This is a genomic window from Burkholderia sp. 9775_39 (assembly GCF_015712225.1).
Classification (GTDB): Bacteria; Pseudomonadota; Gammaproteobacteria; order Burkholderiales; family Burkholderiaceae; genus Burkholderia; species Burkholderia cenocepacia.
In genome coordinates, this window is sequence record NZ_JACCQC010000035.1 from 1 (window position 1) to 57,149 (window position 57,149).

47 protein-coding genes (1 of these 47 running past the window's edge) are annotated in these 57,149 nt (G+C 68.1%); 26 read left to right on the forward strand and 21 right to left on the reverse strand.

The genetic code is table 11. The features are described from left to right. Positions 1-672: 672 nt before the first annotated feature. A complete protein-coding gene (locus tag H0X90_RS31260; RefSeq protein WP_012493562.1) occupies positions 673-2,184 on the forward strand; it encodes an aldehyde dehydrogenase family protein in 1,512 nt (503 codons plus the stop codon). Between the two features lie 138 nt (positions 2,185-2,322). On the opposite strand, the gene H0X90_RS31265 is transcribed toward H0X90_RS31260, so the two are convergent. After that, on the reverse strand, positions 2,323-4,785 hold the full coding sequence (locus H0X90_RS31265) for a DUF3772 domain-containing protein (protein WP_006491122.1): 2,463 nt from the start codon (positions 4,783-4,785) through the stop codon (positions 2,323-2,325). 448 nt (positions 4,786-5,233) lie between these two features. On the opposite strand from H0X90_RS31265, the gene H0X90_RS31270 reads away from it, so the two are divergent. From H0X90_RS31270 to H0X90_RS31285, 4 genes are all read left to right on the forward strand, one after another. Beyond that, positions 5,234-6,652, forward strand: coding sequence for an MFS transporter (locus H0X90_RS31270; protein WP_006495132.1), 1,419 nt, complete (start codon positions 5,234-5,236; stop codon positions 6,650-6,652). A gap of 395 nt (positions 6,653-7,047) precedes the next feature. Beyond that, positions 7,048-8,355, forward strand: a complete 1,308-nt coding sequence (locus H0X90_RS31275) for a hypothetical protein (RefSeq protein WP_077190179.1) — start codon at positions 7,048-7,050, stop codon at positions 8,353-8,355. A gap of 161 nt (positions 8,356-8,516) precedes the next feature. Beyond that, a complete protein-coding gene (locus H0X90_RS31280; RefSeq protein WP_006491111.1) occupies positions 8,517-9,629 on the forward strand; it encodes a porin in 1,113 nt (370 codons plus the stop codon). Between the two features lie 9 nt (positions 9,630-9,638). Beyond that, on the forward strand, positions 9,639-10,691 hold the full coding sequence (locus tag H0X90_RS31285; protein ID WP_077190178.1) for a nucleoside hydrolase: 1,053 nt from the start codon (positions 9,639-9,641) through the stop codon (positions 10,689-10,691). Positions 10,692-10,730: 39 nt separating this feature from the next. Here H0X90_RS31285 and H0X90_RS31290 read toward each other — a convergent pair whose 3' ends face one another. Beyond that, on the reverse strand, positions 10,731-11,639 hold the full coding sequence (locus H0X90_RS31290; protein WP_077190177.1) for a LysR family transcriptional regulator: 909 nt from the start codon (positions 11,637-11,639) through the stop codon (positions 10,731-10,733). 94 nt (positions 11,640-11,733) lie between these two features. Here H0X90_RS31290 and H0X90_RS31295 point away from each other — a divergent pair, with 94 nt between their 5' ends. From H0X90_RS31295 to H0X90_RS31305, 3 genes are read left to right on the forward strand one after another with little or no spacing between them, the layout of a single operon-like run. Beyond that, on the forward strand, positions 11,734-13,083 hold the full coding sequence (locus tag H0X90_RS31295; RefSeq protein WP_006495137.1) for an NCS2 family permease: 1,350 nt from the start codon (positions 11,734-11,736) through the stop codon (positions 13,081-13,083). A gap of 44 nt (positions 13,084-13,127) precedes the next feature. Next, positions 13,128-14,228: an adenosine deaminase gene (gene add / locus H0X90_RS31300; RefSeq protein ID WP_034203282.1), complete on the forward strand. Its 1,101-nt coding sequence runs from the start codon at positions 13,128-13,130 to the stop codon at positions 14,226-14,228. Beyond that, positions 14,197-14,799: a hypothetical protein gene (locus tag H0X90_RS31305; protein ID WP_226245377.1), complete on the forward strand. Its 603-nt coding sequence runs from the start codon at positions 14,197-14,199 to the stop codon at positions 14,797-14,799. The genes add and H0X90_RS31305 overlap by 32 nt, the downstream gene beginning before the upstream one ends. 165 nt (positions 14,800-14,964) lie before the next feature. Here H0X90_RS31305 and H0X90_RS31310 read toward each other — a convergent pair whose 3' ends face one another. Together H0X90_RS31310 and H0X90_RS31315 are read right to left on the reverse strand one after the other, a co-directional pair. Continuing rightward, positions 14,965-17,196: a penicillin-binding protein 1A gene (locus tag H0X90_RS31310; protein ID WP_062910309.1), complete on the reverse strand. Its 2,232-nt coding sequence runs from the start codon at positions 17,194-17,196 to the stop codon at positions 14,965-14,967. Positions 17,197-17,320: 124 nt separating this feature from the next. Continuing rightward, positions 17,321-18,829 carry a PLP-dependent aminotransferase family protein gene (locus H0X90_RS31315; RefSeq protein WP_077190176.1) on the reverse strand — a complete coding sequence of 503 codons (1,509 nt, stop codon included), beginning with the start codon at positions 18,827-18,829 and terminating at the stop codon, positions 17,321-17,323. A 124-nt stretch (positions 18,830-18,953) separates the two neighbouring features. Here H0X90_RS31315 and H0X90_RS31320 point away from each other — a divergent pair, with 124 nt between their 5' ends. Next, on the forward strand, positions 18,954-19,592 hold the full coding sequence (locus H0X90_RS31320; RefSeq protein WP_006495144.1) for an FMN-binding negative transcriptional regulator: 639 nt from the start codon (positions 18,954-18,956) through the stop codon (positions 19,590-19,592). A gap of 50 nt (positions 19,593-19,642) precedes the next feature. Here the strand turns inward: H0X90_RS31320 and H0X90_RS31325 are convergent, their stop codons facing one another. Next, entirely contained in the window at positions 19,643-20,224 is a 582-nt protein-coding gene (locus H0X90_RS31325) for a thioredoxin family protein (RefSeq protein ID WP_006490070.1), read from the reverse strand. 233 nt (positions 20,225-20,457) lie between these two features. On the opposite strand from H0X90_RS31325, the gene H0X90_RS31330 reads away from it, so the two are divergent. Continuing rightward, a complete protein-coding gene (locus tag H0X90_RS31330) occupies positions 20,458-21,198 on the forward strand; it encodes a response regulator (RefSeq protein ID WP_006490080.1) in 741 nt (246 codons plus the stop codon). Then, on the forward strand, positions 21,195-22,517 hold the full coding sequence (locus H0X90_RS31335) for an ATP-binding protein (RefSeq protein WP_034203285.1): 1,323 nt from the start codon (positions 21,195-21,197) through the stop codon (positions 22,515-22,517). Before H0X90_RS31330 ends, H0X90_RS31335 begins: the two co-directional genes overlap by 4 nt. A 63-nt stretch (positions 22,518-22,580) precedes the next feature. Here H0X90_RS31335 and H0X90_RS31340 read toward each other — a convergent pair whose 3' ends face one another. The 4 genes from H0X90_RS31340 to H0X90_RS31355 form a co-directional block, all read right to left on the reverse strand. Further along, the gene (locus tag H0X90_RS31340) at positions 22,581-23,192 is read right to left on the reverse strand and encodes an alpha/beta fold hydrolase (protein ID WP_006490057.1); all 612 of its coding nucleotides are present in this window, start codon (positions 23,190-23,192) and stop codon (positions 22,581-22,583) included. Positions 23,193-23,249: 57 nt separating this feature from the next. Further along, positions 23,250-23,984 (reverse strand): metallophosphoesterase, encoded by a 735-nt coding sequence (locus H0X90_RS31345; protein WP_077190174.1) that lies wholly within the window; start codon positions 23,982-23,984, stop codon positions 23,250-23,252. Between the two features lie 110 nt (positions 23,985-24,094). Next, positions 24,095-24,631 carry a GNAT family N-acetyltransferase gene (locus H0X90_RS31350; RefSeq protein WP_077190173.1) on the reverse strand — a complete coding sequence of 179 codons (537 nt, stop codon included), beginning with the start codon at positions 24,629-24,631 and terminating at the stop codon, positions 24,095-24,097. Between the two features lie 12 nt (positions 24,632-24,643). Beyond that, positions 24,644-25,276 carry a LysE family translocator gene (locus H0X90_RS31355; protein WP_006490064.1) on the reverse strand — a complete coding sequence of 211 codons (633 nt, stop codon included), beginning with the start codon at positions 25,274-25,276 and terminating at the stop codon, positions 24,644-24,646. A 305-nt stretch (positions 25,277-25,581) separates the two neighbouring features. On the opposite strand from H0X90_RS31355, the gene H0X90_RS31360 reads away from it, so the two are divergent. The 4 genes from H0X90_RS31360 to H0X90_RS31375 all read left to right on the forward strand — a co-directional run bounded on the left by H0X90_RS31360 (position 25,582) and on the right by H0X90_RS31375 (position 29,678). Continuing rightward, on the forward strand, positions 25,582-26,775 hold the full coding sequence (locus H0X90_RS31360; protein ID WP_006490059.1) for a porin: 1,194 nt from the start codon (positions 25,582-25,584) through the stop codon (positions 26,773-26,775). A gap of 97 nt (positions 26,776-26,872) precedes the next feature. Then, positions 26,873-27,304 (forward strand): GFA family protein, encoded by a 432-nt coding sequence (locus H0X90_RS31365; protein WP_006490053.1) that lies wholly within the window; start codon positions 26,873-26,875, stop codon positions 27,302-27,304. 171 nt (positions 27,305-27,475) lie between these two features. Further along, the gene (locus H0X90_RS31370; protein ID WP_171984164.1) at positions 27,476-27,649 is read left to right on the forward strand and encodes a hypothetical protein; all 174 of its coding nucleotides are present in this window, start codon (positions 27,476-27,478) and stop codon (positions 27,647-27,649) included. A gap of 100 nt (positions 27,650-27,749) precedes the next feature. Then, a complete protein-coding gene (locus H0X90_RS31375) occupies positions 27,750-29,678 on the forward strand; it encodes an SMP-30/gluconolaconase/LRE-like region family protein (protein ID WP_077021336.1) in 1,929 nt (642 codons plus the stop codon). 44 nt (positions 29,679-29,722) lie between these two features. On the opposite strand, the gene H0X90_RS31380 is transcribed toward H0X90_RS31375, so the two are convergent. From H0X90_RS31380 to H0X90_RS31400, 5 genes are all read right to left on the reverse strand, one after another. Beyond that, positions 29,723-30,664 carry a c-type cytochrome gene (locus tag H0X90_RS31380; RefSeq protein ID WP_034203290.1) on the reverse strand — a complete coding sequence of 314 codons (942 nt, stop codon included), beginning with the start codon at positions 30,662-30,664 and terminating at the stop codon, positions 29,723-29,725. Continuing rightward, positions 30,661-31,359 carry a c-type cytochrome gene (locus H0X90_RS31385; protein ID WP_006493751.1) on the reverse strand — a complete coding sequence of 233 codons (699 nt, stop codon included), beginning with the start codon at positions 31,357-31,359 and terminating at the stop codon, positions 30,661-30,663. Before H0X90_RS31385 ends, H0X90_RS31380 begins: the two co-directional genes overlap by 4 nt. A 53-nt stretch (positions 31,360-31,412) precedes the next feature. After that, complete coding sequence (locus H0X90_RS31390) at positions 31,413-32,480, reverse strand: substrate-binding domain-containing protein (protein ID WP_048987892.1); 1,068 nt, start codon at positions 32,478-32,480, stop codon at positions 31,413-31,415. Positions 32,481-32,488: 8 nt separating this feature from the next. Then, on the reverse strand, positions 32,489-33,280 hold the full coding sequence (locus tag H0X90_RS31395) for a transcriptional initiation protein Tat (RefSeq protein ID WP_077190182.1): 792 nt from the start codon (positions 33,278-33,280) through the stop codon (positions 32,489-32,491). 243 nt (positions 33,281-33,523) lie between these two features. Then, a complete protein-coding gene (locus tag H0X90_RS31400) occupies positions 33,524-35,692 on the reverse strand; it encodes a TonB-dependent siderophore receptor (protein WP_077190170.1) in 2,169 nt (722 codons plus the stop codon). A 400-nt stretch (positions 35,693-36,092) separates the two neighbouring features. Here H0X90_RS31400 and H0X90_RS31405 point away from each other — a divergent pair, with 400 nt between their 5' ends. Continuing rightward, positions 36,093-36,539, forward strand: a complete 447-nt coding sequence (locus H0X90_RS31405) for a hypothetical protein (RefSeq protein ID WP_006483235.1) — start codon at positions 36,093-36,095, stop codon at positions 36,537-36,539. Positions 36,540-36,700: 161 nt separating this feature from the next. On the opposite strand, the gene H0X90_RS31410 is transcribed toward H0X90_RS31405, so the two are convergent. Continuing rightward, entirely contained in the window at positions 36,701-37,666 is a 966-nt protein-coding gene (locus H0X90_RS31410; RefSeq protein WP_077190169.1) for a PDR/VanB family oxidoreductase, read from the reverse strand. Next, positions 37,663-38,742 (reverse strand): aromatic ring-hydroxylating dioxygenase subunit alpha, encoded by a 1,080-nt coding sequence (locus tag H0X90_RS31415; RefSeq protein WP_062884967.1) that lies wholly within the window; start codon positions 38,740-38,742, stop codon positions 37,663-37,665. Before H0X90_RS31415 ends, H0X90_RS31410 begins: the two co-directional genes overlap by 4 nt. 201 nt (positions 38,743-38,943) lie before the next feature. Between H0X90_RS31415 and H0X90_RS31420 the strand changes: the two genes are divergently transcribed. Beyond that, complete coding sequence (locus tag H0X90_RS31420) at positions 38,944-39,432, forward strand: MarR family winged helix-turn-helix transcriptional regulator (protein WP_006483226.1); 489 nt, start codon at positions 38,944-38,946, stop codon at positions 39,430-39,432. Between the two features lie 72 nt (positions 39,433-39,504). On the opposite strand, the gene H0X90_RS31425 is transcribed toward H0X90_RS31420, so the two are convergent. Beyond that, on the reverse strand, positions 39,505-40,251 hold the full coding sequence (locus tag H0X90_RS31425; protein ID WP_006493419.1) for a TetR/AcrR family transcriptional regulator: 747 nt from the start codon (positions 40,249-40,251) through the stop codon (positions 39,505-39,507). 170 nt (positions 40,252-40,421) lie between these two features. On the opposite strand from H0X90_RS31425, the gene H0X90_RS31430 reads away from it, so the two are divergent. The 6 genes from H0X90_RS31430 to H0X90_RS31455 all read left to right on the forward strand — a co-directional run bounded on the left by H0X90_RS31430 (position 40,422) and on the right by H0X90_RS31455 (position 48,770). After that, entirely contained in the window at positions 40,422-41,603 is a 1,182-nt protein-coding gene (locus H0X90_RS31430; protein WP_006480547.1) for an isovaleryl-CoA dehydrogenase, read from the forward strand. Between the two features lie 31 nt (positions 41,604-41,634). Then, a complete protein-coding gene (locus H0X90_RS31435) occupies positions 41,635-43,242 on the forward strand; it encodes a carboxyl transferase domain-containing protein (protein ID WP_048987838.1) in 1,608 nt (535 codons plus the stop codon). 19 nt (positions 43,243-43,261) lie between these two features. Then, on the forward strand, positions 43,262-44,047 hold the full coding sequence (locus H0X90_RS31440; RefSeq protein WP_006483238.1) for an enoyl-CoA hydratase/isomerase family protein: 786 nt from the start codon (positions 43,262-43,264) through the stop codon (positions 44,045-44,047). 36 nt (positions 44,048-44,083) lie between these two features. Then, positions 44,084-46,078: an acetyl/propionyl/methylcrotonyl-CoA carboxylase subunit alpha gene (locus tag H0X90_RS31445; protein WP_006483240.1), complete on the forward strand. Its 1,995-nt coding sequence runs from the start codon at positions 44,084-44,086 to the stop codon at positions 46,076-46,078. A 331-nt stretch (positions 46,079-46,409) separates the two neighbouring features. Next, positions 46,410-46,613 (forward strand): hypothetical protein, encoded by a 204-nt coding sequence (locus H0X90_RS31450; RefSeq protein ID WP_006483229.1) that lies wholly within the window; start codon positions 46,410-46,412, stop codon positions 46,611-46,613. 42 nt (positions 46,614-46,655) lie between these two features. Further along, positions 46,656-48,770 (forward strand): phosphocholine-specific phospholipase C, encoded by a 2,115-nt coding sequence (locus H0X90_RS31455; protein WP_077190168.1) that lies wholly within the window; start codon positions 46,656-46,658, stop codon positions 48,768-48,770. Between the two features lie 87 nt (positions 48,771-48,857). Here H0X90_RS31455 and H0X90_RS31460 read toward each other — a convergent pair whose 3' ends face one another. Then, complete coding sequence (locus H0X90_RS31460) at positions 48,858-50,180, reverse strand: galactosyl transferase GMA12/MNN10 domain protein (RefSeq protein WP_060264405.1); 1,323 nt, start codon at positions 50,178-50,180, stop codon at positions 48,858-48,860. A 400-nt stretch (positions 50,181-50,580) separates the two neighbouring features. Here H0X90_RS31460 and H0X90_RS31465 point away from each other — a divergent pair, with 400 nt between their 5' ends. From H0X90_RS31465 to H0X90_RS31475, 3 genes are all read left to right on the forward strand, one after another. After that, on the forward strand, positions 50,581-51,723 hold the full coding sequence (locus H0X90_RS31465) for a DUF2827 domain-containing protein (RefSeq protein WP_006483224.1): 1,143 nt from the start codon (positions 50,581-50,583) through the stop codon (positions 51,721-51,723). 784 nt (positions 51,724-52,507) lie between these two features. Next, positions 52,508-53,311, forward strand: a complete 804-nt coding sequence (locus H0X90_RS31470; RefSeq protein ID WP_058903511.1) for an EAL domain-containing protein — start codon at positions 52,508-52,510, stop codon at positions 53,309-53,311. 73 nt (positions 53,312-53,384) lie between these two features. Next, entirely contained in the window at positions 53,385-53,801 is a 417-nt protein-coding gene (locus H0X90_RS31475) for a hypothetical protein (protein ID WP_034178316.1), read from the forward strand. Positions 53,802-53,859: 58 nt separating this feature from the next. Here H0X90_RS31475 and H0X90_RS31480 read toward each other — a convergent pair whose 3' ends face one another. The 3 genes in view from H0X90_RS31480 to H0X90_RS31490 are tightly spaced (at most 33 nt apart) and all read right to left on the reverse strand, a layout consistent with a single transcriptional unit that may run on beyond the window. Then, positions 53,860-55,833, reverse strand: a complete 1,974-nt coding sequence (locus tag H0X90_RS31480) for an FkbM family methyltransferase (RefSeq protein ID WP_077190167.1) — start codon at positions 55,831-55,833, stop codon at positions 53,860-53,862. Positions 55,834-55,857: 24 nt separating this feature from the next. Continuing rightward, positions 55,858-56,994, reverse strand: a complete 1,137-nt coding sequence (locus H0X90_RS31485) for a DUF2827 family protein (protein WP_077190166.1) — start codon at positions 56,992-56,994, stop codon at positions 55,858-55,860. Positions 56,995-57,027: 33 nt separating this feature from the next. Then, positions 57,028-57,149, reverse strand: the 3' end of a protein-coding gene (locus H0X90_RS31490; protein WP_034203299.1) for a DUF4019 domain-containing protein. The gene runs 346 nt beyond the window's last position; only the last 122 of its 468 coding nucleotides appear in the window; its start codon lies off the right edge, out of view; the stop codon is at positions 57,028-57,030.

Below are 57,149 nucleotides of genomic sequence, written 5' to 3' on the forward strand. Positions count from 1 at the left end.
GGACGGGCGGGACGAATCGGGGCGGGCATCTGAATGCATGGCGGGCGCTGGGCGCTGTCTCCGGGATTGTTTTTTCGGTGACGAAGCGCGACGCGTCGCCGGCTCGCGGGCCGGGCAGCGGTGATGCGGTGCGAAACCGGCCCGCTGAGCCGGGCCGTGGTGCGTGTCGCCTTCGTCGGTCGTCCGGCTGCCGTGGTGGCGGCCGGCGGCGCGCCGGGTGCGTTGCACCTCGACGTCGCACCGATTGTGTGGGCCCGGTGCACCGGCGGCAAACGATATTTCCGAACAGGGTGATGCGGGATGGTCATCAACTTGGGCCGCGCAGCGATGCGTCCGGGCGGCCGGTTACGGGCTTGGGAAACGTCCCATATCGGCATCGAAACAGCCGCGGCTGGCCAGCGCACTTCTTGCGTTTTGGGAATGAAGTCGTGAGTTAATATCAATAGCGGCCCGACTTGTGGCCATTGACAATGTGTTCATGGATCGTGCCTCGCGAGGCTGGGGCGCGCCGTCCGGCCGGGCTTCCGGCGGCGGCGCAGTGCGATGCGCCGGATGGCGCACCGGCCCGCCGCGCGGCGCATCCGCTTGCACGAGGCGCTCGAACGCGCTCCAATCGAATCACGCGGGCGGCGCTGCCGCCGCACCGATCAATCTGTCCCTGAAGAGGAAGTGATGCAATTCAACGACATTCTTGCCGCGCTCGACATCGATCTCGCCCAGTGGAAAGGCAACGCGCTGACCGCGCGTTCGCCGCTCGACGGCGCGACGCTCGCGACGCTGGCCGTCGACACGCCCGCCGACGCCGAGCGCAAGATCGACGCCGCGCACGACGCGTTCCTCAAGTGGCGCACGGTGCCGGCGCCGGTGCGCGGCGAACTCGTGCGCGTGTTCGGCAACGTGCTGCGCGAGCACAAGGCCGAACTGGGCCGCCTCGTCACGCTCGAAGCCGGCAAGATCACGTCGGAAGGCCTCGGCGAAGTGCAGGAAATGATCGACATCTGCGATTTCGCGGTCGGCCTGTCGCGCCAGCTTTACGGCCTCACGATCGCGTCCGAGCGCCCGGGCCACCGGATGATGGAAACGTGGCACCCGATCGGCGTGTGCGGCGTGATTTCGGCGTTCAACTTCCCGGTCGCGGTGTGGGCGTGGAATGCGGCGCTCGCGTTCGTGTGCGGCGATTCGGTCGTGTGGAAGCCGTCCGAGAAGACGCCGCTCACCGCGATCGCGTGCCACGTGCTGCTCCAGAAGGCGCTGCGCGAGTTCGAGAAGACGCATCCGGGCGTCGCGCCGGCGGAACTGGGTCAACTGGTGCTCGGCATGCGCGATGTCGGCGAGGTGCTGACGGCGTCGAAGAAGGTGCCGGTCGTCAGCGCGACGGGCAGCGTGCGGATGGGCCAGGAAGTCGCGAAGGTGCTGAGCCAGCGCCTCGCGCGCGGCATCCTCGAACTCGGCGGCAACAACGGGATGATCGTCGCGCCGAGCGCGGATCTCGACCTCGTCGTGCGCGCGGTCACGTTCGCGGCGGTCGGCACGGCCGGCCAGCGCTGCACGACGCTGCGCCGCCTGATCGTGCATCGCAGCCTCGTCGAGCAACTGCTGCCGCGCATCGAGAAGGCCTATGCGTCGGTGAAGGTCGGCAATCCGCTCGAGGAAGGCACGCTGGTCGGCCCGCTGGTCGATCGTGCGTCGTTCGACGCGATGCAAAAGGCGCTGGCCGATGCGCGCGAGCAGGGCGGCGAAGTGAAGGGCGGCGAGCGCGTCGACGTCGGCCACGCGGATGCGTACTACGTGCGTCCGGCCATCGTGCGGATGCCGAAGCAATCGGCGGTGGTCGAGCGCGAGACGTTCGCGCCGATCCTGTACGTGATGGTCTACGACAACTTCGACGACGCGATCGACGTGCACAACGCGGTCCCGCAAGGCCTGTCGTCGGCGATCTTCACGAACGACATGCGTGAAGCCGAGCAGTTCATGTCGGCGGCCGGCAGCGATTGCGGGATCGTCAACGTGAACATCGGCACGAGCGGCGCGGAAATCGGCGGCGCGTTCGGCGGCGAGAAGGAAACGGGCGGCGGCCGCGAGTCGGGTTCGGATGCATGGAAGGCGTATATGCGCCGGGCGACGAACACGATCAACTACAGCCGCCAGCTGCCGCTGGCGCAGGGGGTGAAGTTCGACGTATAAGTGCGGGCGCCCGGCTTGGGCGCTTCGACGTCGAATGAACAGGGCCGGTTGCCGTGGAAGCGGTAACCGGCCCTGGTCGTTTATTGCGATGCGTGCGCCGCGCCGATCGATCGTGAGCGGACCCGCTCGATGGCTCGCCTACGATTCGTGCCGCGTGGCGCCATCGTTCGCCGGCATGTTCTGCACGACCAGCATCTGCGGGCTCGACAGCGTGATCCCCGCCGCGCGCAACTGCTTGAGGATCTCGAACAGCAGATCGCTCTTCGTCGAACTCGCGATCCGCGGGCTCGACACGTAACCCGTCACGCTCAGCGTGATCCCGTCCGGCGCGAGCTGGCTGAACGTCACCGACGGCGCCGGTTTCTCGAGAATCGCCTGATGCGCGCGATACGCATCGAGCAGCAGGTCGCGCACCTGCTCGGGATCGGTGTTCAGCGGGAACGTCAGCACCAGCGTCGCGACGCCCTGCGTGCTGTTGCCCATCGTCACGTTGCGCACGTTCTGCGAGATCAGTTGCGAGTTCGGCACGATCACGGTCGAGCGGTCGCTCAGCTGGATTTCGGTCGCGCGCACGTTGATGCGGCGGATGTCGCCTTCGACGCCCGCGATGCTGACCATGTCGCCCACCTTCACCGGGCGCTCGGTCAGCAGGATCAGCCCCGACACGAAGTTCTTCACGATTTCCTGCAGGCCGAAGCCGATACCGACCGACAACGCGCTGACGATCCACGCGAGATTGTTCCATCTGACGCCGAGCAGCCCGAGCGTCATCAGGACGAGCAGCACGTAGCCAACGTTGGTGAACAGCGTGATCAGCGACACGCGCATGCCCGTGTCCATGCCGAGCGCGGGCATGAACTCGCCGTCGAGCCAGCGGCGCAGGGAGCGCAGCAGGTAGAAGCCGATCGCGAAGCCGATCACGGCATTCATGATCCGGTCGGGCATGATGTTCAGACTCTGCAGCCGCTGGCTGCCGATCATCGCGACCGCGCTGTCGAGCAGGTCGCCCGGCGTCGTGCCGAAGCCGCCGGTCACCAGCGCGATCGCCGCGATCAGCATCAGCAGGCTCGTGCCGAAGCCGGACAGGACCGTGCGCGCCTGGTCGAGGTGGCGGTCTTCGAGCGCGAACAGGTGCTTGATCTGCTGGCCCGTCGACAGGCTCGACGAGAACAGGCTTTCGCTCGCGTCGCGCGTCAACTGGATCAGGATGTAGGTCGCGCACAGCACGATCTCGAACCATACGAGCTCGTACGTGATGAAGCGCGCGACCGTGATGTAACCGATCAGGAGGGCGATCAACGACGCGACGATCGCGAGCGTGACGCCGGCGTGGATCAGGCCCGCGAGCGTCGAGCGCTGCTCGGGCGCCTCGCCTGCCGCCGCGAGCGCGGCGCGCGCACGGTTCGCGCGCAACAGCGACGCGCCGACCGTCAGCGCGACGACGAGCGACACGATGCCGCGACCGAACAGCGTGACCGACAGGCTGGTGTCGACGATCCGGTTGATCGATTCGAGCGTGCCCGACACCAGCAGCAGCGCAGCCAGGATCGCGGGGAACGGCTTCATCGCGAGCGCGACCGGATCGGCGAGCGCGGGCAGTCGCCACGACGGATGTTTCGTGCAGAGCAGTGCGCGCCCGAGCCCGGCGATCAGTGCGCAGGTCGCGGCGAGCTTCGCGAACTGGTCCCACAGATCGGTCAGCGACGGCGTGAGCTCGTAATGACGCGCGACGGCGAGGTAGAGGATCTGGATCGCGATGGCCGTCGCGAGGAAGGTCGACAGCGCGGTCGACAGCGCCAGCGCACTGCGGCGCAAGCGGGTGGGCGGCAGGCGGTTCAGCGCGATCCAGGCGAGCCCGCGCTCGATGAGGCGGCGCCCGCCGAGCCATGCCGCGAACGCGGCGATCAGCAGCACCGCGGTGATGGCCCGCTGCCCCGGCACCCACGACGAGCGCAGCATGTCGAACAGTTCGTCGTCGAAATCCTGGAGCCGCTGGCGATCGTCCGGCGACAGGTGGAACAGCGGCAGCCAGAACTGCGCGCTGAAGATGCTGCCCGAACGGAACGCGAGCTGGTTCTTCAGCAGGCTGCGGTGCAGCTTCGCGAACTGCTCGGTCAGGTTCGCGAGGCTCGTCTTCTGGTCGGCGGCCTGCTTCAGCGCGGCGTCGATCTGCGTCTTGCGCGCGTCCAGCGAGGCCCGCTGCTTCGCGACGGCTGGCGTTTCCGGCGCGGCGCCCTCGGCGGGCGGCGGGCCGAGCACGTCGAGTTGCGCCTGGACCTGCGCGCGTTGCGGCGTGAGATCGCTCTGCAGCTTCGCGACATCGGTGCTCAGTTCCTGCGCCGAATCGTCGAGCGCATCCAGCTCCTTGCTGTTGGATGCGGTGGAGGTCTGCTGCTTGATGCGGTCCAGCTCGGCCTGCATCTGCTTGAGCTGCGCGACGGCGTCGGGCAGCGAGATGGCCGGCGCGGTGGCGCCGACGCCGCTCGCGACGGGCGCGGAAGCGGCCGCCGGAAACGCCGACGCGGTCGCGATCGCCGCGAACTGCAGCAGCGCGATCAGCGCGATCCGGCGGGCGTACGTGGAGAGTCGTTGTATGGACATGGAATGCTTACGATTTGCCGACAATGCCGATTGCCGAAAGGCAGCCGGAAGCCGGTAGTTGGCCCGCTAGCATGTTACCGGGGCGCGGAACGCGTGGTTGTCCCGATTGCGTGTTGCGATTCGCGGCGATTCCGGCGGCGCGTGCGTGGGTGAAGCAGCGCGGGAGGCCCGTCATCACCCGCCTGCGCGGCCTGCGCGCGAGGCCGGTGGTAGCGGAACGCCACGCGAACGCGCAGTCGGTACCCGACATACGGTTACGCAAGTTACACATTATCAGGCGCGAAAACGGGGCATCGAATGGCTTCGGTGCCCGCACTGCGTCCGGCCTGCCGGCTTGCCCGTGCGTCGAACGGGGCTGCCGGTACAATGCAGCGGTTCGCCCGGCGCCGGTTCGGCGGTCCGCCGGACGACAACGCACAACACGACACGATCAGGAGACGCGCCCAAGATGGCCTCAACGGACAGCCTTTCCCAGGCACCTGCCCAATCCCCTTCCATCGACCCCGGCGCCATCTCGGCCCGCCTCGACCGCCTGCCGCCGACGCGCAGCGTCTGGAAGCTGGTCGTGCTGCTGAGCCTCGGCTTCTTCTTCGAACTCTACGACCTGCTGTACAGCGGCTACGTCGCGCCGGGCCTCGTGAAAAGCGGCATCCTGTCCGCGACGACGCACGGCCTGTTCGGCACCACGGGCGTCGCGAGCTTCATCGCCGCGCTGTTTTCCGGGCTCTTCATCGGCACGATCGCGTGCGGCTTCCTCGCCGACCGCTTCGGTCGCCGCGCGATCTTCACGTGGTCGCTGCTGTGGTACACGGCCGCCAATGTCGTGATGGCGTTCCAGGACACCGCGGCCGGGCTGAACTTCTGGCGCTTCGTCGTCGGTCTCGGCCTCGGCGTCGAGATGGTGACGATCGGCACGTACATCTCCGAACTCGTGCCGAAGCAGATCCGTGGCCGCGCGTTCGCGTGCGAGCAGGCGGTGGGGTTCGTCGCGGTGCCGGTGGTCGCGTTTCTCGCCTACCTGCTGGTGCCGCACGCACCGCTCGGCCTCGACGGCTGGCGCTGGGTCGTGCTGATCGGCGCGCACGGCGCGCTGTTCGTGTGGTGGATTCGCCGCGAACTGCCGGAAAGCCCGCGCTGGCTCGCGCAGCAGGGCCGCGTCGACGAGGCCGACCGCATCATGCGCGCGCTCGAGGCGAAGGTCGAAGCCGAATACGGGCGACCGCTGCCGCCGCCCGCGCCCGCCGAACCCGTGCCGCCGCGCGGCAGCTTCCGCGACATGTGGGTGCCGCCGTATCGCAGCCGCACGATCATGATGACGATCTTCAACGTGTTCCAGACGGTCGGCTTCTACGGTTTCGCGAACTGGGTGCCGACGCTGCTGATCAAGCAGGGCATCACGATCACGTCCAGCCTGATGTATTCGAGCGTGATCGCACTCGCCGCGCCGATCGGTCCGCTGATCGGCCTCGTGATCGCCGACCGCTTCGAGCGCAAGTCGGTGATCGTCGCGATGGCGGCGGCGATCGTCGTTTGCGGGCTGCTGTTCAGCCAGACGACGGTGGGCGCGTTCCTGATCGTGCTCGGCATCGGCCTCACGCTCGCGAGTAACATCATGTCGTACAGCTTCCACGCGTACCAGGCCGAGCTGTTCCCGACGTCGATCCGCGCGCGGGCCGTCGGCTTCGTCTATTCGTGGAGCCGCTTCTCGGCGATCTTCTCGTCGTTCGTGATCGCGGCCGTGCTGCGCGGCTTCGGCACGTTCGGCGTGTTCGCGTTCATCGCGGGCGCGATGGTGATCGTGATGGCCGCGATCGGGCTGATGGGGCCGCGCACGAAGGGCATCGCGCTCGAAACCATCTCCAAGTGATCGGCGGGTGCGCACGCATGTCGCACGGTTCGTTGCGGCATGCGTGCGATGCGGTCCGGGGTTTCCGCTTCCGGGCCTGCCCCTCGCCAAAATGCTTTGTCGTGCGAATCAACCGGGAGACGCGCTCGAACCGGATCCATCGCGCCAGCACTCGGCCGCGTGCCGAAAGCATCGAACACGCAAGCGTGCCACGCCACGAATACGCACGCGGCAACGAGTTGAAACAAAGCGTGACGAAGCGCAATTCCCCGTAAAAGCGTGCTTCCGGCCGCGGCCGATTCGCGCATGGACGAGTAAAATAGGGGGCCTGACGACTCATTAGCCGCCATCGGAGTGCCCGCGTTGCATCAGCGAATGGCTCCGCCGTGAAGAGGCGTCGGCGCCGGGCGCACGCGATGTGCCGGGCGTGTCGATGGCTTGCGCGGAAGATGCGCCGCTCGCAGCAGCACCATGCGGCGGCCGGATCGGCCGATGGCTTCGAACATATGATTCTTGCCCACTTGACGCGGCGCTTCGCGCAGCCGCGTTGCCTCAACCGCGCAGTCGCCGCATCCGTGTGGCTTGCTGCCGCGGTGTCGATTTCCGCTGTCGCACAACGACCTGCCTTTGCCGCGTCCGGCGCTCCGTCGTCTGCTGTGCAATCCTCATCCGTCGCGTCGCCTGCTTCGGCAGCCTCCCGTCCGCATCCGGCTTCGTCCGCGCATGCGGCGTCGGACGCATCGGCCGCAGCGCCGACATCCGCCGCGTCACAGGCGAATCGCGCGGAATCTGCAAGCGCGGCATCCGGTGCGTCGGCCGCTTCCGCGGCATCGGCAGCATCGGCCGCCGCACCCGCATCGGCCGCATCCGGCACGCCCGCGAGCGAGGCCGAACCGCCTCCGCCCACGCCGCCGCGTCGGCATCCGCCGCTGTCGGCCGAGGGGGCGCAAAACGCGACGACACGCGCGCTCGACATGCGCAAGCGTTTCATGCAGGAAGTCACGCGCCGCCTGAACGTGCCCGCGAGCGAGCAGCACGCGTACGGCGAGCGGCTCCAGAAAGCGCTCGCCGATGCGGATCTCGGCGATCTCGCCGGCGAATACGTCGCGATGGTGGACCGCGCGCCGAACGTGCAGGCGCTGTTCATCTACTTCCGCGCGACACCGGCCAATGCGTGGCTGATGATCGGCGCATCGCCGGTCGGCACCGGGTTGCCGGGCCAGTACGACCATTTCCTGACGCCGCTCGGCGTGTTTCATCACTCGCCCGACACGATGGATTTCCGCGCGGAAGGCACGACGAACGAGAACGGCATTCGCGGCTACGGTCACCGCGACATGCGCATCTACGATTTCGGCTGGGTGGACGGCGAGCGCGGCTGGGGCAAGGGCGGCGTGTCGCCGATGCGTTTCCAGATGCATGCGACCGACCCCGACCGGCTCGAAGCGCTGCTCGGTATCCGGCACTCGAAGGGCTGCGTGCGAATTCCCGCGTCGCTGAACACGTTCCTCGACCGGCACGGGCTGCTCGACGACGACTATCAGGCCCGCGTCGAGGCCGGCAAGTCGCTGTGGGTGCTGCGTCGCGATCGCGACATCACGCCGATCGCGGGCCGCTACCTGGTCGTGATCGACAGCGCCCGCAAGACTCGCCCTGCGTGGTCGCCGCTGCCGGGGCGCGGCGCATGGTCGAAGCTGCCGAAAGGCGGCGATACGGCGGACTGAGCGCCGCTTCGCCGGGCGCGGGCGGTGCGAGGATGAGAATAAATCCGTTTTATTGAGATATAAGGAAAGCAAACTTTTATTATCCGATCCGGGTTCGTATAGTCGAGTCCAGTTTCGCGGAACCCTGCCGCGCCTGGACCACCACCGACCACACGACCCGCATGAAAACTCTCTACAAGCTCGCTCCGCTCGCGATGCTCGGCGCCTTCGCGACCCATGCCTGTGCGCAAAGCAGCATCACGCTGTACGGTCTGATCTCGGCCGGTGTCGGGTTCGCGACGAACCAGGGCGGCAAGAATGCATGGCAGGCGCTGTCCGGCACGAACCAGAACCCGCGCTGGGGGCTGAAGGGCAAGGAGGATCTCGGGCAGGGACTGTCCGCGGTGTTCCAGCTCGAGAACGGCTTCAACGTGATGACGGGCACGGCCGCGCAGAACGGCCGCGAGTTCGGGCGCATGGCGTACGTCGGCCTGGCCGACCGCACCTACGGCTCGCTGACGTTCGGTCGCCAGTACGACGCGATCCACGACTACATCGGGCCCGTGATCATCGCGAGCAACGGCGTGAACATCGGCGACAACGACAACGGTTACAACGACATCCGCGTGCAGCACTCGGTGAAGTACGTGAGCCCCGTCTACTACGGGCTGAAGTTCACCGCGCTGTACGGCTTCAGCAATGCGACCGGTTTCGCGAACAACAGCGCGTACAGCTTCGGGCTCGGCTATGAGCGTGGCCCGCTGCGCTGGAGCGCGGTCTATGCGCAGTACAACCATCCTTACAGCGCGACGAACCAGGACGGCGCGATCGCGAACGACTACGCGTCGCCGCTGCTGATCTTCAGCAAGAGCGCGATGACGCCGGCCGCGTATGCGAGCCGGCAGCGGATCGCGGGCACGGGCGGCTTCTACACGATCGGCCGCGCGCAGTTCGCCGCGATGTTCACCGACGTGCGCTACGATTACCTCGACAATTCGCATCTGCACCTGCAGAACCTGGGCGTGAACGTCGTCTACACGATGACGCCGCAGCTCTTTCTCGGCGCGGCGTATGCATTCACGAACGGCAAGTACGACGTGATCGACAAGCGTCCGAAATGGCATCAGGTGAACCTGCAGGCCGATTACTTCCTGTCCAAACGCACCGACGTCGCGCTGACGGTGATCGCGCAGCAGGCGGCCGGCGACGCGGATCATGCGCAGATCTTCGCGTATGCGCGTTCGACCGGCACGCGCCAGATGATGGCGACGCTCGGCGTCCGGCATGTCTTCTGAGCACCGACCATGACCCATCCGATCGCATCCCGCCGCACCTTCCTGAAACTGTCGGCCGCGCTGGCCGGCACCGCGCTGCTGCCCGAAACGGGCGCGTTCGCGGCCGGCGGCGACGCCGCGCGCCGCACGGTGATCATCGATACCGATCCGGGGCAGGACGACGCCATCGCGATCCTGTTCGCGCTCGGCGCGCAGGACCGGCTCGACGTGCGCGCGCTGACGGCCGTGGCGGGCAACGTGCCGCTCGACCTCACCGAACGCAATGCGCGGATCATCCGCGACTGGGCCGGCCGCACGAAGACGCTGCCGGTGTACGCGGGCTGCCCGCGCCCGCTCGTGCGCGACCTCGTGACGGCCGCGAACGTGCATGGCAAGACGGGGCTCGAAGGCGTCGAACTGCACGCGCCGCGCGCGCCGCTCGCCGCCGGTCACGCGGTGTCGTACCTCGTCGATACGCTGAGCCGCGCGGCGCCGAACAGCGTGACGCTGTGCGCGCTCGGCCCGCTGACCAACATCGCGACCGTGCTGGTCGAGGCGCCGCAGGTTCGCGCCGCGCTGCGCGACATCGTGCTGATGGGCGGCGCGTTCTTCGAGCGCGGCAACATCACGCCGGCCGCCGAGTTCAACATCTACGTCGATCCGCAGGCGGCCGACGTCGTGTTCGGCAGCGGCGTGCCGATCGTCGTGCTGCCGCGCGACGTCGCGGTGAAGGCGCCGATCACGCCGGCGCGGGTCGCGCCGTTCCGCGCGCTCGGCAACCGCTGCGGCGCGATCGTCGCGGACATCATGGAAGCGGAACTGGCCTACAACAAGAAGCGGCGCGGGATCGACGACGCGCCGATGTACGACCCGACGGCCGTCGGCTATCTCGTCGACCCGACGCTGTTCGGCGGACGCAAGGTGAACGTGGTGGTCGAGACGGCCGGGCAGTGGACGCTCGGCGAGACGATCGTCGACTGGAACGGGCGCAGCGGCCGTGCGGCGAACGCGACGTGGATCAACGAGGTCGACGCGGACCGCTTCTACGCGACGCTCGTCGAGCGCATCGCGAAGCTGCCCTGAACGCGCGCGGCAAATGCGGCAAGCACGGCGGACGCGGCATCAAATGTGCTTCGCAATCCACTCGCGGCACGCGCGCACGTGCGGGCCGCGATCGTCGGCGGCGAGCGAGATCAGCGAGATCGCACGTGTGACGCGCGGTTTGTCGACACGCAGCGCGACGAGTTCGGGATCGTGCAGATGCATCGTGTAGAGGCTCGGCAGCACGGCGGTCGCGAGACCGTTGCGCGCGAGCGCGTAGAGCGGCTCGGTGTATTCCATCCGGTACGTGACGTTCAGGCGCAGCTTCCCGGCGCCGCCGGTGCGATGCAGCGATTCGCTGACGCTGCCGCGCACGAACACCGCGAGTTCGCGATCGACGAGCTTCGCCCACGTGACGCTCTTCGCGCGGGCGAGCGGATCGTCGTGCCGCACGACGATCACGATCTCGTCCTCGAACAGTTGCTGGTAGCGCAGCGTGCCGTCGTCGCTATCGGGTTCGCGCACGCCGATGCCGAGATCCGCGACGCCGTCGCGCACCGCTTCGACGAGCGCGCTGTTCGGCAAATCGGTCAGCGTGAAGCGCAGCGTCGGGTGCGTGCCGCGCAGTGCGTTGAGCGCGGGCAGCAGGCGGCCCGCGACCGACGGAATGAACGCGATGCGCACGGTCTGGATGCGTTCGCCGATGAGCCGCGTCATGTCGTCGAAGGTGCCGCGCGCCTGGTTGAGCAGGCGTTCGGCGAGCGGCAGCACGGCTTCGCCCGCGGTGGTGAGCGTGAGGCGATGCGCGGTGCGGGCGAACAGGCGGCCGCCGAGCAGGAATTCGATCTGGCGGATCGACGCGGTGAGCGCGGGCTGCGTGAGCGACAGCGCCTGCGCGGCCTGCGTGAAGCTGCGTGCGTGCGCAAGGACTACGAAGTGCTGGACTTGCCGCAGCGTGAGCGCGGGCAGCAGCGACGAGCGGTCGGGCATCGGGCAATGACGGTCGGGAAGCGGTACGCGGCAGTATAAGACCGCGCCGCACGAACCGACACAGGACAATAATCGGAATCACAGGAGAACCACCATGTCAGCGACTGACACGATGCCGGCACGTGCGCCGGCCAACTGGCTCGAACGCCGCTTTGCGCTCGCCGCGCGCGGCACGAGCGTGCGCACCGAGACGATCGCGGGCGTCACGTCGTTCCTCGCGGCCGCGTACCTGCTCGTCGTGATCCCGTCGCTGCTCGCGACGGGCGGAATGGAGCGCGGCGCGGCGACCACCGCGACGATCGTCGTGTTCGTGCTGTTCACCACGCTGATGGGGCTCTACGCGAACCTGCCGTTCCTCGTCGGCCCCGGTATCGGCGGCTCGGTGATCATCGGCGTGACGCTCGCGACGACCGAGCACGTCGGCTGGCAGACGGGCCTCGGCATCGCGTGCGTGTCGGGCGTGCTGTTCTTCCTGCTGACGATCCTCGGCGCGCGCGGCGTCGTGGTGCGGCTGATTCCGGTGCAGATCAAGCTCGGGCTCGGCGCGTCGATCGGGCTGTTCGTCACGATGCTCGGGCTGCGCAATGCGGGGATGGTCGTCGCGAACGCGAAGACCAACGCGTTCGCGCTCGGCGACTTCTCGCGGCCGGGCACGCTGGTCGCGCTGATCGGCCTCGCGGTGGCGATCGTGCTGCAGGCGCGCAAGGTGCCCGGCGCGATCCTGATCGCGATCCTCGTCGCGGCCGCGGCCGGCGTGCCGCTCGGCGTCACGCACCTGCCGGCGTCGTTCGTGTCGCTGCCGCACAGCATCGCGCCGATCGCGTTCAAGCTCGATATCGGCAGCGCGTTGAGCCTGGCCGCCGCGCCGTACCTGTTCGCGTTCTTCGCGGCGGAATTCTTCTCGACGCTCGGCACCGCGCTCGCGGTCGGCGCGAAGGCGAACCTGCTCGACGAACAGGGCAACCTGCCGGACATCAACCGGCCGTTCCTCGTCGATTCGCTCGCCGCGACGCTCGGGCCCGTGTTCGGCATTCCGGCGCTGACCGCGCTGATCGAATCGGCGGCGGGCGTCGAAGCCGGCGGCCGCAGCGGGTTGTCGTCGCTGGCTGCCGCCGTGCTGTTCGCCGCGATGCTGCTGTTCGTGCCGGTCGCGCTCGCGATCCCGAAGGAGGCGACCGCGCCGGCGCTGATCCTGATCGGGCTGTCGATGTTCGCGACGATCCGCCATACGCATTTCGACGACTTCACCGATGCGCTGCCCGTGATGTCGATGGTGCTGCTCACGCTGATGTCGAACAGCTTCGGCACCGGCATTGCCGGCGGGCTGCTGTGCTACGTGCTCGTCAAGCTGCTGGCCGGCCGCTGGCGCGACGTGTCGTGGGGGCTCGTCGTGCTCGCGATTCCGCTCGGCTATTACTTCTGGACCGTCGTGAAGCCGCACTGAGAGACGGCTTCGCCACGCATCGCACTACCGAAAAAGAGACTGAGATGAAGGGAACACCAGGCAACGTCCCGGCCGCGCGCACGGGCATCGACATCACGCCGGCCCATCGGGCCTTCTTCCACGCGCTGCCGAAGGTCGAGCTGCACTGCCATCTGCTCGGCGCGGTGCGGCACGACACGTTCGTCGCGCTGGCCGAACGCAGCGGCGCACCGATCGAGCGGACGGAGATCGACGCGTTCTACGCGCGCGGCGAGAAGCCGGTCGGCGTGCTGCACGTGCTGCGTGCGCTCGACAAGTATCTGCTGACGCAACCCGACGACCTGCGCCGAATCGCATACGAGTATCTGGAAGACGCGGCCGCGCACAACGTGCGGCATGCGGAATTCTTCTGGAATCCGACGGGAACGGTGCGCGTGTCGGGCATCGCGTATGCGGACGCGCAGGCCGCGATCGTGACGGCGATCCGCGATGCCGCGCGCGATTTCGGGATCGGCGCGCGCCTGATTCCGAGCATCGATCGCGAGCAGGACCCCGACGAAGCGGTTGAGATCGTCGAGTGGATGAAGGCGAATCGGGCGGACGAAGTCGCGGGGCTCGGCATCGACTATCGCGAGAACGACCGGCCGCCCGAACTGTTCTGGAAGGCGTACCGCAATGCACGCGCGGCCGGCTTTCGCACGACCGCGCATGCGGGCGAGTTCGGGATGCCGTGGCGCAACGTCGAGACGGCCGTCGATCTGTTGCAGGTCGACCGCGTCGATCACGGCTATACGGTCGTCGACAACCCCGAGCTGTGCGCGCGCTACGCGGAGCGCGGGATCGTGTTTACCGTCGTGCCGACGAATTCGTACTACCTGCGCACGCTGCCGCCGGAGCAATGGGCCGAGCTGCATCCGATGCGCAAGATGCCGGGCCTCGGGTTGAAGATTCATCCGAATACCGACGATCCGACGTTGCACAAGGTCAATCCGGCCGAGGCGTGGGAACTGATGTTCAGTCATTTCGGCTTTACCGTCGCCGACCTGAAGCAGTTCATGCTGAACGGGATCGACGGCGCGTGGGTCGACGACGCGACGAAGGCGGCGTGGCGTGCCGCGTGGGCGCCGGAGTTCGATGCGCTCGCTGCAACGCTCGCGGCGGGCTGAGCCAGACTGGCACACGCCGCTTGTGTTCGCTATATTGGCGTCCGGCAGCACCCTGTCGTGGCGCCGCCGCCGTGCGCGCCCGCGCCGGCATTCCAATAGCAATTCGAACCTGAGAGGCTCCACCGTGCGTATTCCCGCTTTCTGTCTGATGTTGTTCGTCTCGCTGTCCGCGCGAGCCGGCACCGCCTGCGATGCGTTACTCGGCGATTACGCGCCGGCCGCCGGCAAGCCCGCGACGATGCGGGTCGAGAAGGTGGGGAGCGACATCGTGCTGCGCGCGCGTGAAGCCGGTCGCTGGAGCGTCGATACGGCGCCGGTGCACGTGGCTGAACTCGATATGGACGGTCCGGAGAAGCCGCCTGCCGACGCATGCGTGCTGGAGGTGCCGGGCGGCCAGATCATCAGGATGCCGATCGGGACACCGTACCAGGTCACGTCCATCACGGGCAACGGCTTCACGACGAAGCGTTCGACCACCGGCGTCCTGCTGCTGATGACGCAAGGCTTCCAGGTCGACGGCATCGAGCTGTATCGGGTCGCGCGCAGCGGCGCTTCGCCGTCGGCGCCGTGAAGGCCGTTGCCGCGCGCGGACGGCACCGTGCTGCACCCGCCGCATTACACGCGGCTCGGCGACGCTGCGCTGTTCGACGACGATCGCGACGGCGTGCCCGTGTGGCTGTACGCGGACGGGCACGTGATGACGACGCCTCGGTAGCCCGGCGTGCAGCCACCCCGATCAGCGAAAGAACCTCAACCAGTCGAACAGGCCCGAATGCGGCTGCGCGCGCCGCCTCGGCGCCGGTGCGCTGCGCGGCCGGAAGTCGGGCGAGAACTGCACGTGCGGATCGATCGCCTGCGCGCGCAACGCCGCATCGTAGAACGACCCGACGATCGGCAGCGCGCTGTGCGCGCCCGCGCCCCAGTAGTCGCTGCGCAGCGTCACGCTGCCGTCGTCGAAGCCGACCCACGCGCCGGCCACGAGTTGCGGATGCATCAGGATGAACCAGCCGTCGGTGTTGTCCTGCGTCGTGCCGGTCTTGCCCGCGACGTCGATGCGAATCCCGTAGCGCGAGCGGATGTCCGCGCCGGTCCCGTAATCGACGACGCCGCGCATCGCGTCGACGAGCGTCTGCGCGGCGGCCTCCGGCAACGCGCGCTCCGGCGGCGCGCTGCCGAACGCGGCGAGCACCTTGCCGTCGCGATCCTCGATGCGCGTGATCGTCCGCGGTGCGACGTACACGCCGCGGTTCGCGATCGTGCCGTACGCGGACACCATCTCTTTCAGCGTGACCGGGCTCGTGCCGAGCGCGAGTGACGGCACCGCGTCGAGCGGGCTGTCGCGCACCCCCATCGCACGGGCGAGCTGCGCGACCTTCGCGGCGCCTTCGCGCTGCATGACCTGCGCGGTGATGCGGTTGCGCGACAGCGCCAGCCCGTCGCGCAGGGTCATCGGCTCGCCGGTCGGTGGTTCCGCATCGGTCGGCCGCCACACGGCGCGGCCGTCGATCGGGATCGCGACGGGGCGGTCGACGAACGTGTCGCCCGGCCGCATCCCGTCCGCGAACGCGGCGCCATAGACGAACGGCTTGAACGTCGAACCCGGCTGGCGCCGCGCCTGCGCGACGTGATCGAACGGCGCGCTGCCGAAATCGGGGCTGCCGACCCACGCGCGGATCGCGCCGTTGCGCGGATCGATCGCGACGAAGCCGGCTTGCACCTGCGTCTTGCGCTCGCACAGCGCCCGCATGAATTCGCGATTCGCGCCGAGCTGCTTCAGCGCAACCACGTCGGCGAGCCCCGTGTCGCGCGCCTGGCGATACTCGGGCGTCTGGCGCATGAAGCCGCGGAACAGGTCGTTGCGCAGCCCGCAGCCGGACGGCCCGCGCCAGGCGCCGTCGGCGATCGCCTGCAGCCGTTCGGTCTGCCGCGTCAGCGCCTGCGTGGCCATGTCCTGCAGCCGCGCATCGAGCGTCGTGCGCACGACGAGGCCGTCCGCGTAGAGATCGTAGTTGTTGCGGTCGGCCCACGCGATCAGCCACTTGCGCAGTTGCACCGCGAAATGCGGCGCGAGGCCCGGCTGCGCCGTCTGCGGTTCGAAATCGACGCGCAGCGGCTGGCGCTGCAGCTTCGCGAGCTGCCGCGGCGACAGCATGCCCATCTGCGCCATCCGGCCGAGCACGATGTTGCGCCGCTGGACCGCGCGTTCCGGGTTCAGCACCGGGTTGTAATAGCTGTTGCCCTTCAGCATCCCGACGAGCGTCGCGCTCTCCGCGATGTCGAGCTGATTCGCCGACTTGCCGAAGTAGGTGCGTGCGGCCATTTCGACGCCGTACGCGTTGTACAGGAACGGCACGGTATTCAGATAGGTTTCGAGGATCTCGTCCTTGCTGTACACCGCTTCGATCTTGAACGCGGTGATCAGCTCCTTCACCTTGCGCGTGAGCGTCGGCGCGCGGCCGATTTCGTCCGGATACAGGTTGCGCGCGAGCTGTTGCGTGATCGTCGAGCCGCCCTGGCGGCTGCCCGAGAACGTATGCAGGCCGGCCGCGAGCGTGCGGCGCAAGTCGATGCCGTGATGTGAATAGAAGCGGTGATCCTCGGTCGCGATCAGCGCGTCGACCATGTGCGGCGAGATCTGCCTGAGCGGCACCCATTCGCGGTTCACGGGCCGGAACTCGGCGATCAGCTGGCCGTCGGCCGACAGCACGCGCGCGGGGCGGTCGATGCGCGCCTTGCGGATGTCGCCGATGCTCGGCGTGAACGGAACGAACGCGAGCAGGACCAGCAGGCCCAGCACCGGGATCGCGGCGAACGTCAGCGCCACGCCGCGCCGGGTCGGATGGCGCAGGCGATGCAGCGCGCCGGCGCCCAGCGCACCGAGGCGCGTGCGGCAGGCGGCGGCGAATGGCGCGACACGGGCGCGGCAACGGAGCCACGCGTCTCGGAGCAACGGCACGAAGCGATTCAAGGCGGCAGGGGCGCGGAAGGAAGACGCGCGATCCTAGCAAACGGAACCCGCGCGCCGGCGGCCGAAACGGCCGTTTGCTTGCAGGATTTACAGACGATTACGTTTGTTGCCCGCCGACAACCTTTTACCGCCCGCGGGGCCGCGATTCCACCGACGAAACCACGTCCGCGAGCCGTTGCGCGGCCGCTTCCATCTGCGCGCGGCCGAATCCGCCGAAGCCGAGCACCAGCCCGGGGCGCGCAGTGTCGGGCGCGAACATCGGCGACACCGCGCGCACCGCGACACCGGCCCGGGCGGCGCGCGCGACCACGTCGAGATCGTCGATGCCGGCCGCGAGCCACAGCACGACGTGCATTCCCTGGTCGCCCGGCTGCACCCACGCGCGCTCGCGCGGCAGTCGCGCGCCGAGCGTGTCGATCAGCAGCGCGCGCTGTTCCGCATAGACGCCGCGCACGCGGCGGATGTGGCGGTCGAGATGGCCGTCGGCGATGAACGCGGCGAGTACGTGTTGATCGGCGGTCGGCGCGTGGCGGTCCATCAGTACGCGCGCGCCGCAGAACGCCGGCACGAGATCGTCGGGCGCGATCACGTAGCCGAGCCGCAGCGATGGAAACAGGATCTTGCTGAAGGTGCCGAGATAGATCACGCGATCGGGCGCGAGGCCTTGCAGCGACGGGAACGGATACCCTTCGTAGCGCAATTCGCTGTCGTAGTCGTCCTCGACGACCCATGCGCGGTGCGTGCGCGCCCATGCGAGCAGCGCATTGCGGCGCGCCATGCTCAACGGCATGCCGAGCGGGTACTGGTGCGACGGCGTGACGAACGCGGCGCGCGCATCGGGTGCGAGCCGGATGCCGGCGTCGACGTCGAGGCCGTCGGCGTCGACCGGCACGCGCACCATCGCGTCGCGCCGCCCGGTGCTTTCGAGCAGCGCGGTGATGCCGCGGTAGGCCGGATTCTCGACCCACGCGCGGTCGGTGTCGCCGAGCAGCACCTGGCTCGCGAGATGCAGCCCCTGCTGCGTGCCGCTCGTGATCACGACCTGGCCGGCATCGCAGCGCACCGAGCGCGACCGGCGCACGTAGTCGGCGATCGCTTCGCGCAGCGGCAGCGCGCCTTGCGGATCGGCATAGCCGGACGGCGCGCCGGCGCCGCGGGCGCGCAGGCGATTGCCGAGCCGGCGCCAGATGTCGTCGGGCGCGGTGAGGCCGAGCGGCACCGAGATCGCGAACGGCATCGCCGGCAGCGGGTTGAATTCGTTGGCAAGCCGCGCGAAGGCGGCGGCGGGTTCGGGCAGGGCGTCGCGTACCGGGCGTTGATGGCGGGTGGGTGGTTCGGGTTCGTCGACGGGTGGCGGCTCCGCGAGCGCGTGCGCGACCCGCGTGCCCGCACCGCCGCGCGATTCGAGAAAACCTTCGGCGATGAGCTGTGCATACGCGTCGACGACGGTGCCGCGCGCCACCTGCAGCGACGCCGCCAGCAGCCGCGTGGACGGCAGCGTGTCGCCGGGCCGGACGTCGCCGCGGCGCACCGCATCGCGCAGCGCCTGCGCGAGCTGGCGGCTCAGGTCTCCGGCCGCGCGATCGAGCGCGCCGAGCGACGGGATTTCGACGATCCGGGCCGTTCTTGCCATGATTCTGGTCTGCTGAAATTGTTTCAAACCGGCTCTACAGGATAAACCAGTTTAAGGCCACAATCGACGCATGACGGGCCTGCGCCCGCGCCCCTTTCCCACCCCGTACGACCGTGGAGCCGACATGTACATCCCCGCCGATTACAACGAACCCAATCCGGACGCGCTGCGCGAGCTGATCGTGCAGCACCCGTTCGGCAGCCTGATCACGCACGGCAAGAGCGGGCTCGATGCGATCCACCTCCCGTTCGCGCTGATGCCGGGCGATGGCGGGCTCGGCGAACTGCATGCACACGTCGCCCGCGCGAATCCGGTCTGGCAGGACGTCGCGGACGGCGACGAGGTGCTCGTGATCTTCCGTGCGGGTGACGCGTACATCTCGCCGACCTGGTATCCGAGCAAGCAGGCGACGCACCGGGAGGTGCCGACCTGGAACTACCGGGTCGTGCATGCGCACGGCCGCATCACGGTGCGCGACGACGAGAAGTTCGTGCGAGGCGTGGTTGCGCGGCTGACGCGCACGCACGAAGCGTCGCAGCCGGTGCCGTGGAAGATGGGCGACGCGCCGCAGGACTACATGGACGCGATGCTGCAAGCGATCGTCGGGCTGCAGATCGAGATCACGCAGCTCGTCGGCAAGCGCAAGCTCGGGCAGAACAAGCCCGCGGCCGATATTCGCGGCGCGGGCGAAGCGCTGGTCGCGGACGGCCAGCTCGCGATCGGCGAGGCGATGCTGGCGGAGGCCGACGCGAAGCGCGGATGAGCGCATGACTGCCGCGCGCGGGCGCGTGGCGAGCCCGCGCGCGGCCCCGGTCACGGCGTGCGCGTCGCACCCTTCGTCCCGTCCCCCGCCTGCGCGAGCGCGCCGCGAATCGCGGCTTCCGTCTTGTCGTACCCGCCTTCGCCATAACGCGTATAGACGATCTTGCCGTTCGCATCGATCAGGTACAGCGCGGGCCAGTACTGGTTGCCGTATGCGCGCCACGTGTCGTAGCGGTTGTCCTGCGCGACCGGATACCGGATGTCGAAGCGCCTGATCGCATCGGCCACGTTCTTCGCGTCGCGTTCGAACGGATATTCCGGCGTATGCACGCCGACCACGACGAGCCCCTGGTCGCGATACTTCCGATACCAGTCGTTCACGTACGGGATCGTATGAATGCAGTTGATGCACGAATACGTCCAGAAATCGACGAGCACGACCTTGCCGCGCAACTGGTCGAGCGTCAGCGGCGCGCTGTTGTGCCAGCGGTCGATGCCGGTGAAACCGGGCGCCGCCATGCCGGCCGGCGCTGCCTGCACGCCCGCGTCGTCGCGGGTGCCGGCGAAGGCGGCGAGCCCGGCCGTGGCGGCGAGGGCGATGACGAGGGCGGCGGTCTTGAAGCGGGGCAGCATGGCGTTCTCCTGATCTTTGGGGCCGCGGCGGGAGGGCGGCGGCCGGACGGGTTTCGACAGGCCCCATTAGGCGGCGCCGACGTATCCGCGATGTGTCCGGCCAGCCGCGCGTATGCAATGTTGTGTGTCGTCGCGGCGCCGCGATACATTGCGATACAAACGCGTGCCCGCCGTGCGGTATAAAAGCGGACATCGCCCCGCCCGAACCCCGACACCGATACCGGCAACGACTCATGGACAAGCTCGACCACGTGCTGATCGTCGACGACGATCGCGCGATCCGCGAACTGATCGCGGACTACCTGGAGAAGAACGGCATGCGCGTGTCGCTGGCCGCGAACGGCCGCGAGATGCGCAACGCGCTGGACGACGGCGCGCCCGACCTGATCGTGCTCGACCTGATGCTGCCCGGCGAGGATGGCCTGACGCTGTGCCGCGACCTGCGCGCCGGCAAGTTCCGCACGGTACCGGTGCTGATGCTGACCGCACGCGGCGAGGAAACCGACCGCATCATTGGTCTCGAGATGGGCGCCGACGACTACCTGGCCAAGCCGTTCGCGGTGCGTGAGCTGCTGGCGCGGATTCGCTCGGTGCTGCGCCGCGCGCGCATGCTGCCGCCCGGCATGCAGGTCACGGAAACGGCCGCGCTGCTCGCGTTCGGTGAATGGCAGCTCGACACGACCGGGCGCCATCTGCTCGACGCCGAAGGCACGCTGGTCGCGCTGAGCGGCGCCGAATACCGGCTGCTGCGCGTGTTCCTCGACAACCCGCAGCGCGTGCTGACGCGCGACCAGTTGCTCAACCTCACGCAAGGGCGCCAGTCCGACCCGTTCGACCGCTCGATCGACTTGCTGGTGAGCCGGCTGCGCCAGCGGCTGCGCGACGGCGCGCGCGAGCCGCGCTACATCAAGACGCTGCGCAACGAGGGCTACGTGTTCTCGTCGGCCGTGACCGCCGTCGACGGTACGCCATGAGCGCGCGCACGCTGTGGCGCTGGCCGCGTTCGCTGTTCGCGCGGCTCGCGCTGATCCTATGCGTGGGCCTGGCGCTCGCGCAGACGCTGTCGTTCTGGCTCACCGTGACCGAGCGCGACCAGGCGACCACGAACCTGATGATGGGCTACATCGAGCGCGAGGTCGCGAGCTCGGTCGCGTTGCTCGACCATCTGCCGCCCGCCGAGCGCACCGCGTGGCTGCCGCGCCTCGCACGGCGCAGCTATGCATTCATCCTCGGGCCCGGCGAAACCGGCACGCCGCCGGAGGCGCGGCTGTCGGCGCGCGTCGAGCGCTCGATCTCGGACGGCATCGGCGGCGACTATCCGCTGACCGCGAATTCGATCCCCGGCGACCGCGAACATCTGCAGGTGCATCTGCGGCTGACCGACGGCTCGCCGCTGACGATCGACATTCATCCGATGTCGACGGTGCCGCTGTCGGGCTGGCTGCCGGCCGTGCTCGTGGTGCAGCTCGCGGTGCTGGCCGCGTGCTGCTGGCTCGCGGTGCGGCTCGCGACGCGGCCGCTCAAGCAGCTCGCGCAGGCCGCCGACGCACTCGGCCCCGACCTGAAGGGCGAGCGGCTGAGCGAAGACGGGCCGTCGGAAGTCGCGCGCGCGGCACGGGCCTTCAACGCGATGCAGGACCGCATCGCGCAGTACATGGCCGAGCGCATGCAGATCCTCGCGTCGATCTCGCACGATCTGCAGACGCCGATCACGCGGATGCGGCTGCGCGTCGACGTGATGGACGACGACACGCAGGGCGCGAAGCTGCGCCAGGACCTGCTGGAGATGGAGCATCTGGTGAAGGAGGGCGTCGCGTACGCGCGGACGCTGCACGGCACCGAGGAAGCCGCACGCCGCATCGACGTCGACGCGCTGCTCGACAGCATCGTGTGCGACTACACGGATGCGGGGCAGGACGTCGCGCTGCACAGCCGCGCGCAGCTCGCGCTCGTCACGCGGCCGAAGGCGCTGCGCCGCATCGTCGGCAACCTGGTCGACAACGCGCTGAAGTTCGCGGGCGCGGCCGAGATCGACGTGCGGGCGGCGCCGGACGGTGGCGCGGTGATCGCGGTGCTCGACCGCGGGCCCGGCATTCCGGACGACCAGCTCGACGCGGTGTTCGAGCCGTTCCGGCGCGTGGAGACGTCGCGCAATCGCGATACCGGCGGCACGGGGCTCGGCCTCGCGATCGCGCGGCAACTGGCGCTGGCGATGGGCGGCACGCTCACGCTGAGCAACCGGCCCGACGGCGGCGGGCTCGAAGCGACGTTGACGCTGAGGAACGCGGGCTGATGCGACGCCGCGCGCGAGCGTCGCCGTGTCGGGCGCGTGCTGGGGCGTACGACGGGAGCGATGTCACGCGCGGTGCAGATGCTGGTCGACGAGCGGCGCGAGCGCTTGCGCATGCACGGCCGCGAGATCGTGCCGGCCGCCCGGTACGACGTGCAACCGCGCATCGGGCAGCCGTTCGAGCAGACGCCGGCCGGCCGCGACCGGGCTGATCGGATCGTCGTCGCCCCACAGCAGCAGCGTCGGCTGCGCGATACGGCCGATGTCCTGAGACAGGTCCGCACGCAACGTCATGAACCAGTCCGGCAACCGCGGGTTCGCCTCGGCGAAACCGGCGCGCCAGTCCTGCGCGCCGAGTCCGGCCATGTCGAGGCCGCCGGACGTGACCGTCAGCACGAGATGCGTGACGAGATCCGGCTTGTCGAGCGCCGCGCGCATCGCGATTACGCCGCCCATCGATTGCGCGATCACGGCGGTCGGCCGGTCGACGCTTGCGAGCACATGACGCACGAGACCGTCGAAATCGTCGACGGCTGGATCGCGCGGCGTGTCACCGAAGCCCGGATACGCGACGATCCGCCGCTCGGCCGGATGCGTGAGCCTGCCGGCCAGCGGTTGCCAGAATGCGGTGCTGCCCGATGCGCCGGGCAGGAAGAGCAATTGCGATGGAGCGGGCATGGCGTGTTGGTGTTCCGGTAGTCGAAGCGAAGCGGGACGACGAGCGGCGCGAGCGCGTCAGCAGCGGCCGGTGCGCAGCGCGACGGTCCAGTCGTCGCGCCCACGCGCGGCCGCGGTGGCGGCGGCCGTGTGCCAGTCGTATTCGACCGCATGGAATTCGACGTTCCAGCCGGCCGCCGTGCGCGACACCATCGCGTAGCGCGCGTGCGGCGAGCCCGTCTCGATCCGGTGCGGATGCGGCAGGTCGTCTTCATATGCCTGCAGCCCGACGCTGCCCGGATTGACGATCAGCCTGCCGTCGTCGAGCCGTGCTGCACGCGGCACGTGCGTGTGGCCGCACAGGATCAGCGACGCCGCCGTGTCGCCCGCGCGCTGCGCGACTTCATCGGGCGTGGCTGCGCGGCAGCCGTCGGGCGTGACCGTTTCGAGGAAATAGACGAGATCGCTGTCCGGCGTGCCGTGCACCATCAGCACGTCGCCGTCGAGCGTCAGACGTTCGGGCAGCGCGGCGAGCCAGTCGAACTGGTCGGCGCGCAGCGTGTCGTGCGCCCAGCGATCCGACAGCCGCATCGCGTCGCGCTCGCCGGTGAGCAACTGCCGTTCGTGATTGCCCTTGACGGTCGGCAGGTCGAGCGCGATCAGGCGGTCGGCCGTTTCGGTCGGATGGAGCGCGCCGGACACGATGTCGCCGAGATTGACGATCACGTCGGCGCCGCGGCGGCGGACGTCGTCGAGCACCGCGTCGAGCGCGGCGAGGTTGCCGTGGATGTCGGACAGCGCGGCGATTTTCATGGCGGCAAGTCGATGTGGGGAATGGCGATTGTCGCCAATTCGGCGCGGGCCGTGCAATCGGGTCGTGCAATCGCTTCACGGCATCGGCACGCGATGCCGCGGCGGGCACGTCAGTCGGTCGCGAGGCGTGCGTACATCGCGAAATCGCCCGGCGTGCCGCGCACCATCTTGTAGGCGCGCAGCAACCCTTCGTAGCGGTAGCCGCACTTCTGCAGCACGCGCGCGGAGCCTGCGTTGCTGGTCAGCACGACCGCCTGCATGCGCATGAAGCCGCCGTGCGTGAACGCCCACGCGGTGACGGCTTCGCATACCGCGCTCGCGATGCCGCGCCCCCAGTGCGACGGCGCGAGGTCGTACGCAATTTCCGCCGAGCGGTTCACGGTCGACACCGTATGCAGCCCGATCGTCCCGGCGAGCGCGCCCGACGCGGTGTCGACGATCGCGAGACGCCGGATCGAATCCGGATCGGTCGATTCGATGTTGTCGAACAGCGGCAGCAGATCGTCGGGCGAGCGCAGGTTCCAGCTCGTGTGGCGAACGGCGTCGGGATTCGACAGGTACGCGTACCACACGTCGAGGTCCGCGCGTTCGAGTTGCCTGAGCGACAGCCCGGGGTAACCGGCGCGCGGCGGCGTGGCGATTTTCATCGAGCCCGGCGCCTATGCGGCATGGCGCCGGTACAGCGCCAGCGAACCGGCGAGTGCGAGCAGCATCGCGCCGCACGTGCGTTCGAGCCACAGCGCGCCCGCGCGTTTCAACAGCCGCACCGCGCGTGCGCCGAGCAGCGCGTAGCCGAACATCACGACGCCGTCGAGCAGCGCGAACGTGACCGCGAGCGCGACGTACTGCGGCGCGAGCGGCGCGGATGGATCGAGGAACTGCGGCAGGAACGCGGAGAAGAACAGATAACCCTTCGGGTTCGTCACCGCGGTCAGGAAGCTTTTCGCGAAGATCGACGCGTTGCGCTCGGTTGCCGTGCCGTGTTGCGCGGCCGCGACGTCGAGCGCTCCCTTCGACGTCAGCAGCCGGATGCCGACATAGGCGAGGTAGGCGGCGCCGAGCCACTTCACGACCGAGAACCAGAACGCCGACGCCATCAGCAGCGCGCCGAGCCCGAGCGCGACCGCGACGATCAGCACGAAGTCGGACAGCATCGCGCCCGCGAAACCGTAGGCCGCGCGGCGCACGCCGTAGCGCGAGCCGTTGGTCAGCGCGAGCAGCACGGTCGGGCCGGGTGTCGCGATGCCGACGAATGCGACGGCGGCGAAGATCAGCAGGGTCGTTTCATGCATGTTTGAACTCCCGATGGAGGGCGCGCGTTCGATTATCGGGGGCGTCGGCCCTCGCTGTACAGGCGCGGCAGTGAGCGGCGACGGCCACGCCCGAACTATCTCAATTTCGACAAGAAACTGTTGTCATTATTCCGCTTTGGAACGAAACCGGTTCCAACTACCATACCGGCCGCAGCGGGCATGCCCGCCGCGTCGTCGCGCGTGGACGTCGCCGGTCTCGCACCGCCGGCGGATGTCGGCGCCCGCGCGCACCACTCGCAAACAGCCAGCCAGAACAACGGGCTCACCGCCCGGAGACATACAACATGAACAAGCAACTGATCGCAGCGCCGCTGCTGCTCTCGCTCGCGGGTATCGCCGCCGCGCAAAGCTCCGTCACGCTGTACGGCATCGTCGACGCGGGCGTGACCTATCGCAGCAACGAGCGGGTCGGCTCGGCGGGCGCGTACACCGGGCACTCGAGCGTCGGCCTCACGACCGGCAACCTGTCCGGCAGCCGCTGGGGCATCAAGGGTTCCGAGGATCTCGGCGGCGGGATGCGCGCGCTGTTCGTCCTCGAGAACGGCTTCGACATCTCCAACGGTACGTCCGGCCAGGGCGGCCGCCAGTTCGGCCGGCAGGCGTTCGTCGGGCTCGGCAGCAACCGCTACGGCACGATCACGCTCGGTCGCCAGTACACGTCGCTCGACGATTTCGTGAGCCCGGTGGGCCCATCGTCGTTCATCGGCGGCTTCGGCGCGCACCCGGGCGACATCGACGATCTCGACCAGACCGCGCGCGTCGACAGCTCGATCAAATATACGAGCGCGAACTACTCGGGCTTCACGTTCGGCGCGCTGTACGGCTTCGGCGGCCAGCCGGGCAGCATGAAGCAGCGCAACACGTGGAGCGTCGGCGCCGCGTATGCGGCGGGGCCGCTGCGCGTGGGTGTCGGCTACGAGCGCTCGGACAACAGCAAGACGGGCGCGACCGATCCGACGGCGGGCAAGTGGCAGAGCACCGATGACGGCCTGTTCAATTCGTCGATCAACGAAGGCTATGCGAGCGCGCAGTCGCAACAGGTGATCGCGACGGGCGCGACGTACGACTTCGGGCCGGCCGTCGTCGGCGTGAACTACAGCAACGTGCAATACCGCAGCGGCGCGCAATCGCTGTTTTCCGGCCATGCGACGTTCAACGTCGCCGGCGTGTTCACGCGCTGGAACGTGCAGCCGCAGACGCAGCTGTTCGCCGGCTACAGCTACACGCGCGGCAGCGACGTCGACGGCATCGACAACCGCGCGCAGTATCACAACGTCACGCTCGGCGCGGTGTACGACCTGTCGAAGCGCACCAGCGTGTACCTGCTCGGCGCGTACCAGCATGCGTCCGGCACGACGCTCGACGCGCTCGGCCGGCCGGTGGCCGCGACCGCGTCGGTGTCCGACAAGGCGAACGGTCACTCGTCCGATTCGCGCTCGCAGGCGATCGTGAGCCTCGGGCTGCGCCAGAAGTTCTGACGCGGCGGTCGTTGCGCGTGCAACGGGGCCCGCGGCCGATGCGGGTCACGTTGCATGCATGCTTCTATACTGTCGCCTCGCTTTTCGAGGAGACGACATGACCCGAACGCTTTCCGCGCGCTGCCTGTGCGGCGCCGTGACCGTCACGCTGCGCGGCGAGCCTGCCGCGCGTGCGAACTGTCATTGCGCGACCTGCCGCGATTTCTACGGCACGCCGATGCTGTCCGCGACCGCATGGCCGCCGGAGCAGGTGACGATCGACGGCGGCCACGCGACGTTTCCGCATCCGTCGAAGTCGATGGCGCGTACGTGGTGCGCAGCGTGCGGCGAGATCGTGTTCGGGACGAACCGGCTCGGCATGCGCGTCGTGCCGAACAGCCTGACCGCGCGGGCGCACGGCGGGCCATTGCCCGGCGACCTGCAGCCGACGATGCACCTGTTCTACCGGCAACGCGTGCTCGACGTCGTCGATGCGCTGCCGAAATACGTCGACGGCTGGGACGGCCCGACGCTCGATCCGGCGAACTGAACGATCGCCGCCGCGTGCCGGTACGGCCGGCGCGCGGCTTTCCCCGCTGCATTCCGCTTTCCTTCCTGTTTTCCCTTCCTGCACGAAATCGCAAGCGCCGGGCTCGCCGGATAATATTTTTCCCCTTTCATTTTAATTTCTATTTGTAATAATCAAAACGATCGCCGGGGAATGAAAAAGCAATGCGCTCATATCAGAAAAAATGACGCATTGGCATTGGATGACCCGGAAGAAAATGCCGGGGAATGCGCCGCGACCGCGTGGCTGGCAGGCCGTCGTGGCGCGGGTTCGCAGATTTTTCGATCATTGACGAAAAAGCGCCGGACGGCAAAAGGCGTGCAGTGAATAATTCGGGGTAACGGCGAATGCGCATTTGCCTGAATCACCAATATTTCATGCGCCGCGATTTACAGTGTCGACCATGGTTCGTCTGGGAGCATTATTCATGTCAATGAAACAAATCCGCGCGGTGTTGCTGGGAATGTGCATGGCGATGCTGGCGCCGGCGAGCCACGCGCAGGCGCAATACTCGACCGACTGGCTCGCGAACACCTACGGCACGCTCGCCTCGCACGTCGGCAACGGCGCGCGCTCGATGTGGGTCGCGCCCGAAGGCGTGATCTACACGGCGTCGCGCTGGGACGAGAACGCGGGCGGCGTCGCGATCTACCAGAACGGCCAGCCGCTCGGCACGATCGGCATCCACGACGAATTCCAGGGCGGCGCGATCACCGGCAATTCGACGTCGCTGTTCGTCGCGCTCGGCTACAACCGCACGTTCGGCAGCGGCTCGGTGGGCCGCTACAACCGCAGCACCAACCAGCGCGACCTGCGCATTCCGGTCAGCACGTGGACGGGCATCCAGTATGCGGACGTCATCACGGGCCTCGCGACGGGCGGCAACCTGCTGTACGTGAGCGACTTCTACGGCAACCGCGTGCGCGTCTATACGACCGATGGCGTGTGGCAGCGCGACATCGGCGTCACGGGGCCCGGCGCGCTGGCGCTCGATGCGGCCGGCAACCTGTGGGTCGCGCGCAAGAGCGCGGGCGTCGTCGCGCAGTTCAGTCCGACCGGGACGGCGATGAACACGCTGCAGATGGCGGCCGGCGCGCGGCCGGCGTCGCTGTACTTCGATGCGTCGATGGGCCGCCTGATGGTGGGCGACGAAGGGCCCGACATGAACATCAAGGTGTACGGCGGGCTGCCCGGGCTGCCGGTGCAGGTCGGCACGTTCGGCGTGCAGGGCGGCTATCTCGACACGACGACGGGCATCAAGGGGCAGGTCGGCGACAAGCGCTTCACGCGCGTCGCGGCGCTCGGCAAGGATGCGGCCGGCAACCTGTACGTGCTGAACAACGCCTGGGGCGGCGGCTGGGATCTCGGCCGCAACGGCAGCACCGATCTGCATTCGTACAGCCCGATCGGCACGCTGCAATGGAAGCTGCAGGCGCTGAACTTCGAGGGGATCGCCGCGCCCGATCCCGCGACGGACGGCACGTTGTTCTTCAGCGGCAACAACGTGTATACGGGCACCGCGGGCGGCACGTTCGTCGCGAACACGGTCGATCCGTTCACCTATCCGAAGGACCCGCGCCTCGACATGAACGACTATCAGCGTGGCCAGCACTTCGGCCAGCTCGTGACGGTCGGCGGCAACCGGATCCTCGTTGCGTCGGGCCAGAACCCCGGCAACTTCAACTTCTATTACTTCAACACCGCGAGCGGCTACATCGCGATTCCGGCCGGCTCGCTGCCCGGCAAGCCGTTCAACACGACGCTGCAGGTGACGGCCGGTTTCGACATCGACGGCAACGGCGACGTGTGGGCCGGACTGAACGGCTCCAACGCGATCACGCGCTACCCGATGACGGGCTTCGACCCGACGACCGGCAAGCCGTCATGGGGCAAGCCGGTGACGACCGCCGTGCCGGGCAGCGTGGCGCCCGTGACGCGCATCATCTACCAGGCCGACAGCGACACGATGATTCTTGCGCAGGGCCTCGCGGGCAACTGGGACTGGACCGCGATGAACGGGCACATCGAGGTCTATCACGGCTGGAAGAACGGCAACACGAGCACGCCGAACCCGGTGATCAACCTGACGAGCGCGAACCCGAAATCGATCGCGGCCGCCGGTCACTACCTGTTCGTCGGCTACGTGCACACGGTGCCGAACATCGACATATTCGACCTGAACACCGGTGCGCTCGTCACGACGCTGACGAACTCGAACCCGTCGGCGATGGACGTCGGCAACGACGTCGATTCGATGTACGGCGTGCGCGCATACCTGCGCTCGACCGGCGAGTACGTGATCACGAAGGACAACTACAACGGGTCGAGCATCGTCGTGTATCGCTGGCGTCCGTGACCGCGCCGGCCGCGCGGGCCGTATCGACCGGCGCGGCCTGATCGTCAGGGCGCGCCGAGCACGCGCCCGTTCACGCTGCGCCCGTACATCGAGTCGGGTGAATCGTGGAACTTCGCGCGCGTGTCCTGCACGGAACCCGTGAAGCGCGGGTCCTGCGGGCGTTCGTGGCTGTCCATGAAGGTTGCCACGTCCCACGCTTCCTGATCGGTCAGCGTGCCGCCGAGCCCGAGCGGCATGTTGGCCTTGATGAAGCCGGCCGCGTTGCGGATGTCGCCCATCCCCGCGCCCCAGTTGAACGAGCGCGCGCCCCACAGCGCCGGGAACACCGGCTTGCCGCCGCTCGACTGGCCCTGGCCGTCCGCGCCGTGGCACAGCGCGCAGTGCTGCGTATAGACGGCCGCGCCGCGTGCGTAGTCGGCCTTCTGCGCCGGCGGTGGCAGTTTCGGGAACCCCTGGCCCGGCAGCTTCGTGCCGACCGGCGCACCCTTCGCGAGCCAGTACGAATAGGTTTCGAGCGCGACCAGGATCGGATCGCCGGCCGGCGGCGCCTTGCCGTTCATGCTGTAGCGGAAGCAGCCCTGCAGGCGCTCGGCGAACGTGTTCACGTGGCCGTTCTTGGCGCGGTACGCCGGATACAGCAGGTAAGCGGCCCACATCGGGCTCGAATCGGGTCGGCGGCCCGCATCGAGATGGCAGCTCGCGCAGGTCAGCTTGTTGCCGACGTACTTGCCCGCGAACGCGGGCGTGTGCAGGAAGATCTGCTCGCCGAGCCTGACGGTCTTGCCGAAGTCGTCGGCGGGGATCGCGGATTCGGGCGGCGGCGTGAACGGTTTCGCCGCCGGCGCGGCGGCGGCGGGCGCGGGCGGGGGTGCGGAAGCGGCGGCCGGTGCGTCCTGCGGTGTCGCCCCGAACGCGAGCGCGGGCAGCCACGCCGCACCGAGCAGCGCCGTGCGGGCGCGGCGGATCAGCGTCGTGCGATCGGTCATCGCTTGTCTCCTTGCGCGGCGCCGCCGCGTGCATAGTAGGCGGCCACCGCGTCGATGTCGGCGTCGGACAGCTTGCCGGCGATCATCGGCATCAATCCCATCGGCCCGGGCGGCCGCGTGCCGTGTTGCCAGCCGTGCAACTGGCCGGCGAGATACGCGGCCGGCTGCCCCGCGAGCGGCGGAAACGCGGTGCCGACGCCGAGGCCGCCGGGGCCGTGGCATTGCGCGCACGCGGGCAGGCCCTGCGACCAGCGCCCGCGCGTCGCGAGCCACGCGCCGGTGTTCGCCGGATCGATCGACGCGTCGTCGGGGGTGAAGACGCCGGCCGGCGCGGGCAGGCTCGCGAAGTACGCGGAGACCGCATCGCGCTCGCGCGGCGACAGCAGTTTCGAGAGCGGCTGCATGACCGGATTCTGGCGGCTGCCGTCCGCGAACGCGGCGAGCTGCGCGGACAGGTACGCGGCGTTCGCGCCCGCAAGGCGCGGGAAGCCGGCCGCCGCGTTGCCTTCGCCCTGGCTGCCGTGGCAGCCGATGCAGGCGGCGACGCCCGTCGCCGTGCCTTGTGTCGCGATCGTCTTGCCGGACGCCGCGTCGTCCGCATGCGCGTGGCCGGCCAGCAGCGCGGCCGCGGCGAGCAGCAGCGGTGCGAACCGGCGTCGCGATGGTTCTCGCCGTATAGCGACCCTGTCGTTCACGTGTCCCCTCCTTGTTGTGTATGTGGCGCGCGCGCCGTGCAGCGGCCGGACCGTCAGCTTGCGGCAGGCACGTCCTGCGCCGGCGCGAGATGCGGCGTCGGCTGGTTCGCATCATATCGGCCGAAGCCGTAGCGCCGGAAAATCCCGAACGCTTCGGGCGACCGGATGAACGCGAGCCATGCACGCGCCGCTTCCGGGTGCGGCGCGTCCTTCACCATCGCGCCTGCGTAGATCGCCGTCGTATTCTGCTCGGCCGGAATGTCGACGTGCATCAGCGGATGCCCGACCTGTTCCTGGAACGCCGCTTCGGACTGCCACAGCACCCCCGCGTCCGCGCGGCCCTGCATCAGGAACAGCGCCGTTTCCCGATGGTGGATATGCGTGAGCTCGGCCGTGCCGGCGCGCACCTTGTCGTCGTAGACGGCGCGTGCGAGCGCGTCGCCGCCGGCTTTCACGAGCGACGCGCGGATCTGCCGCGCGACGCCTTCGAAGGCCGGGTTCGGCATCGCGAGCGTCACGTCGGGCCGCGCGAGATCGCCGAGCGACGCGATGCGTTTCGGATTGCCGGCGCGCACCATGATCGTCAGCTGGTTCGTCACGTACGGCACGGCCGGGCCCGCGAGCGTGCCGTCCGCGATCAGGTCGTTGATCTTGCCGAGCCCCGCGAAATACGCGTCGGGCTTGACCGTCCACGTCATGTTGCCGACGGTGATCGTGCCGCCCGCGTGGATCTGCTTGACGAGCAGGCCGGGCGGAATCGTTTCCCAGTAGATGCGGCCGCGATACTCGGGATGGTCTGCCTCGAACTTCGCGACGAGCGGTGCCATCGCGAAGAAGTAATTGCCGCCGACGTACAGCACGAGCTTCGGCGCGGTGAGGTCGCCGTGGAAATCGGCGAGCACGTCGACTTGCGGCACCGTGAATTCGAGGCCGCGATGGATCGCGTCGTTGTTGCGGCCGTCCTGCCACGGCGGAAAGAGGCGTGCATCGGTGTCGGCGGGGGCGGCGAGCGCAAGCGCCGAGGCGCAGCACAGCCACGCGGCCAGCACGGCGCGCGGCGTGCGCGGGCGGCGGCGCGCCGTGGACGATTGCCGGGGCGGTTTCATCCGGATCGAGGTCATCGCGGTGCTCATTTCGCGTACGTGAAACCGGCCTGCTGCAACTCGGGCAGCGTGCCGACCGCGCCCGGCGTGACGATCGCGGACGGAATCACGTGGTTGGTCAGGTCGGCCGCGAGTGCGTCGAGCGGCAGCTTGTCGGGGTTCGCATTCGCGCCGTCGAGCCGTTCCGCGAGTTCCCAGATCGCGTTGTGGCACGACAGGAACACGATGCCACGCTGCTGCAACGCGGCGATGCCGTTGTCATGCGACGAGAATGCGCCGTCCGGTAGTTCGTGGTCCTGTGCGCCTTTCGCTTGCGCCGGTTTGGCGTCGAGCAGCGTGTTGGTCGGGAACGCGGCGCCGGCGAATTTCGCGAGGCCGTATTTGTCCCACGCGATCCGATCGAACAGCGCGAGATGCGCGCTGCCGTGAGTGGCCGACACGACGAGGAAATCCGGATGGCCGTACGACCAGATCTGCGCGTTCAGCGAATTGCGCATCAGGTTCAGCCACGGGCCGCCGAGCTCGGTGTTGTCCCACACCTGCTTCGGGCCGCCGCGATAGCCGATGACTTCGGTGAGCGCCGCGTGGTCCCACTGGTCGGGGCGCTCGAGGATCATCGGCACCGTCTTGAAGTCGCGCCGTCGCGGGGTTGCCGCGAGGCGGCGCGTGAGGTCGGCGAGGCGCGCGGCGCCGCCGGGCAGCAGCGTGCCGATGTCGGGCGCCGCGGCGTGCGCGGGGCGCGTCGCCGCGAGCAGGGCGGTGCCGGCCGCGAGGCCGAGTGTCTTGAGTGCGTCACGGCGCGCATGCCGGTCGGACATCGAGCTCTCCCAGATCGTTTTTGTGGGGGCGAGCTGCATCGCCGTGCCGCAGCGCTGCGTCGCCATCGCGTAGCCAGTCTAGGGGCGCGCGATCGATACCGGAAATCGCGATATCGGATGGGAGCTATTCGAGGGCCCGATGATTGACCGGGAGGCAGGCGCCGCCGCGTTGCGCGGCGACGTGAAGGCGGCAGGCGTTGCGCGACCGACGGCTGCTGCGCCGGCGTCGGCCGCGCGCGGACGTCAGAACGATACCGTCGTCGTCAGCGTGACGAGCCGCGGCTCGCCGACCGCGACGATCAGGTTGTTGTTGCTCGACGGATAGTAGGTCTTGTCGAGCAGGTTCTTCACGTTGAGCTGGAAGCGGGTCGGGAACTTGCCGATCGTCGTTTCGTACGCCGCGAACGCGTCGACGCTCACGTAGCCGGGCAGCGTGAAGCTGTTCGCGGTGTCGCCGGAGCGGGCGCCGACGAGACGCGCGCCGCCGCCGAAGCGCCAGCGCCCGGGCAGGTTCGCGATGGCCGTGTCGTACACCGCGAACAGGCTCCCCGTGTGGCGCGCGACGTTGACGAGCGGCGTGTTGCTGTCGCGATCGTTCGCGTTCGTGTACGCGTAGCTGCCGATCACGCTCAGGTGGCGCGTGATCTGCCCGGCGACGTCGAGCTCGATCCCGCGCGAGCGGGCGGTGCCGATCGTCGACGTGATGTCGTCGACCGTGACCGCGACGTTGCGCTTGTCGATCTGGTACACGGCGAGCGTGCCCGTGATCGCGGGCTTCAGGCTGAACTTCAGCCCGGCCTCGAGCACGCGGCCGTATTCCGGCGCGAGCGGCGCCGCGACGTTCGACGCGACGTTCGGCTTGAACGAGCGGCTCACGTTCGCATAGGCGGTGAGCGCCGGCGTGAGCGCATACGCAAGCCCGAACTGCGGCAGCCAGACGCTGCCGCGCGAGCGGTCGGCGAACACGAACGGCCGGCCCATCCCCGATTCCTGCTGCCAGTTCTCCCAGCGCAGCCCGCCTACCGCGGTGAGGCGGTCGGTGATCTTCGCCGAGTCCTGCACGATCGTCGAATACGCATGCACGACCGAGCGCGAATCGCTCTGCTTCGGGTTCGGCACGCCGCCCGGCGCGAGCAGCCCGTACACGGGATCGTAGAGATTGAAGCCCGTCGTGGCCTTGCCGCGGATCGTGTCGCCGCGGAAGCTGCGCTGCCGCTCGTATTCGCCGCCGACGTAGATCGCGTGCTGCATGCCCGCGAGCGTCACGTTGCCGAGCAGGCCGAGCGTCGCGATCTGGTCGGAATCGTTGCGCCCGAGGTTCGCATCCGACGAGCGCGTCAGCGCGCCGGTCCTGCTGTTGAACGCGGTGGCGCGGGTGATGAATTGATCGTAGCGGTCGCGGCCCCAGCCGTAAGTGGCGCGCACGCGCCATGCATCCGAGAAGCGGTGCTCGATGCGGGTACGCAGCGTTTCCTGGATGCCGCTGCTTTGCGACCACGCCTCCTCGTAGCGGCGATAGCGCAGCGCATCGTCCGGCCGGCCGTTCACGAGCACGGTGCCGCGGTCGAACGGCATCGTGTAGTCGACGTACTGATAGCTGACGTCGATCGACGTGTTCGCGTCGTGCCACGACAGCGCGGGCGCGATCAACGCGTTGCGTTCGCGGCCGAAGCTGCGCCAGTAGCGGCTCGTGTCGTATTCGCCGGTCAGCCGGAAGGCGAGCGTGCCGCCCGCGACCTGGCCCGGGCGGCCGAGCGGCCCCGTGAGATCGAACTGCGCGTTGCTGCCGCCGTGGCTCGTGCGCGACGCGGAGATCGAGCCGCCGAACGTGTCTTCCGGCTTGCGCGTGACGAGGTTGATCACGCCGCCCGGGTCCTGCATGCCGTACAGCAGCGAAGCCGGGCCCTTCAGCACTTCGACGCGATCGATCGTCGCGAGATAGCTGTGCAGCACCGGCGTGCGCACGCCGTCGACCAGCACCGAGCCGTCGTTGTTCGAGCCGAAGCCACGCTTGATGAATGCGTCGCGCGTGCCGCCGAGCGTGTTCGTCTGCGTGACGCCGCTGATGTTGCCGAGCACGTCGTCGAGCGAACGCGCCTGCTGGTCCTGCATCACGCTGCTGCTGACCACCGCGACCGACTGCGGAATTTCCTTCAGCGCGCGGTCGTCGCCGCCCGCGATGCTCGTCGTGCGCGGCTGATAGCCGACGGTTGGATCGACGGCGGCCGACGCGCTGACGTTGATCGCCGGGAGCGCGTGTTCGGCGGCCGACGCGGCGTCGGGTGCGGGCGCAACGGGTTCGGCGCCGGCCGCATGCGCGCCGCTCGCGACGCACAGGGTGAGCAGGGCAGGCAGGCGCGTGCGCCACGGACGTGTGGTCCGGGCACGGCAGGGCGTTCGACGGGATGGCATGAATCGATGCAGGAAGAGGAATGCTAAGGATCGTGTTGCGGGCCGCGGCATTGCGTGGCGACCAGGGTGCGCATGATATATGTAATGAGAATCATTTGCAATTGTAAAGAGGCGACCGGCCAGGCTCGGCGCTCGGTTGCCGGCGCGTCGGCCGTCTGCTACCGTAGCGGCCAAAATCAGACGCAGTGAAATTCAACGAGAGAGCCGGGGGCCGCACCATGTCATCTTCCTGTCACGTCGCGTTTCGCGCGACGCCACGCACCGCGCGCGAGCGTGCGGGCGATGAAGTGATCGCAGCCGTGTACCGCCATTCGAACGATTAAAGCAACGGAAGCGAATTCAACCGGCGTTGCGCCGGGCTTCGATGACTTCAACCACCACGCTAGACGGGAGACCACCCTTGAAGAAGATTTCCGCGCCGTTCGCGGCGGCCGCGCTCGCGGCCTGCACGCTACTGGCGGCCGTCCACCCGGCCGCTTGCGCGGCCTTGGCCGCCGAACCCGCGATCGACGCGCATTACGGCGCCGTGATCGAGGCCTACACGCAGGACATGGCCGCCGCGAAGACGAAGTACGACGGCAAGCGCCTCGCGTTCGTCGGCGCCGTGATCCGGATGGGCGGCGACCCGGGCGGCACGTACTTCGGCGCGCTGACGGCCGACGGCGAGCAGTTCGACACGCATTTCGACGTGGCCGACCAGGACGCGTTGAAGCCGAAATTTCCCGGCGGCGAGATCAAGCCGTTCGTCACGTCGGCGGCGTTCCGCTTCAGTTGCGTGAACGAAGGCTATATCGATGCGCCGGTGCTGCCGGGGTTGAAGCTGTCGCATTGCCGGCTCGCCGATTGAGTCGAGCGATGGGCGGGGGCCGGCGTGCGAGGGTCGAGCCTGCTCGGGCTGCAGCAGCAATCGCTCGATCACGCGCCGGGCGCGATCTTTTGATTGATGGCCGGGCAGGATGGGCCATCGATCGTTTCCAGTATGATGATTGGCACGCCGCGTGCGCGGATTTACAGATCGAGTACCAGCAGGTCGGTTCGCGATCGCGAGCAGCACGGCATGAACTGGTCGCCGGCTGCTTTTTCCTCGTCGGTCAGATACGCGTCGCGATGATCGGGTTCGCCTTCGAGCACGCGGGTCACGCACGTGCCGCACACGCCTTGCTCGCACGACGTCAGCACGTCGACGCCGTGCGCCGCCAGCGCCGCGATCACCGTGCATTCGGCCGGCACGTCGATCACCTTGCCGCTGCTCGCGATCCGCACCTGGAATGCGCGATCGGCGCCGGACGACACGACCGCGCCGCCGAAGAATTCGTAGTGCAGCCGCGTTTCTCCCCAGCCGCGCTCGCGTGCGGCGTTCAGCACCGCATCCATGAAGCCGCGCGGGCCGCATACGTACAGATGCGTGCCGTCGGGCGCACCCGCCAGCACGGTAGAGAGATCGAAGCGTTGCGCGGGATCGCCGTCGTCGACGTGGAAGCGGACGCGATCGCGAAACCCGGCCGCGTTGATCCGCTCGACGAAGGCCATGCGATCGGTCGAACGCGCGCAGTAATGCATGTCGAACGGGATGCCGGCCGAGCACAGCCGTTCCGCCATGCTCAGAATCGGCGTGACGCCGATCCCGCCGGCGAGCAACAGATGGTGTGGCGCATCGGACGCGAGCGGGAATTGATTGCGCGGCAGGCCGATCTGCACGGTATCGCCTTGCCGGACTTCGTCGTGAATCGCGCGCGATCCGCCGCGGCCGTCGGCCTCGCGCAGCACCGCGATCTGATAGCGATCGCGCTGCTCCGGGTGGTTGCACAGCGAGTACTGGCGCACGAGCCCGCCCGGCAGATGCACGTCGATATGCGCGCCGGCGTCGAAGCGCGGCAATGGCGAGCCGTCATCGCTGACCAGTTCGAAGCCGCAGATGTCGCGCGCTTCGTGCCACTTGCGGGCGACCCGGACCGTCAAGGTCGCGTCGCTCATGACGCCTCCCGGGCGTGCGCGACCGGAATCACGGGCCGCTGCGGGCGCGCCGCGTTTTCTTCCGCGAGCAGCCGGTCGATCACCTTGCGCGACAGCACGCCGCCGGCGTCGATGTTGAGCTTGAGGAGCGTGCGTTCGGGCCACTGCTCGAGATTGCGCTGCTGTCGCTCGAGCATCTCGAGATCCTCCGCGAAGATCTTGCCCTGGCCTTCGCGGATCTCGGCGGTCAGCGCGCGATCGTCGGGCCGGAAGTTGCGCGCCATCCCCCAGAAGTACCAGATCGACGTGTCGGTCTCGGGCGTGATGAAGTCGACCACGATCGACGACGCCTTCTTGTCCGCCGGCGCATCGTAGCCGCCGTGGCCGGCATGCGCGACGCCCACTTCGATCATCACGTGGCTCGGCGGCGTGAAGCGGCAGATCTGCCAGCGGTCGACCGGCACGTCGTCGGCGAGCCCGTTGCCGCGCAGCGCCATCCGCCAGAACGGCGGCGGCATCACGTTCTCCATGAAGCGGCTCGTGACGACTTCGTCGCCGTGGCTCGTCGTCTTCGGCGGCGCTTCGTCGATTTCCTTCTGGCCGATGCTCGACGCATGCACATAGGTCTCGTGCGTGAGGTCCATCAGGTTGTCGATCATCAGCCGGTAGTCGCAGCGGATGTGATACAGGCCGCCGCCGTGCGCCCAGGCCGGATCCTCGGCCCAGGCCAGCGCCGGCAGTTTGGCGGGATCGGCTTCGGACGCATCGCCCGGCCAGACCCACACGAAGCCGTACCGCTCGACCGCCGGGAAGCTGCGAATCGACGGAAACCCGCCGACCCGCTGGCCCGGCATGCCGGCCGTCTTGCCGTTGCAGCCCATTTCGAGCCCGTGATAGCCGCACACGAGCACGCCGTCGCGCACGAAGCCGAGCGACAGCGGCGCGCCGCGGTGCGGGCAGAAATCCTCGAGCGCGGCGACCTGGCCGTCCGTCGCGCGGTAAAGCACCATCGATTCGTTGCAGATCTTGCGGCCCAGCGGCTTGCCGTCGATCTCGTCAGGCGTGCACGCCACGTACCACGCGTTCTTGAGAAACATGTTCCTTGTCTCCTTCGGGACGGTGCCGCCGGGGATGCGGCCCGATCTTAATTCCGTGTACTGAATGAGATTCAGTGTACTCATTGAGATTGGCGGAAACAAGGCGAGCGGTATACTGGTTTTCCCGCGAAATGGCGCGAGGCAGCGCCATGCCGACGGCGCGCGCAACCGGCGCGCACCGCCTATGTCATCGACTCATTCATGGAAAAAACGACTCCCGCCGACCTGCCGGCTTTCCCGATCGACCTGTACGACGAACCCGGGCACCTGATCCGGCGCGCGCACCAGATCGCGGTCGCGATGTTCTACGAGAAGCTGGGCCGGGACGTGACGCCCGTGCAGTACGCGGTGCTGCGGATGCTGTACGAGAATCCGGGGCTCGATCAGGTGACGCTCGCGCAGCGGGTGGCGCTCGACACGTCGACCACGGCCGATCTCGCGGTGCGGCTCGAAGCGAAGGGATTGATCGTGCGCGAAGTGCTGCCGCGGCGTCAGCGGCGCCTGCTGTTGACGCCGGCGGGCGTCGAGCTGCTCACCCACTTGATTCCGTCGGTGACGGAGTTGCGGGCCGGGCTGTTCGACGGGATGGGCGACGACGATTCGCAGGAACTGATGCGCCTGTTGCGCAAGTTCGTGCATTTGAACAACGAGCAGAGCCGCGCGCCGCTGCGGGTCAGCGAGGATTCGTAGCGGCTGCGCACCGGTGCTCCGCCCGACCGCAGAGAAGCCGCGGCGGGGCAGCGGGCGTGCCGCCCACCGGCGTCACCCGCGTGACGCTTGCCCTTCCAGCCGCCGCACGGCTTCGGCCACTTCGTTCCTGAAGCGCACGAGCGCCGCCTGTTCCGGCGCCGGCGGCTGCACGGCGGCCCACAGCATGTCGATCAGCTGCGTGGCCGTCGTTTCCGTATCGAGCTTGCGGTGCCCGAGGATCGCATCCCACAGCACGTGCTCCATCGGCCCGAACACCATCGAGCGCAACAGGCTCAGCGGCAGGTCCGCGCGAACCTGCCCGGCCGCCTGGCCGCGTGCGAGCACGTCCATCAGCGGCGCCGTGTAGCGGCGCTGCAGCGCGGTGAGCTCGTCGCTCAGTGCGTGCTGTTTCGCGCGGCCTTCCGACAGCACCAGCGCGCACAGCCCCGTGCCGTTCACGAGCATCAGCCGCAGGTGGGTGCGCACGATGAACGCGAACTGCTGCTGCACCGATGCCTCCCGTGGCATCCCGTGTTCGAACGCGGCGATGATTTCGTCGTACCAGTCCGCGATCACGCGCGCGCACAGCTCGCGCTTGCCGCGGAAATAGCTGAACACCGTCGCCTCCGACACCCCCACGCGCTGCGCGATTTCGGCGGCCGTCGCATGCTCGTAACCTTTTTCGGCGAACACGTCACGGCCGGCGCGCAGGATGTCCTGCACGCGCTGCTGGGATTTGCGCCCGGCGGGTGCGCGCGGCGCATCGGCGCGGTCGGCTTTGGCGGTGGCGGTCATGGTGTCGGCGGGAGCGGCTGTCATGCTCGCATCATATCTGAGTATCACTCAAAAAACTATTGACGCCGAGCCCGGCGAAGCGCGAAACTGTGCAAAATTTCCGCTGTATTGGTCAATGAATCGGCGTATTCATTCGATTTGAGCGAAACTCAGAAATCGGTGAGTGCGACACACTTTCTGGAGACGGAGGAGACATGATCAACCTGCCCGGCGTGCAATTCATGCTCGGTGAAGACATCGAGATGCTGCGCGACGCCGTCGCGACGTTTGCGGCGAAGGAAATCACGCCGCGCGCGGCGGAGGTCGACCGCACCGACCAGTTTCCGATGGATCTGTGGAAGAAGTTCGGCGATCTCGGCGTGCTCGGCATGACCGTCTCCGAGGAATACGGCGGCGCGAACATGGGCTACACCGCGCACATGGTTGCGATGGAAGAGATCTCGCGCGCGTCGGCGTCGATCGGCCTGTCGTACGGCGCGCATTCGAACCTGTGCGTGAACCAGATCCATCGCAACGGCACCGAAGCGCAGAAGCAGAAATACCTGCCGAAGCTCGTGTCGGGCGAACACATCGGCGCGCTCGCGATGAGCGAGCCGAACGCCGGCTCCGACGTCGTCAGCATGAAGCTGCGGGCGGACAAGCGCGGCGACCGCTACGTGCTGAATGGCACGAAGATGTGGATCACCAACGGCCCCGATTGCGACACGCTGGTCGTCTACGCGAAGACCGATATCGAAGCCGGCCCGCGCGGCATCACCGCATTCATCGTCGAGAAGGGGATGAAGGGCTTCTCGGTCGCGCAGAAGCTCGACAAGCTCGGCATGCGCGGTTCGCACACGGGCGAGCTGGTGTTCCAGGACGTCGAAGTGCCGGAAGAGAACATCCTCGGCCAGCTCAACGGCGGCGTGAAGGTGCTGATGAGCGGCCTCGACTACGAGCGTGCGGTGCTGTCGGGCGGCCCGACGGGCATCATGGCCGCGTGCCTCGACGCCGTGGTGCCGTATATTCACGACCGCAAGCAGTTCGGCCAGGCGATCGGCGAATTCCAGCTGATCCAGGGCAAGGTCGCCGACATGTACACCACGTTCCAGGCGTGCCGCGCATACCTGTATGCAGTGGGCCGCCACCTCGACTCGGCGGGCAGCGACCACATTCGCCAGGTGCGCAAGGACTGCGCGGGCGTGATCCTCTACACGGCCGAGAAGGCGACGTGGATGGCCGGCGAGGCGATCCAGATCCTCGGCGGCAACGGCTACATCAACGAATATCCGGTCGGCCGCCTGTGGCGCGATGCGAAGCTGTACGAGATCGGCGCCGGCACGAGCGAGATCCGCCGGATGCTGATCGGCCGCGAGCTGTTCGCGGAAACGATGTAACGCCCCACGTCACGCGAACGGAGCCTTGTCGATGCCGATCATCGAATCGAAACTGAACCCGCGTTCGGAAGACTTCCGCGCGAATGCCGCCGCGCTCGAGGCGGTCGTCGCCGACCTGCGCGCGAAGATCGAACAGCTCGCGCAGGGCGGCGGCCAGGCCGCACGCGACAAGCACCTGTCGCGCGGCAAGCTGCTGCCGCGCGACCGCATCGCGCAACTGCTCGATCCGGGTGCGCCGTTCCTCGAGTTCTCGCAGCTCGCCGCGAACGGCATGTACAACGACGACGCGCCGGGCGCGGGCGTGATCACCGGGATCGGCCGCATCGCCGGCCGCGAATGCGTGATCGTGTGCAACGACGCGACGGTCAAGGGCGGCACCTACTACCCGATCACCGTGAAGAAGCACGTGCGCGCGCAGGAGATCGCCGCGGAAAACCGGCTGCCGTGCGTGTATCTCGTCGATTCGGGCGGCGCGAACCTGCCCAACCAGGACGACGTGTTTCCCGATCGCGATCACTTCGGGCGCATCTTCTTCAACCAGGCGACGATGTCGGCCGCGGGGATCGCGCAGATCGCCGTCGTGATGGGCTCGTGCACGGCCGGCGGCGCCTACGTGCCGGCGATGAGCGACGAATCGATCATCGTGAAGGACCAGGGCACGATTTTCCTCGGCGGGCCGCCGCTCGTGAAGGCCGCGACCGGCGAGGAAGTGAGCGCCGAGGATCTCGGCGGCGGCGACGTGCATACGCGCCTGTCGGGCGTGGCCGACCATCTCGCGCAGAACGACGCGCATGCGCTGTCGATCGCGCGCAACATCGTCAGTCACCTCGCGCCGAAGATCGCGCCGCCGGTCGCGCTGCGCGAGCCGAAGCCGCCGCGTTACGACGCGAAGAGCCTGTACGGCGTGATTCCGGTCGATACGCGCAAGCCGTTCGACGTGCGCGAGGTGATCGCGCGCATCGTCGACGATTCGGAGTTCGACGAATTCAAGGCGCGCTACGGCACGACGCTCGTCACCGGTTTCGCGCACATCTGGGGCCATCCGGTCGGGATCGTTGCGAACAACGGCATCCTGTTCTCCGAATCGGCCGTGAAGGGCGCGCATTTCATCGAGCTGTGCTGCCAGCGCAAGATTCCGCTCGTGTTCCTGCAGAACATCACGGGCTTCATGGTCGGGCGCAAGTACGAGAACGAAGGCATCGCGCGGCATGGCGCGAAGATGGTGACCGCCGTGTCGAACGCGAAGGTGCCGAAGTTCACGGTGATCATCGGCGGCTCGTTCGGCGCCGGCAACTACGGGATGTGCGGTCGCGCGTTCGGCCCGCGTTTCCTGTGGATGTGGCCGAACGCGCGCATCTCCGTGATGGGCGGCGAGCAGGCCGCGTCGGTGCTCGCGACCGTGCGCCGCGACGGCATCGAGGCGAAGGGCGGCGCATGGTCGCCGGAAGAAGAGGAAGCATTCAAGCAGCCGATCCGCGACCAGTACGAACGCCAGGGCCATCCGTATTACGCGAGCGCGCGGCTGTGGGACGACGGCGTGATCGACCCCGCGCAGACGCGCGACGTGCTCGGGCTCGGCCTCGCCGCGTCGATGAACGCGCCGATCGACGACACGCGCTTCGGCGTGTTCCGCATGTAACGCCCGGGAGGACTGACCGATGCGATACGAAACGATCAAGGTAAGCGAAGCCGGCCGCGTGGCGACCGTCACGCTCGCGCGTCCCGACGTGCGCAATGCGTTCAACGAGACGACGATCGCCGAGCTGACCACCGCGTTCGAATGGCTCGACGCGCACGAAGGCGTGCGCGCGGTCGTGCTCGCCGCGGAAGGTGCGGCATTCTGCGCGGGCGCGGACCTGAACTGGATGAAGAAGATGGCCGGTTACTCGGACGACGAGAACCGCGCCGATGCGCGCAAGCTCGCGCGGATGCTCGAAGCGATCCATCGCTGCGGCAAGCCGGTGATCGCGCGCGTGCATGGCGATGCGTATGCGGGCGGCGTGGGCCTCGTCGCGGCGGCCGACATCGCGATCGCCGCCGACGGCGTGAAATTCTGCCTGTCGGAAGCGCGGCTCGGGCTGATTCCCGCGACGATCGCGCCGTACGTCGTGCGTGCGATGGGCGAGCGCGCGGCGCGCCGCTATTTCACGACGGCCGAAGTGTTCGACAGCGCGCGTGCGGCGTCGCTCGGCTTCATTCACGATGCGGTGCCGGCCGACGCGCTCGACGAAACGGTCGCGAAGCTGGCGGCGACGCTGGTCGCGAACGGCCCCGACGCGGTGAAGGCGTGCAAGCGGCTCGTCGCCGACGTGGCCGGCCGCGCGCTCGATGCGACGCTGATCGAGCAGACCGCCGACTGGATCGCGAAGACCCGCGCCGGCGCGGAAGCGCGCGAAGGGATCGCGTCCTTCCTCGAAAAGCGTACGCCGTCGTGGCGTGAATGATCGCGTGACCTCAACCTTCCGGACGACATCGAAGCCATGTTCGACAAGATTCTGATCGCCAACCGCGGCGAAATCGCGTGCCGCGTCGCCGCGACGTGCAAACGTCTCGGGATCGCGAGCGTCGCCGTCTATTCCGACGCGGATGCGAACGCGAAACACGTGGCCGCATGCGACGAGGCCGTGCACATCGGCGGTTCGGCCGCGGCAGACAGCTACCTGCGCATCGAGCGCATCATCGACGCCGCGCGTGCGACCGGCGCGCAGGCGATTCACCCCGGCTACGGCTTTCTGTCGGAGAACGAGGATTTCGCGCACGCATGCGAAGCGGCCGGCATCGTGTTCATCGGGCCGCCGGTCGACGCGATCGCGGCGATGGGCTCGAAGGCCGCCGCGAAGGCGCTGATGCACGCGGCCGCCGTGCCGCTCGTGCCCGGCTATCACGGCGACGACCAGGATGCGGCCAACCTGCATCGCGAAGCCGACGAGATCGGCTACCCGGTGCTGCTGAAGGCGAGCGCGGGCGGTGGCGGCAAGGGGATGCGCGTCGTCGAGCGCTCCGAGGACTTTCCCGCGGCGCTCGCATCGTGCCAGCGCGAAGCGGCAAGCAGCTTCGGCAACGATCGTGTGCTGATCGAGAAATACCTGACGCGCCCGCGCCACGTTGAAGTGCAGGTGTTCGGCGACACGCTCGGCAATACCGTGTACCTGTTCGATCGCGACTGCTCGGTGCAGCGCCGTCACCAGAAGGTGCTCGAGGAAGCGCCGGCGCCGGGCCTGCATGAGGACGTGCGCCAGGCGATGGGCGAAGCGGCCGTCGCGGCCGCGCGCGCGGTCGGCTATGTCGGCGCGGGCACCGTCGAATTCATCATGACGGGCGATGCGTTCTACTTCATGGAAATGAACACGCGCCTGCAGGTCGAGCATCCGGTGACCGAGATGGTCACGGGGCTCGATCTCGTCGAATGGCAACTGCGCGTCGCGTCCGGCGAGCCGCTGCCGCTGAAGCAGGAGGAACTGCGCGTGCGGGGCCATGCGCTCGAGGCGCGCCTTTACGCGGAGAATCCGGCGCGCGGCTTCCTGCCGTCGACGGGTACGCTGAAGCATCTGCGGCTGCCGGCCGGCGTCGAGTTCGACATCGGCGCGGCGGTGCGCGTCGACAGCGGCGTGCGCGAAGGCGATGCGATCACGCCGTTCTACGATCCGATGATCGCGAAGCTGATCGTCCACGGCGCGGACCGCGCGGAAGCGCTGGGGTTGATGCTGCGTGCGCTGCGCGCGTGCGAAGTGGTCGGCCTGCATACGAACGCGGCATTCCTGCAGCGGATCGTCGCGTGCGAGCCGTTCGCGACGGCCGATCTCGACACCGGCCTGATCGAGCGCAACCACGATGCGCTGTTCGCGCCGCGACAGCCGCCGCGCGCGACGCTCGCGCTCGCTTGCGCGGCGCTGCTGGCACGCGAACGCGCTGCGGCGCCGGCCGCATCGCCGTGGGCCGCGCTGCCCGACTGGCGGCTGAACGGCGGCTATCGCCGCACGCTCGAGTGGCATGCAATCGATCGCGAAGCGGACGTGACGGTCACGTACGAGGACGACGGCGCCGGCGCGCGCATCGCGATCGGCGACGCGGCCGCGCAACCGTTCGCGTGGACGCGCGGCGCCACGCCGCTCGATTTCGACGTGACGCTTGGCGACGTGCGCAGCAGCGGCCGCGTGTATGCGGACGGCGACACGTTCCATGTGTTCACGCAGGGCGCGGCCGAAACGTTCGAATGGCGCAACCTGCTCGCGCATGCGGGCGACGCGGAGCAGGGCGGCGGCCGCCTGACCGCGCCGATGCCCGGCAAGGTGATCGCGGTGCTGGTCGAGCCGGGCCAGAAGGTCGAAGCCGGCACGCCGCTGATCGTGATGGAAGCGATGAAGATGGAGCACACGATCGGCGCGCCGAGCGCGGGCGTCGTCGCGGAAGTGCTGTACGGCGTCGGCGACCAGGTCGCGGACGGCGCGCAGTTGCTGATGATGGCGGAAGGCTGATCGGCAGCGTTGCTGCCATACGCGGGCCGGTTGCAGCGGCGGCCGGCCCGCAAGAAAGCGCGTCGCGATTCGCCGTGTGTTCGTCGTCGCGGCAGCACGGCTGCGGTATCGAGCACACGCGAAGCAGTACGCGCGGCCAACGAAAATCTTTCGAACGACTTACGGTCTTCGTCGTTCCTGCCATCTCTCTTCGTGCCGCGCGCGGCACGCCCCTCGATCTTCCCGCCACTCGACACCGTCGTGTAACAAGTCGAACATAGCATCTCGGCGTCGATATGACCGGCGCGGGGTTCGCGTCCGCGTCACGTCATCATCCTCACGGAGAACCGTTATGCGAACGTCGGCCCTACGGCCTTTCGCAGTCGTCGGTCTGATCGCGCTGACCGCGCTGCTCGGCGCTTGCAACGACGACCTGACCGCACCCGCCGCGCCCGTCGCGCAGCAGAAGGCCGCGTGCGGCGGCGCCGTGGTCGCCACCGCGCAGATGCGCTGCCCGCCGGGCTTCACCGCGCCTGCTTCGTCGCCCGCTTCCTGATACCGGCCGTTTCCACCAGAAAACCCATCAAGAGCAACCAGCATGGCCACTCATTCGCGACGCGATTTTCTGAAGTTCTCGGCCGGCCTCGCCGGCGCGACCGCCGCCACCGCACTGCTGCCGGAATCGATCCGCAAGGCGCTGGCGATCGAGCCGAACACCGTGACGGGCACGATCCAGGACGTGCAGCACATCGTTGTGTTCATGCAGGAGAACCGCTCGTTCGACCACTACCTCGGCCACCTGAGCGGCGTGCGCGGCTACAACGACCGCTTCCCGGTCACGCTGCCGAACGGCAAGCCGGTGTGGTTCCAGCCGCGCCAGGAAGACAAGTCGAGCGTGATCGCACCGTTTCGCTACGACACGACCAACCCGGGCGTCAACGCGCAATGCATCGGCGGCCTGCCGCACACGTGGGCGACGACGCACGGCGCGATCGACAACGGTCGCGCGGATCAGTGGGCCGTGCAGAAGTCGAACATGACGATGGGCTATCACGTTCGCGACGACATCCCGTTCCATTACGCGCTCGCGGATGCGTTCACGGTGTGCGACAACTACTTCTGCTCGATTCCGGGCAACACGCACCCGAACCGCATGTACCTGATGACGGGCATGGTCGATCCGCTCGGCACCGGCGGCGGCCCGCTGCTCGACAACACCGACTACATCGACAACCAGTTCGACAAGATCCAGTTGCCGCCCTTCAGCTGGACGACCTACCCGGAACGCCTCGAAAAAGCCGGCATCTCGTGGCAGATCTATCAGCAGGGCACCGGGTTCGACAACTTCACCGGCAACTACGGCACGAACATGCTGGCGTGCTTCAACAACTTCGTGAATGCGCCGGCCGGTTCGTCGCTGCAGACGCGCGGGATGAGCACGCGTCCGATCACGCAGCTGAAGGCCGACGTGCAGGCGAATGCGCTGCCGCAGGTGTCGTGGCTGCTGCCGCCCGCCGCGTATTCGGAGCATCCGAAGTTCACGCCGCTGTATGGCGCGTACTACCTGTCGACGATCCTCGATGCGCTGACGTCCAACCCGGACGTGTGGAGCAAGACCGTCCTGCTGATCATGTACGACGAAAACGACGGCTTCTTCGACCACGTCGTGCCGCCGTCGGCGCCGACGCTGCCGGGCTCGGGCATGAGCACCGTGGACGTGTCGCTCGAGCGGCACAACGTCGTGACCGCCACGCAAGCCGGCACCTATACGGCCGACAACCTGCCGTACGGGCTCGGTCCGCGCGTGCCGATGTTCGTCGTGTCGCCGTGGTCGAAGGGCGGCTTCGTCTGCTCGCAGGTGTTCGATCACACGTCGGTGCTGCAATTCATCGAGAAGCGCTTCGGCGTGGTGGAGACCAACATCTCGCCGTGGCGCCGCGCGATCTGCGGCGACCTGACGTCGGCGCTCGACTTCTCGAAATCGGATGCGACGCTGCCGACCCTGCCGAACACGCAGGCATATGTCGCGCAGGCCGACCTGCAATGCTCGCGCGCGTCGTCGCAGACCGCGCCGGCCAGCACCGCGCAGCAGGTCCTGACCGCGCAGGAACCGGGCACGCGGCCGGCGCGCGCGCTGCCGTACGAGTTGCATGTCACCGGCCAACTCCAGGCACAAGGGTATGCGCTGACGTTCGCGAATACCGGCACGCAGGGCGCGCACTTCTGGGTCTATACGGGCGACCCCACCGCGATGCCGCGCCGCTATACGGTCGAAGCGGGCAAGCAACTGACCGATACGTGGGCGCTCGATGCGAACGGCAACTACCTGGTGAGCGTGTGGGGGCCGAACGGTTATTTCCGGCGCTTCGCGGGTTCGGCGGCGGCGGATGCCGCGGCCAAGCCTGAAATCACACCGTGCTACGACACCGCGAACGGCGACGTGTACGTGACGATCGCCAATGCGGGCACGAGCCCGCTCACGGTCACGGCGACCGATGTCGCGTACGGCGGCGCGGCGCGCACGCTGACGGTTCCGGCCGGGCAGCGTATCGAAGCGCACTGGGACCTGTCGTGCAGCAGCCACTGGTACGACCTGCAGTTCGCGGTGGCGGGCAATGCCGGCTGGACGCGCCGCATCGCGGGGCACGTCGAGACCGGCAAGGCCAGCATCACCGACCCGGCGGCCGTCGCGCCGACGATCACGGCGATCTGACGACGGTAACCGATGCGACGACGGGCCGGCCGGTTGCAACCGGCCGGCCCGTCGCGTTTGCCAATCGATGATGTCGCGGCGGAAGCGTCAGGGCAGCAGCCCGTCGTCGTGCGCCATCATCAGCGCCCGCATCGCGGACCACATGCCGTAGTAATGCACGACGTAGCTGTCCGCACGGCGAAACAGCCAGGGTGTGTTGAGGCTCACGAGGTCGGTCACGCCTTCGCCGTGCAACTGCCCGTCGCGCTCCATCGCGCGAATGAAATGCAGCTGGTCGCCGTCGCTCGCATAGACGCTCGAGCGGTCGTGCAGCGCGGCGATCGCCGTCATCAGGTCGCGCAGCATCGCGTCGTTGCGTTCGGTACGGCGAAACGCCATCACGCCCGAATTGAACGCCCACTGGCCGATATCCTGCGCGAGCAGCCAGTCGCGCCCTGCGAGCAGCGGTTCCAGCGGTTGCTGCTGGTTCGCGATCAGCACGTCGGCATCGAGCCACACGACCCATTCGTGGTGCTGCAGGTACGCGTGCAGCAACCACGGCTTGAACCAGTTGCCGGTCGCGTTCAGCCCGATCTCGGCGGGAATGTCGCGATGCACGTAGAGCGTGTAGCCGTGCGCATCGCAGTAGCGCCGGAAATTCCGTTCGGCGACGCGTGCATAGCTGCCGATGTTCGGCGTGTACAGCATCATCAACGCGATCGGCCGGCCGGGGTGGTACGTGGTGCGCTCGGCGCGTTCGTCCGGCGTGACCGCCGCATCGTGATCGAACGAGAACATCGGCCGGCCGGCGGCGCGGCAGCGATTGACGTAGGCGACGAGCGTGTCGCGAAAGCGCGGCGTCGCGCCTTTGCGTTCGGGATCGCGCGGCGTGTCGTCGATGCTGATCGCGAACGTCGGTTCGCGGCTCCACATCGGATCGAGGTCGGGGCCGGACGGCATGACCGCGTACAGCCCGTCGATCGGCGTCATGTAGCCGTGCGTATCGAGATCCGCGAACAGCGCGGCTTCCGACGTCAGCCTCGGCTCGCTGCCGAGCTTGCAGCGCTGCACGAGCCGCATCACGATCGCCCGCACGTCCGGCGTGTTGCGCCAGATCTGCACGTCGACTTGCGGCAGCGGCGACGCGAACGCGTCGACGAACAGCGTATCGCGCCCCGCCATCAGACGATCGAGCGCGACGGGTTGGATGATCGCCGCGTCTTCGCTGAGCAGCAGCACGAGTTCGCCGGGTTGCGCGCCGCGCAGCACGTGAAGCAGCGATTCGTAGCGATGCAGCGGTCGCAACGGCAGCGCCTGCGGCATGCCGCAGGCGTCGACGATCTCGTGGCGATAGCCGTGCACCTGCGCGTACCAGCGGTGATTCTCGAGACTCGCGGGCGCGGGCTGGCTGAAATGGCTGACGACGATCATCGTGCGCTCCGGACGCCGGGACGCATGCACACGATCCGCGCGGTGCGCTTCAGCGCGGCACCCGATCCGGATACGGGTTGCGGCGAGCGCCGCCCCGGTTCGTCGTGGATGGTCTGGAAGACTGGCGCGGCATCGTATTCCATTCGGTGTGCCCTGTTCTGATCGTGGTGCGGCGAGGTCGTGCGGCGCCCGCTCGAATGTCCCGGGCAAACCGGCCGCCGGGCGGCACGAGTATCGCATAACGGTCGAACGAATTGGCACGGCGGGAGCGGGCGCTGACCATCCCTGACAGTGTGCGGCCGGCGCTCCGCTAGAATGCCGGGTTGCCGCCGCTTGACGCGGGCGGCGCTTCGCGCGCTACACTGCGCCATTCCCCGTTCAACCTTCCATCCCGCCGACGATGACGTCTCCTGTCCTGACCGGCCTGCGCATCGGTATCACGATCGGATTGCGTGCCCCCGACGAAAGCCTGTGGATCAACGGCATCAAGCAGAACGCGCTGTTCCTCGCGAAGCTGCTGATGGCGTCGCCGCACGGCTACCGCGTGACGCTGGTCAACACGACCGACGTGCCGCTCACCGATGCGCTGCCATGGGACCGCAGCGCGTACGACACGCGCGCGTTCGCCGACATGAAGGACGCGCTCGACGTGGTGATCGAGCTGGGCGGGCAGATCGACGGCGAGCAGACGGCCTACCTGAAGGCCCGTGGCGTGAAGCTGGTCAGCTATTGCTGCGGCGTCGAGTACATCAACGCGATGGAGTCGATGCTGTTCGGCCGCCGGCTGTGGGATTCGCTGTTCATCAACCGCGGCTACGACGAGGTGTGGGCGATTCCGCAGATCGCACCGTCGTCGCTGCCGTTCCTGCAGTCGCTGCGGCGCTGCCCGGGGCGCGTGGTGCCGTTCGTGTGGGATCCGATGTTCCTGGCCGAACGCGCGCGGTCGCTGCCCGAGCACGGCGAATACCGGCCGCGCAGCGAGCCGGGCAAGCGGCTCACGGTGATGGAGCCGAACCACAACGTCGTGAAGTTCTGCGTGTATCCGATGCTGATCATCGACGAAGCGTATCGCCGCGACCCCGACGCGATCTGCTTCACGCACGTGACGAATGCCGATCGCCTCGCGCACGACAGCCCCGAGTTCGTGATGCTGATGAACTACCTGGACATCGTGCGCGCGGGCAAGGCGAGCTTCGTCGGGCGTTTCGATACGCCGCTGTTCCTGGCCGACCTGACCGATATCGTCGTGTCGCACCAATGGTCGAACCCGCTGAACTATTTCTATTTCGACGTGTGCTGGCAGGGCTATCCGCTCGTGCACAACGCGAGCCTCGCGCCCGACCTCGGCTACTACTATCCGGACAACGACGTGCAGCAGGGCGCCGACGCGCTGCTGCGCGCGCTGCATACGCACGACGACGACTGGCAAGCGTACACGCGGCGTCAGCGCGAGATCCTCGGCCGTTACACGTCGGCGAATCCGGCGCTCGTCGCCGAGTACGACGCGCTGCTCGCGAACCTGATCGGCGCGCCGGCTGCCTGACGCCGATTTTCCGCGGCGCACGTTCGAGGCGCCGCCTTCCACCGTCGGGTTTGTCCCGCCCTCATGTCTGACGAAATCCTGCCGTTAAAAAAGAAACCGCCGAACCCGATGAGTTCGACGGTTTTCGAAGGCACGAAATTGACGGCTCCGAGGGAAGTCCGTCAAAAAAGAGTTTATAGGTTAACAAGTCTTCAAGATTGTTAAAGATGTTTCAATTGATAATCTTCATATAATTGAAGTTGGTATTATTGATTGACCGGCACTTGATTCCGTTTCGAAACTTCATAATATCGTTTGAAACATGAAAATTGAATGCTGCGACGATCGAATGGCGCGCCGCAGCGGGTTTTCCGCGGGGCGCGGCATGGGCGGAAGCCGGTGTTTCGACTCGGCATATCAAGCACGGTCGGCACCTCGAGGCACGGTATTTATCTGATCAATTGGCGGCGCCCCGATTCGCGCGACGAGCAAATTCGGGTAAAGCCGATTCGGATAAAACTGTTTAGGCAAAAAAGATAAACGATCCGGATTTTGGGATTTTGTAATTCGCGTTGTGTAACCTGTCGCACTGTCGGCATCGCGCACGCGTGGTGTATTTCAAGTAATCGAATATCGTAAAAATATCGAATTTGACGGCGCGCCGAAGCGAACAGTACGCTCCCCGGAAAAAATCGACATGACAGGATGGGCCGGGTAGGCGGCGGAGTGCGTCGAGGTTGGCTCGTTCCGCATATGTGTTGAGGTCGAGCCGTGATCGGCGGCTCGCCATTTGCCGGAGCGCCGGATGAATGCGGTCGAAGCTCGCCAGGAGGCGAATCGGAAAGCGAATCGCGATGAAATCGATCTCGTGTTCGGCGCGCCCGACGATCATCCCGACCTTGCGTCGGTACGCAGTTTCGTCGAAAGCCGGCTCGGCTTCGCGCACGAACCCGTGTGCCGCGCCGACCTGTCGGGCGGCGTGCTGTACCGGGAATGCCTGGCGCGGCTGCGGTGGGGCGAGCGCGATGCGTTGCCGCCGCTCGCCTTCCTGCCGCGGCTCGAAGCGCTCGGGCTGATGCGCTGGTTCGACCGGTTGGTGGTCGGCCGCACGATCGACGCGCTGCGCGCGGATCCGGGCGCCGTGTACGGTTGCAACGTCGCGGCGGCGAGCGCGGTGGTCGACGACGCGTGGCTGGCGATTTTCAGGCGGCTCGAGCGCGAGCCGTCGGTGGCGGCGCGGCTGGTGATCGAGATCACGGAGACGGGGCCGCTGAACCCCGTCGCCGGCCGGTCGTTCGTGAACCGCTTCCGGCAGGCCGGCTGCCGGATCGCGATCGACGATTTCGGCGTCGGGTTCAGCGCGTTGAACAACCTGGTGGTCGGCAATCCCGACATCGTGAAACTGGACCGGTCGGTCCTGTCGTTGATCAAGCGCAACGCGATCGGGCGCTACCAGTTTCGCCGGCTGATCGCGTTCGCGCATGAAGGGGCGCGGCACGTCGTCGTCGAAGGCGTGGAAAGCGAAATCGACCGGCAGATCATCATGGATGCCGGCGTCGCGTGGGCGCAGGGCATCCGCTTTTCATGGCGGTCGCCGGCCGCCGCGTGATCGCGGCAACGGGCAGGGCGGCGCGCGCGGGATGCGTGTCGGCGGTGGGGACGAATCGCAAAGGGGCGTGGGCATGGCGGGAACGAAAGCCGGAGGCGGAACGGGCACGCAGGCGACCGACGTGCGCGACCTGGTCGCGCTCGCCGAACTGGCGGACATGCTATGGCAGCTGGGCGCCGAATCGACCGATGCGCCGATCGACGTCGCACCCTATCTCGACGGCCTGACGATCGTCGCGCGCCGCATTCAGCGGATGAGCCCGCTCGACGCGGGCGGCCGCGAGCTGGCGGCCCGGCACTACTACGCGGGCGTCATCGCCGGCGCGTGCGGCGACGAGTCGGCGATCGCGCGCGGCGTATCCGACAGTCTCGTCCGGCAATCGGGCGGTGCAGGCCGGCCGGCAGCCCGTTGTTTCGCGCTGCTCGCGCGCATGGGGCGGCGGCATGGCCGCGCATTCGCCGCGCAAAGCGGCGATCGGGTGCTGGTGTAACGCAACCGGCGCGCGAGCGAGCCCGGTGCTGCGGCCCGCTCGCGCGGCCCGTCGAATCTCAATCCTTCCCGAAACCGCCGAGCACCAGCGCCATCGCGCGGTCGATCGCATCGTCCCATCGACCGACGTGCGCGGCGCGCACGATCCGGATGCCGGGGTAGAGCGCGGTGCGCGAGCCGGTTTCCCAGCGTGCGTCCGCTTTCGGGCTGAGCAGCAGCACGGCCGGCACGCCGAGTGCGCCGGCGAGATGGATGTGCGCGGTGCAGGTCGTCACCACGGCGTCCATCGCGAGCATCAGCGCGGCCAGATCGCTGAAGTCGCCGATGGCCCGATGCGGGAAGGTGACCGGCAGGTCCGATTGCTCGGATTGCGCGGACAGGTCGCGATTGAGACAGTACGCGGCGTAGCCGCGCATCCGCGCGAACGGCGCGAAATCGCGCAGGCTGGCCGCGCGATGGAAGCGCGCATCGCTTTCGTCGCGACCGCGCCAGTTCAGCCCGATGCGGCGCGTGCCGGGCGCATGGCCGTCGTGCGACACACGCTCGCGCCACGTGGCCGCATGCGCGGGCGGGCACGTCAGGTAGGGCGCCGGCACGCCTTCCGGCGCCGGCGCGTAACCGAACTGCGCGGCGAGCACCAGGAACGAACACCAGTAGTCGTGGGCGAGATGCGACGTGTCGACCCACGCGCCGTGCGCGCCGACGAATTCGATGCGCGGGAACGTCTGGCGCAGCAGGCCCGTCAGCGCGTCGGGGACGACCACGGTCACGCCGGCGCGGCCGAACGCGTCGAGCGCATGCAGATAGCGCGCGTACTGAAGCTGATCGCCGACACCGCCGTAGCTGAGGACGAGCAGCCGCTTGCCGTGCAGCGGCTGGCCCTGGTAAAGCCGCTCCGTCGCCAGCCCGAATTGCGCGGCCGTCAATACGTTTTCGCTGTCGATGGTGGCGCGTGCGGCCTCGTCGCGTCGGCCGGCACGCAGCAGCAGCGCCGAGCGCGCCAGCTGGATGCGCCCGCGCGCCGCGTCGGGCAGCGCGGCCGGATCGCCGAACGGGTCGAGCGCCGCAAGCCCGGCTTCGGGCATGCCGGCAAAGCCGTAGCATGACGCGAGCTGCAGCGCGATCGCCTCGTCGTCGAGCCCGCGGCCGCGTGCGCGCCGCCAGCGGTCGATCGCATGCCCCCACTCACCGCGCGATTCATGCTCGAGCGCGCGGTTCCAGTCCGTTTCGGGCGCGTCGGCATCGGCGACCGCAGCCGTTGCTGGCGCCGCGCCGTGTTCGGCCGTCGCGCCGACGGCGAGCGGTTCGCCCGTGATGAACAGGCGCTGCCGGTCCCAGCGCGGGTTCGGCACGCACAGCAGGTTCAGTCCATCGATCCGGTAGAACGTGTAGTCGAGACCGGCGAACGTGTCGATGATCGGCGCCTCGCCGACTTTCCAGTATTCGATCCAGCACCACGGCAGATGCGCCTCGATCAACTGCCGTGCGCCGCGCAGCGCGTCGATCTCCATTCCTTCGATGTCGAGTTTCAGGAAATCCAGCCGCGGCAGGCCGAGCGAATCGAGCCGGACGACCGGCGTCGGCGTGCCGCCCGACGCTTGCGCGTCGACGAGCGAGACCGGTCCGAAGTCGGCATCCTGCCCGTAGTCGACGTCGGGCACCTTCATCGTGCCGTTGGCGGCGGCCAGCCCCATGTTCAGCAGATGGAGATTGTCGAGCTGGTTGAGCGCCACGGTGCCGCCGAGTGCGTGAAACAGCGTGCGCTGCGGCTCGAACGCATAGACGCGGCCGCCGCGCTCGCGCAGCCGCTGCGCGACGGGCACGCAGACGAGCCCCGCGTTCGCGCCGCCGTCCACGGCGATGGCGCCGTCGGGCAACTGGTCGATCACGTGCAGGATCGTGTCGAGTTCGCCCTGGATATGCGGCCGGCCGGTCTTGATCAGCGCCTCGGCCTGCAATGCGCAGTGTCGGTTGATGACGAACGGGCCGTGGATCGAATCGATCACGACGAAATTGCGGACGGTCTGATTCATGGGCAGGGGCGCGGGCGAAGGAAATCAGCCGAGCGGGCGGCCGGCGAACAGATGCTGGATCTGCGTGGAATAGGCGCGGACGTTGTGCTCGGCGAGCGTGTCGACCTGGTGCAGGCAGCGACGGGCGGCCGCCGCGTAATCGCCGATCCGTGCATCGTGCGTCTGCGCGGCGGTCGCGATCGCACGCGCCGCATCGAAGATCTCGAAGTCCGGATAGTAGTAGCCGACGTCGCGCAGGAACGGCGAGTTGTGCACGAGCGGGTAGTTGCCGTACAGCGCGTCGTACAGCAGATAGTTCAGGCCGTTTTCCCAGTGGTGCGACACGACGATGTCGGTGTGATGCGCGGCCCACGCGACGAACGGCGCGCGCACGTCGGCGGTGGCCTTGCCGTCGCGCACCATTTCGAGCCCGAGCGCGAGATGCTTGAAGGCGACGTTTTCCTTCTTGTCGAACGTGTTGGTCATGTACACGTGCTCGATGAGCTCCGGATGCTCGACGTAGCACGCGTTCGCGGCGAGCATCGGCACGATCGCGCTCTTCACGACGTTCAGGTTCGGCTCGAAGAACGCGATGCGCTTGGCCGGGCCGTGGTTGCGATAGCCGAAGCGCGCCTTCAGTTCGGGATCGGCGTCGAGGCTGCGCTCGATGAAATACGGCGACCAGATATGCGGCAGCTCGATTACCGGCGCACGGTACACGGCCTGGAAATACGCGGCGCACGTGTGCATGTGCTGCGGATTGGTCCAGATCTCGTCGAACTGCACGCGGTGCGGGTTCGGCCGCCAGTCGTTCTTCTCGAAGTTGATCGTCTCGACCGCGATCACGTAGTCGTTGCCGAAGCGATACGACACGCACTTGCCGCCGCGCTGGCGCACGACGTCCGTGTGCGACGGGTCGACGAACGCGTTCATCTCGATCAGCAGGTCGGTCTGGTGAACGACGGCCGACAGCGGCCGCAGCGCGTCGCCGAACGCGTCCATCATCAGCGCCTGCGGATACTCGGTGATGCCGTTGTCGTGCGCGAGCCAGACCTCGCCGATCAACGGCGACTGCTTCAGCAGCATGTACAGGTACACGCAGTGCTGGTTCGCGCCGTTGTACCAGATCGACTGCGTCGCGTCGCGCTGCACGTTCATCGTTATCGCGACATTGAGTTTCATCGGATCGGCTCCGTGGGGCGGGCAGTGCGCGACTTACTGCGCGGTGTTTTGCGTCTGACGCGGCACGTAGCCCGTCAGGTGCCAGCGGCCGTCGGTTTCGAGGCGAAAGCTCAGCTTTTCGAACATCGTGGCGCCGCTCGCCAGCGTCGTCGCGT

Excerpts from the sequence above, each read along its gene's own strand:
- H0X90_RS31480 (WP_077190167.1), bottom strand. The coding sequence starts at position 55,833 with ATGAATCAGACCGTCCGCAATTTCGTCGTGATCGATTCGATCCACGGC.
- H0X90_RS31465 (WP_006483224.1), top strand. The coding sequence starts at position 50,581 with ATGACGTCTCCTGTCCTGACCGGCCTGCGCATCGGTATCACGATCGGA.
- H0X90_RS31365 (WP_006490053.1), top strand. The coding sequence starts at position 26,873 with ATGACCCGAACGCTTTCCGCGCGCTGCCTGTGCGGCGCCGTGACCGTC.
- H0X90_RS31460 (WP_060264405.1), bottom strand. The coding sequence starts at position 50,180 with ATGATCGTCGTCAGCCATTTCAGCCAGCCCGCGCCCGCGAGTCTCGAG.
- H0X90_RS31395 (WP_077190182.1), bottom strand. The coding sequence starts at position 33,280 with ATGTCCGACCGGCATGCGCGCCGTGACGCACTCAAGACACTCGGCCTC.
- H0X90_RS31370 (WP_171984164.1), top strand. The coding sequence starts at position 27,476 with ATGAAAAAGCAATGCGCTCATATCAGAAAAAATGACGCATTGGCATTG.
- H0X90_RS31375 (WP_077021336.1), top strand. The coding sequence starts at position 27,750 with ATGTCAATGAAACAAATCCGCGCGGTGTTGCTGGGAATGTGCATGGCG.
- H0X90_RS31285 (WP_077190178.1), top strand. The coding sequence starts at position 9,639 with ATGACCCATCCGATCGCATCCCGCCGCACCTTCCTGAAACTGTCGGCC.
- H0X90_RS31425 (WP_006493419.1), bottom strand. The coding sequence starts at position 40,251 with ATGACAGCCGCTCCCGCCGACACCATGACCGCCACCGCCAAAGCCGAC.
- H0X90_RS31380 (WP_034203290.1), bottom strand. The coding sequence starts at position 30,664 with ATGACCGATCGCACGACGCTGATCCGCCGCGCCCGCACGGCGCTGCTC.
- H0X90_RS31345 (WP_077190174.1), bottom strand. The coding sequence starts at position 23,984 with ATGAAAATCGCCGCGCTGTCCGACATCCACGGCAACCTCGCCGCGCTC.
- H0X90_RS31410 (WP_077190169.1), bottom strand. The coding sequence starts at position 37,666 with ATGAGCGACGCGACCTTGACGGTCCGGGTCGCCCGCAAGTGGCACGAA.
- H0X90_RS31420 (WP_006483226.1), top strand. The coding sequence starts at position 38,944 with ATGGAAAAAACGACTCCCGCCGACCTGCCGGCTTTCCCGATCGACCTG.
- H0X90_RS31485 (WP_077190166.1), bottom strand. The coding sequence starts at position 56,994 with ATGAAACTCAATGTCGCGATAACGATGAACGTGCAGCGCGACGCGACG.
- H0X90_RS31350 (WP_077190173.1), bottom strand. The coding sequence starts at position 24,631 with ATGAAAATCGCCACGCCGCCGCGCGCCGGTTACCCCGGGCTGTCGCTC.
- H0X90_RS31440 (WP_006483238.1), top strand. The coding sequence starts at position 43,262 with ATGCGATACGAAACGATCAAGGTAAGCGAAGCCGGCCGCGTGGCGACC.
- H0X90_RS31400 (WP_077190170.1), bottom strand. The coding sequence starts at position 35,692 with ATGCCATCCCGTCGAACGCCCTGCCGTGCCCGGACCACACGTCCGTGG.
- H0X90_RS31265 (WP_006491122.1), bottom strand. The coding sequence starts at position 4,785 with ATGTCCATACAACGACTCTCCACGTACGCCCGCCGGATCGCGCTGATC.
- H0X90_RS31445 (WP_006483240.1), top strand. The coding sequence starts at position 44,084 with ATGTTCGACAAGATTCTGATCGCCAACCGCGGCGAAATCGCGTGCCGC.
- H0X90_RS31330 (WP_006490080.1), top strand. The coding sequence starts at position 20,458 with ATGGACAAGCTCGACCACGTGCTGATCGTCGACGACGATCGCGCGATC.
- H0X90_RS31280 (WP_006491111.1), top strand. The coding sequence starts at position 8,517 with ATGAAAACTCTCTACAAGCTCGCTCCGCTCGCGATGCTCGGCGCCTTC.
- H0X90_RS31320 (WP_006495144.1), top strand. The coding sequence starts at position 18,954 with ATGTACATCCCCGCCGATTACAACGAACCCAATCCGGACGCGCTGCGC.
- H0X90_RS31355 (WP_006490064.1), bottom strand. The coding sequence starts at position 25,276 with ATGCATGAAACGACCCTGCTGATCTTCGCCGCCGTCGCATTCGTCGGC.
- H0X90_RS31295 (WP_006495137.1), top strand. The coding sequence starts at position 11,734 with ATGTCAGCGACTGACACGATGCCGGCACGTGCGCCGGCCAACTGGCTC.
- H0X90_RS31390 (WP_048987892.1), bottom strand. The coding sequence starts at position 32,480 with ATGACCTCGATCCGGATGAAACCGCCCCGGCAATCGTCCACGGCGCGC.
- H0X90_RS31335 (WP_034203285.1), top strand. The coding sequence starts at position 21,195 with ATGAGCGCGCGCACGCTGTGGCGCTGGCCGCGTTCGCTGTTCGCGCGG.
- H0X90_RS31325 (WP_006490070.1), bottom strand. The coding sequence starts at position 20,224 with ATGCTGCCCCGCTTCAAGACCGCCGCCCTCGTCATCGCCCTCGCCGCC.
- H0X90_RS31270 (WP_006495132.1), top strand. The coding sequence starts at position 5,234 with ATGGCCTCAACGGACAGCCTTTCCCAGGCACCTGCCCAATCCCCTTCC.
- H0X90_RS31415 (WP_062884967.1), bottom strand. The coding sequence starts at position 38,742 with ATGTTTCTCAAGAACGCGTGGTACGTGGCGTGCACGCCTGACGAGATC.
- H0X90_RS31430 (WP_006480547.1), top strand. The coding sequence starts at position 40,422 with ATGATCAACCTGCCCGGCGTGCAATTCATGCTCGGTGAAGACATCGAG.
- add (WP_034203282.1), top strand. The coding sequence starts at position 13,128 with ATGAAGGGAACACCAGGCAACGTCCCGGCCGCGCGCACGGGCATCGAC.
- H0X90_RS31435 (WP_048987838.1), top strand. The coding sequence starts at position 41,635 with ATGCCGATCATCGAATCGAAACTGAACCCGCGTTCGGAAGACTTCCGC.
- H0X90_RS31290 (WP_077190177.1), bottom strand. The coding sequence starts at position 11,639 with ATGCCCGACCGCTCGTCGCTGCTGCCCGCGCTCACGCTGCGGCAAGTC.
- H0X90_RS31260 (WP_012493562.1), top strand. The coding sequence starts at position 673 with ATGCAATTCAACGACATTCTTGCCGCGCTCGACATCGATCTCGCCCAG.
- H0X90_RS31470 (WP_058903511.1), top strand. The coding sequence starts at position 52,508 with ATGAATGCGGTCGAAGCTCGCCAGGAGGCGAATCGGAAAGCGAATCGC.
- H0X90_RS31340 (WP_006490057.1), bottom strand. The coding sequence starts at position 23,192 with ATGCCCGCTCCATCGCAATTGCTCTTCCTGCCCGGCGCATCGGGCAGC.
- H0X90_RS31305 (WP_226245377.1), top strand. The coding sequence starts at position 14,197 with ATGCGCTCGCTGCAACGCTCGCGGCGGGCTGAGCCAGACTGGCACACG.
- H0X90_RS31455 (WP_077190168.1), top strand. The coding sequence starts at position 46,656 with ATGGCCACTCATTCGCGACGCGATTTTCTGAAGTTCTCGGCCGGCCTC.
- H0X90_RS31450 (WP_006483229.1), top strand. The coding sequence starts at position 46,410 with ATGCGAACGTCGGCCCTACGGCCTTTCGCAGTCGTCGGTCTGATCGCG.
- H0X90_RS31475 (WP_034178316.1), top strand. The coding sequence starts at position 53,385 with ATGGCGGGAACGAAAGCCGGAGGCGGAACGGGCACGCAGGCGACCGAC.
- H0X90_RS31360 (WP_006490059.1), top strand. The coding sequence starts at position 25,582 with ATGAACAAGCAACTGATCGCAGCGCCGCTGCTGCTCTCGCTCGCGGGT.
- H0X90_RS31315 (WP_077190176.1), bottom strand. The coding sequence starts at position 18,829 with ATGGCAAGAACGGCCCGGATCGTCGAAATCCCGTCGCTCGGCGCGCTC.
- H0X90_RS31275 (WP_077190179.1), top strand. The coding sequence starts at position 7,048 with ATGTGCCGGGCGTGTCGATGGCTTGCGCGGAAGATGCGCCGCTCGCAG.